This window comes from Mesorhizobium sp. M5C.F.Cr.IN.023.01.1.1, from assembly GCF_003997585.1.
Classification (GTDB): Bacteria; Pseudomonadota; Alphaproteobacteria; order Rhizobiales; family Rhizobiaceae; genus Mesorhizobium; species Mesorhizobium wenxiniae.
The window spans coordinates 1-54,378 of the sequence record NZ_RZSU01000041.1 but is presented as its reverse complement, the minus strand read 5'-3'; the positions used below and the strand labels follow the sequence as shown (position 1 = coordinate 54,378).

The following is a 54,378-nucleotide window of genomic DNA, read 5'->3' as shown; positions in this document are numbered from 1 at the left end:
GCAATGCACAAGAGAGAGCCGGGCCTAGAGCCCGGCTTTTTCATGTGAAAAACCCCGGAATTCCGGGGTTTTTTCGACTCTTTTGACGCTTTTCGACTTGGTTGCGGAAGCGCTTCTTTCTAAAGTCCGTTTCCTGCCGGATGAGTCGTACGTTCCGGTTTCTCATGGAAGGGAATTTTTATGAACAAGAACGAACTGGTGTCCGCTGTCGCCGATGCCGCGAGTATTTCGAAGGGTGACGCGCAGTCGGCGGTTGATGCGGTGTTCTCCGTCATCACCGGCGAACTGAAGAAGGGCGGCGATGTCCGGCTTGTCGGCTTCGGAAATTTCACAGTGTCAAAACGCGCCGCCTCGACCGGCCGCAATCCGCAGACCGGCGCGGAAGTGCAGATTCCGGCGCGCACCGTGCCGAAGTTTTCGGCCGGCAAGGGCCTCAAGGACGCAGTCAACTAAGCGCCTTCTTACCCTTTTCAGAGACCAGAAAAGCCGGGCATTCCCCGGCTTTTCCTTTGCACCCGCTTTGGCTGGACGGCTCTATGCCGTCGGCGCATCCGCGCGCATCAGCCCTTCCTTTTTGAGATCGGCCCAGAGTGCTGATGGCAGTTTCGCGTCGAGCAGCGACCGGTTGCTTTCGACCTCGCTCGGCCGCTGGCCGCCGGGGATCACCGACACGACCGAAGGGTGCAGCAGCGGAAATTGCAATGCCGCCTCGATCAGGCGCACGTCGTGGCGTTTGCAAATGGCCTCGATGCGCGCGACGCGGTCGAGGATATCCTGCGGCGCCTCGGAATAATTGTAATAGGCGCCGGGCTTCGGTCCGGTTGCCAGGATGCCGGAATTGTACGGCCCGCCGAGAACGATGCCGATGCCGCGCTTCTGGCATAGCGGCAGGAAGGATTGCAGCGCCTCCTGCTCCAGCAGCGTATAGCGCCCGGCAAGCAGGAAAAGGTCGAAGTCGCCACGCTCGGCAAGTGTCTGGGCAACCTGCCATTCGTTGATGCCGCCGCCGAATGCCTTGATGACGCCCTGGTCACGCAAGGACAGCAGCCCGTAATAGCCCGAGCGCATGAACTCCTCGATGCGTTGGTCCGAGGCCTCCTTGCTGCCATGGGTGAAGATGTCGAGATCATGCACGAAAAGGATGTCGATGCGGTCGACGCCGAGGCGCTCGAGCGAGGCTTCGAAGGAGCGCATCACGCCGTCATAGCTGTAGTCGTAGACCTCTCGGCGCGACGGCGTGTCGAAGAACTTGCCGATGCCGGTGCGTTGGTCCGGCGGGCAGGCGCGCATGATGCGGCCAACTTTGCTCGACAGCACACAGTCGTCACGCCTTTTCGAACGCAGGAACGGATTGAGCCGCGTTTCCGACAGGCCAAGCCCGTAGAGTGGCGCGGTGTCGTAGTAACGGCAGCCGACTCGCCAAGCGGTCTCCAAGGTGGCGTTGGCATCCTCGTCTGAGACAGCGCGATAGAGGTTTCCCAGCGGCGCCGTGCCGAAGCCGAGTTCCGTGAAGGCGATGCCGCCATTGCCGATGCGGTCGAAATGCCGTGTCTTCATGTCCTGCCGTTTCCTCACTTCCGCAACTGCCATGACACTATCACGCCTGGGGCACTGCAAAAGCACTCCGAGCCATTGGACACGAATTTTCACGGTGATAGCATGAGCAAAAACAACCTGTTCGGGGAAAAACGTGGCCCAAACATTCAGGCAGGTCTCCGGTTCCAATGCTGGCAAAAACCTGTTCGGGGTTGCGCTCGACGAGCTTGGCACTGTGGTGGCCCGGATCGGCGAGAGCCGCATCGACGCCGCCGGCCAGACCAACATGGAGTAAGCGTCATGCGCTACGAGCTGATGCTGCCGCACCAGATCCGCAAGGCGATCGCCGAAAACTGGCCGGTCGTGCTCCCGCTCGGCGTGCTCGAATACCACGGTGAGCACATGGCCGTCGGCATGGATACGCTGGCAGTCGTCAAGATGCTGGAGCTGTTCGAAAAAGAAGCCGACATCGTCATCCTGCCGCCGTTCTACTATGGCGCGGCGAGCTACGCGGTGGCGCCGCCGGAGGGCAATGGCTCGGTTCAGGTCGGCGGCAATGCCTTGGCGCCGTTCGCGGATGAACTGTTCTACAGCCTGCTGCGCATCGGCTTTCGCAACATCCACGCCATCATCCATCACCAGACCGAGAATTTTGTTGCCGGCATGCCGACCGATCTCGCCTTCAAGACCGCCGGCCGCCAGGCGATCTTCCGTTTTCTGGAGAGGGAGCGCGGCGAGGGCTGGTGGGGCTCCGAGGCGATGGCAGGCTATTATGCCGAACATGCCGAAGGCGCCAATTTCTTCAACTGGATACAGGTGCATCCGCTGATGCCGGCAGCAATGAACGGCCAGTATCCGTTCGATCATGCCGGCATCGGCGAGACGTCGCTGATGCTGGCGCTATGCCCGGAAGCGGTGGACGCCGGCCGCTTCGCCGACAATACGGGATGGTACACGTCGACCGCCCCGGACGCCTCGGCGGAACTGGGGCAAAAGGGCGTCGCGATGATCCTCAAGCATTTGCGGGCGATATTGGCGGCCTAACGCGGCTCTGCCTTCTCCCACAAGGGGAGAAGGGAAGAAGGAGCCGCTACTTCACCGCGCCCGCGGTCATGCCCATGATCAGATAGCGCTCCAGCGCGATGCCGATGACGGCAAGCGGCGTGATTGCGGCGGTGGCCAGCGCCGCCATCGACCACCAGTTGATGCCTTGCGAACCGGTCTGGCTCGCCACCATCACGGGAATGGTCTTGGCGTCGGTCGAGGTCAGAAGTGCGGCGAAGAAATACTCGTTCCAGCACAGCACCATCGCCAGGATGAATGCGGCAACCATGCCCGGCAGCGCAATCGGCATGACAATGCGGAAGAAGGCGCCCCAGATCGACAGGCCGTCGACGAGGGCTGCTTCCTCCAGTTCGACCGGGATCGAATTGAACTGGTCGCGCATGATCCAGATGACGATCGGCAGCACCATCAGCGTGTAGAGCAGGATCAGCCCGATGCGGGTGTCGAGCATGCCGACTTCCCGGTACAGCACGAGAAAGGGCAGGGCGAGCACGACCGGCGGCAGGATCAGCTGCGACAGGAAGAAGAAGGAGATGTCCTCGTTCTTGAACCAGGCGAAGTGATAGCGATAGCGGGTGAGGCCGTAGGCCGCGAGGCTGCCAATGACAATGGCGAGGCTCGATGCGCCGACCGAGGTGATGACCGAGTTCATGAAGCGCTTGATGAACTCGTCGCGCACCGTCGAGGTCCGGAAGATCGAATCCGGCGACAGGCCGAGCGAGCGCCAGCCCTTCCAGTCCGGCCGGAAGTCGACGAAGGGGATGAGATGGCCCTGGGTGACATCGACCGCCGTCTTGAACGAGGTGGTTATCGTCCAGTAGATCGGGAACAGGCAGATGAAGGCCCAGAACACCAGCGCCCCATAGATGAAGACGCGGTTGGCGAAAAAGCTCGCCGGCGAGCGGATTTCGGAAGCGGCATAGTCGGTGGTCTGGACGCTCATGTCGCCGCCCCTATCAATTGACGTTGCGCACGAAGCGGTTGGCGAATTTCAACAGCCACGTCACGAACACGATGATGATGATGAGGTAGGCCATCGCCAGCATGGTGCCGTAGCCGACATTCGAGCGGTCGCGATACTCGCGATAGATGAAGCTCGACACGGAATCGGTCGCGCCGCCCGGGCCGCCCGAGGTGACGGTGATGATGATGTCGGCAAGCTTCAGTTTGAAGATGATGCGCAGGATGATCGCCGTCACCGATACCGGCAGCATCAGCGGGAACGTGACCTGCCAGAAGGTCTGCCAGGCATTGGCCCCGTCAACCCTGGCGGCCTCAAGAACCTCGCGCGACATAGCCTGAAGGCCAGCGAGCAGCATGATCATCATGAACGGGATGAAGGTCCAGGCATCCAGCACCATGATCGAGATGCGGGCGGTGATTGGGTTTGAAAAGAAGGCGGGGTTTTCCCAGCCGAGCTGGCGCGCCAGCGCCGCGGCTGGCCCGAACCGGTATTCCATCAGCGATTTGCCGATCATCCACGAGACGGCGACCGGCGACAGCATCAACGGCATGAGGAAGACGACACGGAAGAATTTGCGCGCCCTGATCTGTGCGTTGAGCAGCAGGGCAAGGCCGAAGGCGATGACATATTCGACCAGCACCGCAAGCACATAGAGCACCATGTTGAACAGCGCGTTGCGGTAGTAGGGATCGGCCAGCATCTGCCAGAAATTGTCGAGCCCATTGAACTTCCGGCCGGAGAAGGAACTGAGGTTCCAATCGGTCAGCGCGATGTAGAAGCCGAACAGCGTCGGGAAGATAACCATGACGATGGTGAACAGCAGCGCCGGCAACAGGAACAGCGCGCGCTGGCCGTCTTCGCCGCGCGTCAGCACCTGGCCGACGCCGAGTGCTATACCCCACAGCACATAGGCATAGACGACCGGCCGCCAGGTCTCGAATCCGATCGTGTCGACCTCTGTCTTGTAGAGGATCTGAACTGCGATCACTGCCAGTAGGCCGAGGGTCGCAGCAGCCATCAACGCCCGGCCGAGCCGCTTGCGGCCCGGCGATATCAGATCGGATGGAGCGGCGTTTGCCGGCCACGCATTGGTGGACAAAGTCTGGTCAGCCACGCGTCTCGTCCGTTCACTGAAGGCTTTTATGACCGGCTGGCCGGTCAAGATGCAGTCCGGCGGCTTTGCGTCGCCGGACTGCGGTTCCTAGAATCTCAGCCTAGCCAAGCGAGGCCTTGTAGAGCTTGACCTGGTTTTCGCGGCCGATCTGGTCGGTCAGCTTCTCCCAGGCGGCTGCGATGGCGTCGGCGCCTTCCTGCGCCGTCATCTTGCCGGCGAATGTGTTGGCCAGGATGTCCTCGGCGGCGCTGTAATATTGGAAAATGCCGGGGATGCGCGGCTCGATCGCGGCGTTCGGATGGTTGTAACTGTCGGCCTCCGATTTCAGATACGAGGTGATGAAAGCCTCATCGTAACCGGCCGCCACCCATTCCGGAATGTTGAAATGCGAGTTGCGGTAAGGCTGGAAGCCGGACGGATATGCCGCGCACCAGAGCGACAGGTCCTTGCCGCCGAGATGGGCAGCGGCAGACCACGCCGCCTTCTTCTTCTTTTCGTCGCTATCGACCCGTGCCATGACGTAGACGCCCCAGCCGAGATAGGCGCAGTTCGGCGCATAATTCGGGCCGCTTGCCAGCTTGTCCCACTGGCCGGTCTTGGAATTGTAGACGTCGTCGGAGCCAGGCAGGATCGAGAAGCCGGTGACGTCGCCGACGACAGAACTGTCGTTGGTCTTGACGTTGGAGCCGACGTCGCCCCACCAGGTGACCATCGAACCGGTGCCGGCCAGGAACTGCTGGAAGGCGGTGGTGTTCGGGTCGGCGTTGATCTGATCGGCAGGCTCGGAAGGCAGCGCGTCGATAACGTCCTGGATCGCCCGCACCCAGGCTGGATTGTTGATGCGCGGCTTCATCGTGTCGGCGTCGAACAGCCAGGCCTTGTCGTCGGGATGCTTGGCATAGGCGCTGGCGCGGCTGCCGAGGAAGTAGAACCCGAAGCCGCCCCACGCCTTGGGCGCGTCGAGATAGCCGAAGACGTCCTGGCCCTGGAACTGCTTGCCCTTGAGGAACTTGGTTACGGCCTGCACCTGCTGCCAGGTCTTCGGCACGCCCCATTCACCGCCACCGCCGGCGTCCTTCCACGCCTTGGCGAGGTCGGCATCGGCAAACACGTCGGTGCGGTAGTTGAAGTTGTGCGCATCGCCGTCGACGGTCACGCGGTACTGCTTGCCGTCCCAGGTGCCGACCGGTGGCTGCAGATAGGCCACGACGTCCTTCATGTCGATCTGGTCCTTGACCCAGTCCGGCATTTCGGAAGTGAGGCCCTTGCCGCAGACATCGCCTTCGAACGGCGCGCCCATCTCGATGATGTCGAAATCGACGGTGCCGGTGGCGATCGACTGCTGCAGGCGGGCGTTGTAGTCCGCCTGCGCCAGGTCGATCCAGTTGATCTTGGCGCCGGTGTAGGTCTCCCAAGGCTTCAGGAAGCCACGAAACAGCACATTGTGCAGGTTCTGGTTGTTGAGCCCCATGAAGGTGAGCTGGACGCCGGCGAATTCGCCCTCCTTGACGTTGGCTTTGGTCGCCTCCAGGCAAAGCTCGCCGACCTGCTGGAAGTCGGCATCGGTCGGCTGGCCCTTGCCGACACCGGGGATCTGCAGGATCTGCGCACGCAGCTCGCTTGCGGCGGAAGCCGGGCGCGTCAGCGCGCCAAGCCCGGCGCCGGAGGCCGCTGCGATCGCGGCCATGCTGGCCGCGCCTTTAAGGACATCGCGGCGAGTGGCTCCCGCGCGCATAAATTGGTTGTAAAGGCTGACTTTCATTTCGTTCCTCCCAGAATCTCAATGGTAATTGTTTCGGGTGTTTGGAGCGCTGGACGTGTTCCCCAACAGCAGCGACTCGTAGAAATAGCGGCCCAAGTTTTCCTCCGCGACACTTTGATTTCCGTGGCCCGGACGAGCGTGCCGGTGCGCCCGGAACAGGGTCATAACCCGAGCCCTTTCACTATTCTCACAACCAAGTGCCGTGTCAACGAGAATGGGGTTTTTTATCTATAAAAGACTGACTTGCCCTAGCCGTTTGCGTTGTTTAGCTTCACCGCAACGAAAGGGGGGCCCATGGCTCAAGTCGCGATCAGCAATGTGGCCAAGGCGTTCGGAACCGTCAAGGTCCTGCACGATGTCAGCGTCGACATCGCCGACGGGCAGTTCGTGGTTCTGGTCGGTCCTTCGGGGTGCGGCAAGTCCACGCTGCTCAGGATGGTGGCGGGGCTGGAGACCGTTTCCGGCGGCACGATCGCGATCGGCGACCGTGTCGTCAATCATCTGCCGCCGGCCAAACGCGACATCGCCATGGTGTTCCAGAATTACGCACTCTATCCGCACAAGACGGTCGAGCAGAACATGGCCTTTGCGCTGAAGCTGCGGAAGACCGATCCGGCGGTGGTCGCCGAGCGGGTCAAGCGCGCCGCCGATATCCTTGACCTCAGTCCCTATCTCAAGCGCTATCCGCGCCAGCTCTCGGGCGGCCAGCGCCAGCGCGTCGCCATGGGCCGCGCCATCGTGCGCAACCCGCAGGTGTTTCTGTTCGACGAGCCGCTGTCTAACCTCGACGCAAAGCTGCGTGTGCAGATGCGCACCGAGATCAAAGAGCTGCACCAGCGGCTGAAGACCACCACCATCTATGTCACGCACGACCAGATCGAGGCCATGACTATGGCAGACAAGATCGTGGTGATGCGCGACGGCCGCATCGAGCAGGTCGGCGCGCCGCTGGAACTGTTCGACCGGCCGGCCAATCTGTTCGTCGCCGGCTTCATCGGCTCGCCCTCGATGAACTTGCTCAAGGGCGTGGTGCGCAAGGGCGACAAGCCTGTCGTTGAGATCGCCGGGACGCCGTTCCCTATCGCCGCGAACAGCGCCGTGGAGGATGGGCGCAAGGTCGTCTACGGCGTGCGGCCCGAGCATCTCGAAATCCACCCCGACGGCGTGCCGGCGAAGATTTCCGTCGTCGAGCCGACCGGTTCCGAAACGCTGGTGTTTCTGCGTTTCGGCGAGGGCGAGATGGTGGCACTGTTCCGTGAGCGCCACGACTTCAAGCCGGGCGACACGCTTCACCTGAAACCACGGCTGGACCAGGTCCACCTCTTCGACGCAGAGACCGGCCGTCGTCTCTAACACTTTGAATTTGCGCATGATCTTATCCGAAACCGACATCACTTTTCGGGATCACGCGCCAGGCTTCGCATCAAAAAGACCGTTCGGGAGGAATGCCATGCTCAAAGGGATCAATCCGCTGCTCAATGCCGATGTGCTCCAGGCGCTGCGGGCGATGGGCCACGGCGACGATTTGATAATCGCCGACACCAATTTCCCCTCCGATTCGGTGGCCCGCCAGACCGTCCTCGGCCGACTGCTGCGTATCGATGCGCCGGCCGCGGACGTGGTCAAGGCGGTGCTGTCGCTCTATCCGCTGGACAGTTTCGTCGACGATGCGGCCGCCCGCATGGAGATCGTCGGCAAGCCGGACGAGATTCCCGCAGTGCAGAGGCAAGTGCAAGACGAGATCGACGCGGCGGAGGGCAAGCCATGGCCGATGATTTCGGTCGAACGCTACGCCTTCTACGAACGTGCCAAAAAGGCCTATTGCGTCATCCAGACCGGCGAGCGCCGCTTTTATGGTTGTTTCGCCTTCCGCAAGGGCGTCGTTCCGCCGGATGCGGAGTAGGGAGATGCCAGGCAAGCCTGTCGTCATACTGGGCGTCTTCGTCGCCGATACTGCCTACCGCGCCGCCCGCCAGCCACGCATGGGCGAGACGCTCCTTGGAACATCCTTCACGCTTGGCCCCGGCGGCAAGGGCTCCAACCAGGCGGTTGCGGCCGGCCGTCTCGGTGCCGACATCACTTTCCTGACGCGCCTCGGCGTCGATCCCTTTGCCGATATGGCCAGGCAAACCTGGGCGCAGGCCGGGGTGAAGAGCGCGGTCATCGACACGCCGGAGAGTTATACGGGTGCGGCCTATATCTTCGTCGAGGAGACCACCGGCAACAACGCCATCATCGTCAGTCCGGGTGCGGCCATGCTGATTTCGCCCGACGACATCGAGGCTAACGCCGGCCTGATCCGCTCGGCGGGCGTCTTCGTCACCCAGCTCGAGCAGCCGATCGAGGCGGCGCTGCGGGCGCTGGAGATCGCGCGCGGGGCAGGCGTGACGACCATCCTCAACCCGGCGCCGGCGGCAAAGCTTCCTGACCGCATCTATACGCTTTGCGACTATGTCACGCCGAACGAGACCGAGGCCGAGGAACTGACCGGTATCAATGTGTCCTCCATCGACGACGCCCGCCGCGCCGCCGACAGTCTGCTCAGCAAGGGCGTCGGTTCGGCGATCATCACGCTCGGCGAAAAAGGCGCGCTGCTGCACACGGCCGATCGTTCCGACCATGTTCCCGTGGTCAATGCCGGCGCGGTGGTCGAGACCACAGGGGCGGGCGACGCCTTCAATGGCGGCCTGGCGGCAGCGCTCGCCAAAGACATGGAGCCGCTGCAGGCGGTGCGCTTCGCCTGCGCCGTTGCCGGCATTTCGGTAACCCGGCCCGGCACGGCGCCGTCGATGCCGACGCTACAAGAGGTCGAGGCATTGCTCGCCAAAGGGTGAGGCCGCGCAGCCTGGCCGGCGCTCTCAACTTTAGTCCGTTCCGACCACGGTGACATATTAGCCACAGTTAATATGAATCGGCAAACCTATCTTGCGTCATTGGCATAGGTGTCCCGTAATGGATCACTGGGTCTGGCGCCGCAATTGCACGGTCAGCAATGCCGGGGGGCAACCCTGGCAATCGGGGGGTAACCTGGGGGGCCCGCCGCTTCGCAAATGGAGCGGCGGACTTTTTCACGGCACCACACCATCAGAAGCCGCCTACGGATGGGAATGGCTGTGTTTTACAATGCTCGCGGGGAAGTACCTGTCGCGCCGAATGAGGCGGATCTAGCTGCGAACGCCGGACAATTCGCGGACCTCTGCCCGCAGCGCCTGTAACTCCGCGAGGATGATGGCCTGATCGCTGTGCAGCGTTGCCCTGTCGGCCGATTCTACGGCTTCATGCTCGGCCTCCATTGCCGAAACGATCACGCCGATGAACAGATTGAGCACGGTGAACGAGGTCGCGATGATGAAAGGGATGAAGAACAGCCAGGCGGTCGGATAGACCGCCATGACCGGGCGCACCACGCCGTCCGACCAGCCTTCGAGAGTCATGACCTGGAAAAGCGTGAAGAGCGATTCCGGTATGCCGCCGAACAGTTCGGGAAAGGACGAGCCGTAGAGCTTCGTCGCCATCACCGCAAAGACGTAGAACACCAGCCCGAGCAACAGCATGATCGAGCCCATGCCGGGCAAGGCGGTGATGAAGCCGGTGACGACACGGCGCAGCGACGGAACGATGCTGATCAGGCGCAGGACCCGCAGGATGCGCAGCGCCCGCAGCACGGAGAGCGAACCGGTCGCGGGGATGAGCGCGAAACCGACGACGAAGAGGTCGAAGATGCGCCATGGATCTCGGAAGAAATTCGTCCTGTAGACGACCACCCGGATCGCGAGTTCGAGCACGAAGACGCCGAGGATCGCGCGGTCGATGGCTGTTAGAAGAGGGCCAAAAACAGCAATCGCATCGGGCGAGGTTTCGAGGCCGAGCGTGACGGCGTTGATCAGGATCAGGACCATGATCGTGAGGTCGAAATGGCGCGATTCGATGAGCGATTTCAGGGCGTCCAAGGCTTCTTCTCCGTTAGAGCATCGGACCCAAAGTGGGAACCGGGTTCGGGAATATCCAATGCTCAAACGCATATGACAGGCTCGGAACGCAACAAATACAAAAGTTGAAACTCTCAGGAAACCGAAAGTTTCGAGATTAGCCGAAGCACCCCTCCACTTCGTCATCCCAGGGCGGAGCAAGGAGCGAAGCTACGCGGCGCAGACCCTGGGATCCATGCCGCTACCTCGCGGCAGTGCTCCTGCGGACCAGAACCGAACGCTACCACCCCGTTCCACGAAAAAGCTCGAACCAATCCGGATTGGTCTTCTCGATCAGTTCGATCTTCCATTGGCGCGGCCAGCGCTTCAGCGACTTCTCGCGCTGGATGGCGTCACGAATGTCGAAATGTTCTTCGTACCAGACCAGGCGCCGCACGCCGTAGCGGCTGGTGAAGCGCGAGCCTTCGCCGGATTTGTGCTCCGGCATGCGGCGGCCGAGATCGTTGGTGACACCGATGTAGATCGTGCCACGCTTCTGGCTCGCGGTCATGTAGGCATAGCCGGTCATGGTGGAAGGGTAGCTGGCACCCTTGCGGATACAAGCGCCATTCTTGGCCGCTGCATTCTTCGGCTGATGTCACGGCGTGGATCCCAGGGTCTGCGCCGCGTCGCTTCGCTCCTTGCTCCGCCCTAGGATGACGAAGGCGCGGGGGCTTAGCGCTAATCGCAGACGTTGGAGATTGGCAGTTGGAGGCCGGCCGACAGCGACCCTCGACGGGGCTCAGTCGAAGAACCAAATCCTCTGTGCATAAAAACTGGGCCATCCGCGACCTCCAGCGCGACAGGCCCCGGTCGGAAATGGTCTTCTGGCCCGCTGTCAAAGCGAATCACTGCTCTATGTCGCTGTAGCGACTGCATTTTTCTACGGCAGCGTGAAGGAAGAACCGTCACACAGCGATGATCTACCAAGTCGCCAGGAACCATGCGGCGAGCAGCGGGTTTGGCTTGGATGCCGACACGTTCGGTCCACCATTCTCCAGGGAGAATACGATGAAATCAGCAAGCAAAACCACAGCAGTTGCCGCGGCGCTGGCTATGCTGGCCTCGGCGGCGCTATCCCAGACGACCCCACCTGCGCCCGCCGCACCTGCACAGAATCAAGGTTCACAGCCGTCGCCAGGCGGGCCAACCGAAGACTCCATGCGCAATATGATGCGTCAGATGATGACCGAGATGCTGGAGGAGAGAATGCAAGAGCATCGCCGGCCCCGAGCAGAACGACGAGGCGGCGACCGTTGGCATCGCGATTTCCGCAGAGGTCCGCATGATGGGCGCCGAATGGGAGGCGGGATGATGCATGGCGCACGGATGCGAATGATGTTCGCCATAGTCGACGCCGACGGCGATGGTGCGCTGTCTCAAACCGAAGTTCAGGATTTCATCGGGCGGATATTCAACGCCGTCGACGAGAACGGCGATGACAGCGTCGACAGGGAGGAAATCCGATCCTTCTTCCACGGAGGTGCCGACGAAACGGATGAATAAATCACTGCAAGTCTCGCGCGTTCCTGGACGAAAATTCGGGAAAGGAATTCGGAAATGGCTGGTCTCGTTGGCAAGTTCGTCGGGAAAACCCCGGCGCCTCGCAAGGGCATGGCTAGTCCCAGACTGAGTGAGAAAGACTTCAAGGCAAGGTACAAGCAGCAATTCGTCGATCCAGCATTCGAACCGCTCGCCCAGTCGATTGAGCAAATCGCTTCGATCGCCTGGCAGGCTTATGCGGATTCCCGCAAGAGCCCGATCACGAGGAAAGCCGGTCCTGAGTTCAGCGACCCCGATTACGATCTGTCGGTCGATTGGATTGCGGCGCATGAAGCGATGCTAGAGGCGCAGCGTCGGTACGAGGATCCAACGGTCCCGCCGCGTCTATTGATCATCAACGGGTCGTCGCGCAGCGAGCACACCTGTCCCGGCGAAATGTCGAAGAGTTTCCGGCTCGCCGAAATCGCCCGTGAGACCATCGACAAGGAAACGAAACTTGCGGTCGAAATTCTCGATCTGTCGCGACTCGCTTCCGAATACGGGAGGAACATCCATCCATGCAAGGCGTGCTTTTCGACGGCCGCTCCACTCTGCCATTGGCCCTGTTCCTGCTATCCCAACCATTCGCTTGGGCAAGTTCAGGACTGGATGAACGAAATCTACCCAATGTGGGTCGCCGCCCATGGGATCATGATCATCACGCCGGTGAACTGGTATCAGGTTTCCTCGCCTGTCAAACTGATGATGGACAGGCTTGTCTGCGCTGACGGTGGCAATCCAGACCCCTCGCTGACTCAAGGCAAGGATGCGGCAAAGGCAAAAGAGGTAGAACTGGCCGGGTGGGACTATCCGCGTCATCTGGCGGGCAGGCTATTTTCTGTGATCGTGCACGGCGATGTCGAAGGTGCGGAGAATGTGCGGCATTCCATCGCTGACTGGCTGCGCTTCATGAAGTTGTCGCCGGCCGGCCCCAGCGCCGAGCTCGACCGCTACATCGGTTATTGGAAGCCGTACGCCACAAGTCATGATGAACTCGATGCCGACGAGACAATCCAGGAAGAAGTTCGCAACGCCGCCCGCTCGCTCGCCGAAGCCGTCGTCGAACGTCGGGCGGGCCGTTTCCGTCAGATCGGCATCGGCCTGGAAGACCCGCGGGAAAAGTAGGCGACCCGATCAGCGAAGCACGGAATCCCGCAATTCCGCTCGGAACCGAGCCCGAGCTTAGTCGGCGAACGTGCCGAGCATCGGCTTACGAAGGCTTGGGAAAAATGGTTTCATGAAAGCTCTGCCGGGTCGATCTCACGACCTTCACCCTACTGCCAGTCGCGCCGAGCCGGGCAACCATGCGCCACAACAGGCGTTAAGGAGCTCAGCGTCCGAGAGAAGCGGCAGCGAGCACGCATCCCCGGCCGCGTTGTCCCGCTTCCAACTGGGAACCAAGAGGCCTATCAGGTTGAGAACGTCTACGAAACTTCCTTGCCGCCGCGGCTGGACCTCAGGCCTAGCGCTTAAAGTCGGGCCTTGATGTCCATGGCCGCGCCACAATCCGCCGACATGCAGTCGGTTCTCCACAACAACATTCAAGCTCTGGTTGACCATCGACGAGAGCAGGAGCAGCATCGGGCGTTTCAAGATCGAATTGCCGGCGTCATTTCCCGTTTCGCGGGGAGCATGGCATTCGTGTACCTGCACCTTTCAATTCTGATCGTCTGGGTCGTGCTGAACCTTGGAGCGATCCCGGCTGTTCCACCCTGGGACCCAAGTTTTGTGATATTGGCAATGGTAGCTTCGGTTGAGGCGATCTTCCTGTCTACCTTTGTACTGATCAACCAGAACAGAATGGCTGAGCTCAGCGAGCGCCGCGCTGAGCTGGATCTGCAAATCAGCCTGCTCAACGAGCATGAAACCACGCGACTGATCGAAATGATGTCCGCCCTGACGGAGCGTTTGAAGGTACCGACGCCAGCAGATGACGAACTGCCCCAGCTAGCTCAGAACGTCGATCCTCAAGCGGTGATGAGCCAAATCGAACGGGTCTCTGAAAATCAGACCAAGCGCTAGGATTTATCGAGTGCCAGTCGACACCAGTATCCGAATTGCCGGTCCGGCATTCAGAGATCTTTTTCATTTCCAATCAGCTAAGTGATTGAAAATGGCGCGAGTGACGGGGCTCGAACCCGCGACCTCCGGCGTGACAGGCCGGCACTCTAACCAACTGAGCTACACCCGCGCAAGACGAGCACGGTCAGCCGTGTTCGTCGTTGGGGCGGTGGATAAGGCGTAAGCCACCGGGTGTCAAGCGGAGCGCGACAGCATAACCGCAAACAGGAGAAGGTTTTTTGACAAGCCGAATTTTGTTGCCGAAAACGATCAACGGCGAGGGCATCGTGCGCTCATTTGGCCTTGCGAACCCCGTCCTAACTGCTTAAAGGTCCGGCCGGAGCGGGCGATTAGCTCAGTTGGTAGAGCGCTTCGTTTACACCGAAGATGTCGGCGGTTCGAGCCCGTCATCGCCCACCATACAACACTGAATTAAATTGATTATTTTTGGTCGTGACTGGCCTCTCATCGCTGGGCTAGCGCCCCTAGCTACAAACTAGCAACTCGACGCGGCGATTCCTGCGCCCCGTAGCAGGTCGACAACGCATCGGTTGGGCAGGAATCATTCATCATTCGATGGCCCTTCCACGGCCAAAACCTGTAGACTCTCGATCTCCAGCATTGCCTTTCCCGCGATCGCTTGGAGGTCTCCATACACGCCGACTGTGGGCTCGATGACGCTTTGGATTTGGCGGTGCCTCGTACCCCCAAACTGGAAATACGGCGCGCATATATTCGCGAGTCTCTACCGCTACTTCTAAGATGATCTCCCTCAACGGGCATCGCTACGTTGAGACAGCAGTCTACGGCGATCCGGAACAGGGCGAGGCGGCATCTTCTCCGTTCGATGTGGTCAGAGGCGAGTGGGAAGAACCGATCGCTGTTTCGCCCCAATGCCCGTAGAGGAAAAGACCGCTGGACAGTCCGACGTCGGCCTCAGGATTCGACCACTCCATCGGGATTGGCGCCAGGTAGCGCGGTCGGGGAGCGGATAGCGCCCTGTTTGCAACATCGCAACATCGGGGCTCCCGGAAATTGCCTGTCTGTTGGCGGCCAACGCCGGCGGATCAAAGGCGAGATACGGAATCAGGTAATACGGATAGGATTCCCGAAAGCTGCCAGTCCGCCTTCGGCCCCGATCATTCCAGCCCGCAATGCGCCGCAAGTCGGTCAGTAGGCGCCCTGCTGTCGTTGCCCCAAAGTCGCCGTTGTCGGAAACGATGGCGCGCTTGTGCTGCAGCACCAGGTTCTCGGCTCAGTTGGCACGGCCTGAGACTTTCCTTCAATTTCCGAAGCGAGCGATTTCAAACCGAGCCTTCAGCGCCCGGCCCTTCGCGGCACCTCTTGGCATCGAAGCGCTGTGTGCTTTAGGCCCCAGGTTGCGGCATTGGGCAGATACTGCGTCTCGAATGGTTGCCGCTGGGCGACGAACTCAGGCGCACATTGCCCTCTGTGAGGCGTGATCAGGATTAGTCGATAACCTCCGCGGGTACGGTTTCGCGTATAGAACTGAGCTTGATAGATGGCTGCCGGGCAAAGTTCTTGTGGATCAAGTCGAGCGTTGACCTTTCGTCAAGCGCGCGACCATGATCGCTAACCGTTTTCATCCCGTGAATAGTGTCCGTGCAGTATGACTGAGCCTTTCCAATCCTTCCTGCAGCGTTGCGTTTCGGTCGACCTGGAAGTGGATCCTGCAACCGCCACCATCTTCGCTTTTGCGGCGGTGCGCGATGATGCTCGTCCCCCGATCCTGGCAAAGAAACGCGATCTCGTGGCGGCCCTTGACCGTCTGGAAGCAGAATCAGGCGAGGCCGAGCATCTGCTCGGCCACAACATTATTCGGCATGACTTGCCTCATCTGGTCGCGGTGCAGCCTGGGCTGGCGAATATTTTTCGATCGCCGATTGACACCCTATGGCTCAATCCGCTCGCATTTCCGCGCAATCCCTACCACCACCTGGTCAAGCACTACCACGACGGGCGCCTGCAAGCGGGCCATGTCAACGATCCGGAAATGGATGCGCGACTGGTGTTTCAGGTGCTGCGCAATCAACTATCGGCCTTGACGCAGCAGAACGCCGACCAGCCCGATGCCGCGGCAGCCTTTCATTTCCTTACCACGAGAATGGAGAACCCGGGCGGGTTCGACGCAGTGTTCCAGGAACTTCGCGGAGCTCCTGCGCCCGGTCCTCTTGCGGCGAGAGAAGCGATTTTCCGGCTGCTATCGGGGCGCGCCTGTGAGAGGCGGATAGAGCAGACGCTGACCCGCCTTTCGAGCCCGCAACTCGGATGGCCCATGGCCTATGCTATATCCTGGATCCTGGTCGCGGGCGGGGACTCCGTCATGCCACCCTGGGTGCGGGCGCAATTCCGCGAGGCTGCACTGATCGTGCGGCACCTGCGCGACACCAATTGCGAAAGCCCAGATTGCGCCTGGTGCAGCGAGAGGAACGACCCAGTCCGCGCGTTGTCGCGCTGGTTCGGGTTTGATGCCTTTCGCGCGCAGCCGGTGGACGATATGGGTCGCCCTCTTCAGGAACGGATCGTTGATGAGGCGATGCGTGGGGCGAGCATCCTCGGCATTTTGCCGACTGGCACCGGCAAATCGGTCTGCTATCAAATCCCCGCCCTCTCGAAGTTCGACAAGACCGGCGCGCTGACCGTGGTAATCTCGCCGCTGGTCGCACTGATGGCCGATCAGGTGCAGGGCATGGCGCGGGCAGGAATTTCCTCGGCCGTCACGGTCAATGGAATGCTGTCGATACCCGAGCGGCAGGACGCGCTGGACCGTGTGCGCATGGGAGAGGCGGCTATGCTGCTGATCTCGCCCGAGCAATTGCGCAGCAACTCGGTCCGCTCGGTTCTGGCCCAGCGTGAGATCGGGCTCTGGGTGCTGGACGAGGCGCATTGCGTGTCGAAATGGGGCCACGATTTCCGGCCCGACTACCGCTATGTCAGCCGCTTCATCAAGGAATTCTCGGGCGATGAAGCGCCTGCTCCAGTGCTCTGCCTTACAGCCACCGCCAAGCCCGAAGTAGTGCGCGACATCCGCGATCATTTCCAGTCACGTCTGCAGCGCGAACTGATGCTGCTGGACGGCGGCGCGGTGCGCACTAATCTCAGCTTCGAGGTCCGGCCCACACAGCGCGGCACCAAGCTGGCCGATATCCTCGATGTGATCGAGGCCAAACTGCCACAGGATGGGGCTTCGGGCGCCGTAGTCTATTGCGCCACCCGCAGTGAGACGCAACGCGTCGCCGATTTCCTCAAGCAGCAGGGTCTGTCGGCGGAACGGTTCCACGCCGGGCTGACCCCCGAGGAAAAGCGCGATATCCAGGAACGATTTCGCATCGGCGAGCTCCGGATCATCGCCGCGACCAACGCTTTCGGCATGGGGATCGACAAGCCCGATATCCGGCTGGTGGTGCATGGCGACATTCCCGGATCATTGGAGAACTACCTGCAGGAAGCCGGGCGAGCGGGCCGCGACCGCGCCCATGCCAATTGCGTCCTGCTGTTCGCCGCCGAGGATGTCGAGCGGCAGTTCTCGCTTTCGGCGCGCTCGCGCCTGGCTCGGCACGAAATCGGTGCCATCCTCAAGGCCCTGCGGCGGCTGGACGACCGGATGAAGAAGACCGGCACCGTGGTGGCCACCTCAGGTGAAGTCGTCCGAGCCGGACGCGATCAGGAGTTCGAGCGCGACAGCGCCACCGACGACACCAGGGTGAAAACCGCGGTGTCCTGGCTGGAAGAAGCCACGCTCCTGAGCCGCGAGGAGAACCGGGTTCAGGTCTTCCCCTCATCCCTCAGGATACGCAACCTGGAAGAGGTCGAGGCGATCCTGGCCAAGACCGCGATCACCGGCATCCGTCGCAAGCAGCTTCTGGATATCACCCGCCACCTGATGAACGCACCCCCCGATCAGGGCATTTCCACCGATGAGCTGGCCGGGGTCAGCGGATTGACGGGCGGCATGCTGATCAAGGCAATGGCCGATCTCGAGGCGCTCGGGGTCGCCCGCAACGACCTGGCGGTCACGGTCTTTGTCCATGTCACCATCGAGGGGCATTCGCAGCAGCGACTGGGGCAGGCCGCACAGCTTGAATCCGCGCTGATTGCCCTGATGCGCGAAGCCGCCCCCGATGCCGAAGGTGCGGGGGGCATTCCCCTCCATTTGGCCGAAACCTGTCAGGCGCTCCGCAATCAGGGGCACAGCGCAGTGCGCCCCGACATCGTGGAAAAGTTGCTGCGCAGCATGGGCCGAGACGGGCGCGATCAGGACGGCGGCAAGGGCAATCTGCGGCTGCGCAAGGCTTCGCGCAACACGTTGATCGTGACGCTGCAACAGTCCTGGCAGGCGCTGGAACAGACAGCTAACCTGCGGCACCAGGGCGCCGAGCTGTTGCTGGAACATCTTCTGGGCAAGCTACCGAAGGGCAGCCGCGGCAAGGACATCCAAGTCGAAACCACGATGGGCGATCTGCTTGCAGCCCTCACCGGAGACGCCCTGCTTCGCAGCAGCGGCATTCAGGACATGACGAAGCTGATGGACCGCGCACTTCTGTGGCTGCACGAGCAGGAGGTGGTCACGCTGGGCAAAGGGCTGACTGTTTTCCGGCAAGCGATGACAGTCTATCTCAACTCCTCGGGCGGCCAGTTCACTGTGAAAGATTTTGTGCCCCTTGAGGAACACTACGCCGAGCAGACCATCCAGACTCATGTGATGGCGGCCTATGCCGAAAAGGGTGTTGTCGCGATGGATCAGGCGCTGCGGCTGTCTGAGGATTACTTCGTGCTGGAGCGCGACGCCTTCCTGCGCCGCTGGATGCCCGGCAAGGGTATGGAGATCCGACGCCAAACCACCGGCGCCTCCTGGAAAGCCATCGTCGAGGCACTGAACAATCCAGTGCAGCAGAAGATCGTCGCAGATGATCGCGAGCAGACCAACGTGCTGGTCCTCGCCGGTCCGGGCCAGGCAAGACGCGCGTTCTTGTCCATCGCATCGCCTACCTGATCCGGGTCCGCCGCGAGGACCCGCGCGGCATCCTCGTGCTGACCTATAACCGTCATGCTGCCGCCGAGATACGCATCCGGCTGCGACACCTGATCGGCGATGACGCCAATGCCGTAACCATATCCACGTGCCACGCCCTCGCGATGCGACTGGTGGGAGCGAGCTTTGCCGGAGCGGCGAGCGAGACGACGCACGATTTCGACGGAATCGTCTTGGAAGCGGTGCGCCAACTAAACGGCGAAGGGCTCAGCAAGGCCGAGGCAGAGGCTCAACGCGAGACGCTGATCCATGGTTATCGTTGGATTCTGGTGGACGAGTATCAGGATATTGGCCCCGAGGAATACGCACTGATCTCCGCCGTTGCAGGCCGCTCACTGGACGATAAGGAGCTTCAACTCGGCCTTTTTGCGGTGGGCGACGACGATCAGAACATCTATGCTTTCGCCGGCGCGTCCATCCGCTTCATCCGCCAGTTCGAGGCCGACTACAGTGCACGACCGGAGTTCCTGATCGAGAACTACCGCTCGACCGGACATATCATTGCGGCGGCTAACGCGGTCATCGCGCCCGCCGCTGATCGCATGAAAGCCAGTCACGACATTGCCATAGATCGCAAGCGCAGCAAGGGGCCGACCGGTGGAGAGATGGCGGCGCTCGATCCGGTTGCCCACGGGCGGGTGCAAGTGCTGGACTGCCCATCCGGCGACGTGGCGCAGGCGATGGCAGCAGTTGATGAACTCGTCCGGCTGTCGCGCCTTGATCCGGAGTGGAGCTGGTCGCGTGCGGCGATCATCGCGCGCGACTGGCGGCGGCTGACCCCGGCGCGCGCCTATGCCGAATCGCTTGGCATTCCCGTGGAGATGGCTAACGAGAGCATGCCCAGCATTTGGCGTCTGCGTGAGATGCAGCAATTCATCGACGCCTTGCGCCGGGATACTACCCGTCTGCTGGCCATCCGTGATCTGGTCGACGTGCTGAACGCGATACCGTCCAACCGCTGGACGGACCTGATCGCCGAAGGCATCGCCGCGCTGGCGAAAGAGCTTGCGAACAAGACCATGCCTGTGCCGGACCTTGTCGAGTGGTTCGCTGAATGGGCCAATGATGCCCGCAGCGATCAGCGCTCCCTACTGCTGCTGACGGCGCATCGATCCAAAGGTGTGGAGTTCGATGACGTCGTCATCCTGAATGGCGGTTGGGACAGGCCTTCCAAAGGCGAGGATCCCGATGCGCCGCGCCGCCTGTTCTATGTCGCTATGACCAGGGCTCGGCGCAGCCTTGCCATCATTGCCGATGGACAGCATCCGTTTGTCCAGCAGGGCGCAGAGCATGTGCTGCGCCGAGCCGCACCAGCCATCGGCGCTGACGTCGCTCTTCCGACTGCCCTGTACCAGGTGCCGGACCTAAAGACTGTGGACCTGTCATGGGCGGGGCGTCTCAGGACGGGTCATCCCTCAATTGCCTCAATATCGGCGGCGAAAGTAGGAGATCCGGTTCATATCGTACGCGAAGGCCCCACCTGGATGATACAGGACGCTCAGGGACAAGCCCTCGGACGCATGGCCAAAAGCTGGTCACCACCCGAGCGCCTCAGCTTTCTGCGCGGCGAAGTCGGCGCCATCGTGCGCTGGCGCAAGTCCGACAACCAGGAAGAGTATCAGGTGCACCTTCACAGAGATGTCTGGGAAGCGATCATACCGGAGCTGGTATTCGGGTGATAGTCTCACGGCTTGCGGACAACATTGGTGAGGATCCCAGCGGACAAGGAGCCTCTCGGCGTAAAGCCCAGCTAGCAAAGGGCCCCATCTTCCCACAGCGACCTTCTTCAATGGCCGCAGCTTGAAGGCGACAAACCGAACCTTCTTTTGGCGCCCGCCGACTGACATTCGAATTTGACGAGTCCGCTTCCGCCTTCACCTTAAAAGGGGAACAGATCAGGGCCGGATGGCGTCAGGCAGCGCTGGAACCCCGAATGACTCCTCCGGGTTCAGTTGAGCCGGCGGAAATACCCCTCGCTTCCCTCCGGACATCTCCGCCCGGTTCATTCGACTATCAGCGCGTCCAAGATTGCACGTGAGCAGATCGACGGCCGCTCGCTGACTTCGGGGCAGACTGAGCGCTTTTGGTTTCCGCACTTTTTGTCGGGCTAGATCGGGGCGGCTCGGGATTGCAAACTCCATCGAGCGAACAAGCAATCTGTGACGGACCGACTGAGCCGGCCACGGGCGGCAACGCGACTGCGCCGCCGTTGCTCGAACAAAAGTTGCGTTTAGCGTTGAATATACTTCTCTATCTGAAACGAGATAATAAGCCTAAAAAAGTACCTTTGATTTTTAATTATTGTTAACCATGTGTTAGTCGGGGTTATCCGGTTAACGCTTGAGGAAACTATTGTGGTTATGTTTCGTACCTCGCTGATATATGAGTCTTAGGTAATGTGCGGATTCGGGGGCTATTTCGGTTCGATCCGGGATGCGGAAGCTTTGCTTGCACGCATGATAGCTGCGATCGCCCATCGCGGGCCGGATGAGCAAGGGAAATTTGTAACACCCGACGCTGGGCTCGGGCATGCGCGGCTGTCCGTGATCGGGATCGGTGATGGCCAGCAGCCGATGTCCGATGTATCGGGCAACTTGACCATTGCGTTCAACGGCGAGATTTTCAACTACCTGGAACTGCGCGAAGGGCTGACAGCGAAGGGCCGGCGCTTCCGTACGTCGAGCGACACAGAGGTCATCCTGCACCTGTATGACGAGATGGGCGAAGACTGCCTGCCGCTTCTGAACGGCGATTTCGCCTTCGCGATATGGGATAACAGGCGTCGGCGTATGGTGCTTGCACGAGACCGGATGGGTGTCCGGCCGCTGTTCTACACGAACAAGGACGGCGTGCTTTACTTCGCATCGGAAGTCAAAGCCCTCGTGAAGGTCCCCGGCGTCTCAGCCGAAATTGATCCGATTGCACTCGACCAGATATTTACGCTGTGGGCGCCGATCGCTCCCCGCACAGCTTTTCGCAATATCCATGAGCTGGAGCCGGCAAGCGTGATGATCGCGACTCAGGGACAAGTCACGGTCAAACGCTATTGGCACCTCGACTATCCGCATCGGGACGCGCCGTCGACGGTCACGAACGAGGACGATGCGGCCGAGGAGCTGCAGGCGCTTTTGACTGATGCGGTGAGGCTTCGCATGCGCGCCGACGTGCCGGTCGGTTCTTATCTTTCGGGCGGGCTCGATTCGTCCCTTGTCTCGGCGCTTGCCGCCGGCATGACTCCTCTCAAGCTGCAGACATTTTCCGTGACGTTCGACAGCGCCGAGCACGACGAAAGCGCCTTCCAGACCGAGATGGCTTCAGCACTTGGCACCCATCATCGAACCATTGCCTGCCGTGCCGGCGATATCGCCGGTGTCTTCCCTGAAGTCATCCGCTTTGCCGAGCGGCCGATCATCCGCACGGCCCCGGCCCCCCTCTATCAATTATCCGGCCTCGTTCGCCAGGCTGGCCTGAAAGTGGTGCTGACTGGCGAGGGCGCCGACGAGGTCTTCGCAGGGTACGATGTCTTCAGGGAAGCGCGTGTTCGCCGGTTCTGCGGGCGGCAGCCGGCATCGCGCATGAGGCCACAGCTGTTCCGCAGGCTTTATCCCTATCTGCCGGGTCTGCAGCAGCAGTCAGTGGAGTACCTGGCTGCGTTCTTCGGCGCCGGTAACACTGCGCTCGACGATCCGCTGTTCTCGCATCGGTCGCGCTTCAAGACCACGGCGGCGGCGAAGATTTTCTTTTCCGGCGACCTGCGTGCGACGTTGAAGGGCTATGACCCGGCCGAGGAATTGGTCAGCCGGTTGCCCGAGGCATTTTCCCTGTGGCATCCACTGCATCAGGCACAATATCTCGAAACCCGCTTCCTTCTACCGGGTTATATCCTCTCCAGCCAAGGCGATCGCATGGCGATGGCGCATGGTATCGAAGGACGTTTCCCTTTCCTCGATCCTCGTCTGGTGGCATTCGCGGCAAGACTACCGCCGGAGATGAAGCTGAAGGGATTGGTGGAAAAGCACATACTGCGCAAGGCTGCCAAGAACCTGCTTCCGACGGCGATCCGGGAGCGCACCAAACAACCTTACCGAGCCCCGGACGCCAGCTCCTTTGTTGGAGCCGGAGAACTGGATTACGTACGCGACTGCTTGAGCGAAGCGAGCGTCGCCGCCGGCGGACTGTTCAACGCCAAGGCGGTGGCGAATCTTCATGAGAAATGCCGCACGCAGCCAGTATCTGGGTTTCGCGACAACGCGGCCTTCGTCGGAATTTTGTCGACGCAGCTGTGGCAGAAAAATTTCACCGGCCAAGAGGTCGGTGCGGCACGAGCAGCCTGAGAAGGGAAGGAAAGAAAATGGTTACAATCAAGGACAAGGTCAGAACTTTTATCGTCGACAACTTCCTGTTCGGCGACACGTCATACCAGCTTGCAGATACAGACTCGCTGATCGAGAACGACATCATCGACTCGACCGCCGTGCTGGAATTGGTGGCATTCATCGAAGACGATTTCGGTATAGCGATGGTCGATTCCGACGTTGTGCCGGCCAATCTGGATTCGATTGAACGCCTCTCATCCTTCATCAGTGCGAAAGCAAAGGCGCTGGCAGCGTAGGTGCCCGCGGCGAGGAGCGTCCATGCGGATCGAACATTTCCTGGCCACGAAGGCCGCTGCCCATCCCGCCAAAACGGCATTGATCACCAAAGACAAAAGGCTGAGCTTCGAAGAACTGGACGACCTTTCGAGCCGCCTAGCCGCCGCCCTTTTCATGAATGGCGTCAGGCGCAACGACCGGGTCCTGGTCTTCCTGGACAATTGCTGGGAGGCCGCGGTTTCGATTTTCGCCGTCCTCAAGGCAGGAGCGACGTTCAGTCCGATCAACTCATCCACCAAAGCTGAAAAGCTTGCCTACATCATCGCCGATTGCGACGCTGCCGCGATCCTCACGCAGGCAAAACTGATGCCTGTGGTCGCCGAGGCATGCGGATCGAGCGGCAAGACCGGCATCTTCGTGGCTTCCACCGCTGGTACCGATGGCCAATGCCCGGCAGGTGCGAAATCCCTGGCCGACTGCCTGACGCTCGAAGCCAGTGAGATCGACCACGGCGGCATCGACGTCGATCTGGCTATGCTCATCTACACCTCAGGCTCAACGGGCCGGCCCAAGGGCGTGATGATGACGCACCGCAATTGCGACGCGGCCGCCGACTCGATCACCACCTATCTGCGCAACTCGCCAGACGACATCATCTTGAATGTTCTTCCCCTTGCCTTCGACTATGGCCTCTATCAGTTGCTGATGGCCGTCAGGCTCGGCGCCACGCTCGTGCTCGAAAAGTCCTTCGCTTTTCCCCAAGCGATCTTTGAGCGTATCCGCGAGGAGGGCGTCACCGGTCTTCCGCTCGTGCCCACGATGGCAGCGATGATCCTGCAGATGCGTGACCTGGCGCCGGGGTTCCTGCCCAGCCTTCGCTATATTTCGAATACGGCGGCGGCCTTGCCGCAGGCGCACATAGAACGTCTGCGTTTCCTTTTTCCCGGTGTCAGCCTCTATTCGATGTATGGCCTGACGGAGTGCAAGCGCTGCACCTACCTGCCGCCCGAGGAGCTCGATCGCCGGCCGGGATCGGTCGGCATAGCCATCCCGAACACCGAAGCCTTTGTCGTCGACGACCACGGGCAACGCGTGCCGCCAGGCGTTGCGGGTGAGTTGGTCATTCGCGGGCCGCATGTCATGCAGGGTTACTGGCGCAACGAAGCTGCAACCGAACGGGCCCTGCGGCCTGGCCCGAATCCTTGGGAGAAGGTTCTCTACACCGGCGATCTGTTCAGGACCGATGAGGATGGCTTTCTCTATTTCGTCGGGCGCAAGGACGACATCATAAAGACGCGGGGGGAGAAGGTGGCCCCGAAGGAGGTGGAGGCCGTGCTTCACGCCCATCCGGGCATCGCGGAGGCCGTTGTCGTCGGCGTGCCGGATCCGGTGCTTGGGCATGCGATCGGCGCACTCGTGATACGCTCGGACCCGAAGCTAAGCGAAAAGGATGTCATGCGCCACTGCGCACGTCATCTGGAGGATTTCATGGTCCCCAAGGTCATCGAGTTCCGCTCGGAATTACCAAAAACCGATACTGGCAAGGTGAGCCGCCGGCTTGCTGCAGAGATGATGGAGGCCGCGCAATGAGTGTTCGCCCCAGCGACGGCGCCCAGACCATTCTGGCGCAGGCCCTGGCGATCGACCCCGCCGCCGAAACGGACCGGATCGTCACCGCTTTGCGCCAGCAGTTGCGCGGTATTCGCAAGCGGGGTCTCACGCTCGGTCTTTCGGGTGGGATCGATTCAAGCGTTTCGGTGGCGTTGGCCGCGCGAGCCGTCGGGCCTCAGAATGTATTGTGCCTGTTCATGCCGGAAAACGATTCCGATCCGGAAAGTCTGCGGCTCGGCCGCGTTGTCGCCGACACTTTCGGTGTCGAGGCTATTGTGGAGGATATCGGGCCGGCTCTGCGCGCCATGGGCTGCTATGAGCGTCGCGACGCCTTCATCCGCGAACTGGTCCCGGAATATGGCGAAGGCTGGGCCTCGAAGATCGTGATCGCGAACGCGCTTGAGGGCGAAGGCTACAATATTTCGTCGCTGGTGGTGCAGGATCCCAAGGGCAAGCAGACGAAACTGAGAATGCCGCTGCCGGTCTATCTCGGTATCGTCGCCGCCACCAACATGAAACAGCGCACCCGCAAACAGATCGAATATTATCATGCCGATCGCTTGAACTTCGCCGTTCTTGGAACGCCGAACCGGCTGGAATACGATCAGGGTTTCTTCGTCAAGAACGGTGACGGCGCGGCTGACGTCAAGCCGATCGCACATCTCTATAAAACGCAGGTCTATGCGCTGGCGGCCTATCTCGGCGTTCCAGAGGAAATCCGCAACCGGCCGCCGACCACCGATACCTACTCGCTGGCGCAGACGCAGGAGGAGTTCTACTTCTCGCTTCCCTATGACCGTATGGATATTTGCCTTTGCGGCCTCAACAGAGGCGTGGCTGCCGAAGTGGTGGGGCAGACAGCGGGACTAACTGCCTCGCAAGTTGAACGCGTCTGGGCCGACATCGCCGCCAAACGCAAGGCGACGCGCTATCTGCACCTGCGCCCGCAACTCGTTGATGAGGTCGAGGAAGTCGGTACCTGAGCTACCTCTCGATCCGAGTCATCGGAAGCACTTCAGGTGAAGCGGCCGCCGATCAGCCGGCTCCACTGCTCGCCCGCAAGCCCGTTCAGGAAAGCTTGCGAGTTCTTCATGGCATCCAAAAGCTCTGGATCGCGTGAATGCACCACGGTCGAGGCAACAGTTAGGAAAGCTATGCGTCGCCCAAGCATTGCTTCCAGAAGTGCGGGTTGAATCCGTCCGCGCAGGCCGCTGACGCCGCGTACGGCGGCATGATCGATCAGGCAGTCGATCACCGCACCCGCCTGGCCGGGAAGGGCGAGAATCTGCAGCACGCGACCGATTTCATTTTTCCGTGCGTGATAGGCGAATGCGCCGACATTGGTGCCGACTGGCGATGTCACGGAAACGAAGACAAGCTCGCCCATATCCGGCTTTTGTGCCGCATCGGCCAGGATATGATCGAGCTGGCCTTCCGCCCACTCCGGGCGCAGGACGAACTGGGCGGTCAACGGTTCGACGAGCTTGGCAAACGTGCCGCTGTCGATTTCCGACGTCCGTAAGACGCCATGGCCTGCCCCGTCCGCCGCCACACCGGACCAGCGTCGTTCGCTGGACTTCATTCGCCTGCAATAAAATCGGTCGAGGGCATGCGCAAACGGATTGAACATTCGGGCAAGCTTCATGCGACTGGCGGACAGGCTGAGCACAAAGCTCGACGGCCGCATCACGCGTACCCAATCGAGACTGTATTGCGGCAGGACCACGCCACGCAGCCGTGTCCACAACCTTGCGGAGATGTCGTTGGCCGTCTCGCTGAAAGAGATGTCCTGCGGACCATCCAGGTAAGCTTTCAACAAGCGGGCTCCGGCCATCGGGTCGCGCTCATGATCCTCGACCATGAGCGAGCTGCAAATGGCGGCGTGTAATTGCCGGCCGTTGAACTGCATCGGCAATGCGTGAACGCCGACAAACCCGGAGACGCGGCCGGCGTCGTTGACATGGACTAGCGACCGGAGATCGCCTCCGCAACCGGGCGCCTCCAGATAAAACCGTCTCATATATTCGATGAGCGAGGCCGGCGCTTCGGTCCGCTCTTTGCGAAACACGCGTTGAAACATGCCTGCGACTGCCGGAAGATCGGCACCTTCCAGGGCGCGAATGACGCTCAAGCCCGGCTCCCGCCACCGGAGTCCCGTCCACCGCATGCCCGGACCATGGCGACGCCAGGCTCCCCATCCGCCATCGCGGCGACCGTCGGGTGTTCGTGGCGGTGCGATCTCGCCCAGTTGCAATCGCTCCGATGGCCGAAAGGAGAGCTGAAATGCTGCGGCAAGGTAGGCCTTTTGCTTGATCATGAAAACGAGCGTCGTTGCTGTTACCAACTTCGGGTAAACCGATGTTAAAGTATTGGTAGCGAATCGACTTTTATCGACGCGACTCACGCCTTGTTTCCTCGGCGCCGCGGCACGGCTGGCGAGGCCTCAGCCCGCAACTTCCGGCGCGAAGCCAAGTCGCTTGGCTACGATCCTTGCCCGCGTCGCCGTTCTTGAGACGAACCGTGGCAAGTGCTGGATGATCTGCCGCTGTTGCCCGGTGCAGGAAAAAACCGGCGCCGAAATCGAGGATCATGGCGGAAGGAGCCGGAAATCCTTGCCTTCGGGCAGCAGCTGCCCGCCGTCGACGATTATGGTCGTGCCGGTGATGTAGCTGGCGTCGTCCGAGGCCAGGAACAGGAAAGCATTGGCCACGTCGCGCGGGCTGCCGAGGCGGCCGAGCGGTATGGAGTCCTCCATGTTCTTTATATAGGCGGCGCCGCGATGGAGCTGGATTGCTTCGGTGAGGATATTGCCGGGCTCGACGCCGTTGACGGTGATGCCATAGCCCGAGAATTCGAGAGCGGCCGAACGGATTAGGCCGTTGATGCCGGCTTTGGTCGCCGAATAGTGGCCGTGACCAGGGCTGGTGACGTGCGGGCCGGTGATGGAGGAGGTGAACAGCATGCGGCCAAAGTGCTGCGCCTTCATCGGAACGAGTGCGGCACGGGCGGCATTGAAGGTGCCGCGCAAATTGACCGCCATGACGCGGTCCCAGTCCTCCGGACTGGTGTTCTCCAGCAACTGCCAGGGATAGATGCCGGCATTCTGGACCATGATGTCGAGACGGCCGTGATGGTCGAGCGCCAGCGCAACGGCGGCCTCCGCATCGGCCAGCTGCGAGATGTCGGTGCGGATGAAGACAGCGCCGAACTCGTCCGCGGCCGCTTGCCCGGCCTCGACCTCGGTATCGGCCAGGACCAGCTTCGCGCCCTCTTCGGCAAACCGCTGTGCGATGCCCTTACCGATGCCGCGCGCACTGCCGACGATCAGCGCGACCTTGTCTTTGAGACGCCCGGTCATGCCAGCCTCTGGCGAATGGTTTGCTTGAAAGCGTCGAGCAGCACGGCGGCAAGCACGAGCAGGCCGTGGATCACCTGGGTGAAGTTGGCCGGAAGGGCCATGAGGTTGATCGCAGTGTTGATGGCCGACAGCAAAAGCACGCCGGCATAGACGCCGGGCAGGGTGCCGACACCGCCCTTCAGGCTGACACCGCCGATGACGACGGCGGCGAACGCGTTGAACAGCAGGCCGACGCCGAGATTGGCGGTGGCGCCCGAGGTGCGGATCGCCAGCAGCCAGCCGGCAACGCCGGCGATGGCGCCAGCGAGAACAAACGCAACAACCAGGTTGCGGTTGACGCGGATGCCGGCTCGGAAGGTTGCAGTCTCGTTGCCGCCGATCATGACGAGATGCCTTCCGAAGGGTGTCTTGGCCATGATTAGCGAGAAGACTACGAAACACGAAATGGCGATCCAGGCGGTGAGGGGCAGGCCAAGGAGGCGCTGAATGCCGAACCAGCGGATCGCCGGCGCAAGGTCTTGCGCAGAGCGGCCGCCGGAAATGACCAGCACGAGGCCGCGCACCCAGATATAGGACGCGAGCGTGATGATGAAGGCGCTCATCTTCACCTTCACGACCAAATAGCCGTTGATGGACCCAATGATGCCGCCGACAAATAGGGCAAGCAGCAGCGAAACCGGAACCATCAGCCATTCCGGCTGCAATTGGACGCCAAGGCCGATGCCCGCCGAGCAGAACAGGATACCGACCGCCATGGCGCCGAGCGCCGCCACGGATTCGACCGACAGGTCCATATGTCCGGTGATGATGACCAGCGCCAGGCCGATCGACATGACGCCAAGCACGCTCGACGCCTCGATGATGTTGGCGAAGATGCCGAGCTGGAAATAGTTCGGAATGGAAATGGAGAAGACCACCAGCACGAAGACCAGCATGAACCAGACGAGGTTGTCGAGGACGAACTCGAGGGTGCGGCGGGTGCGGGGATTCATGTGCTGATCCGTCTAGCGCATCGATTCTCGGAAAGGATCATGCGCGGATTGAAATTTGCTGCAGCTTCCCTTGCGCGTCCGTTCGAACGCGCCGGTTGAGCTCCGGGCCAGCGTGGCCCGAAGCCCTAGGCGACTTTGCTATTCGACCGGCTTCACCGTGTCCGTAGGCGGCTTCATATTGCCCCAGAAGGCCGGGTTATCGACATTTTCCTTGGTGATCGCAGCGCCGGGGATCTTGATGTTCGGCCCCCAGGCTTCCTTGGTCAGAGTCGACTTCAGGCCGAGCACGTCGTACTCGCCCGGCTTGATCTCCTGTTTGTTGACGACCTTGTCCATAAACATGGCTACGGCGGCGGCCTGAGCGTAGAGCGGCTGCTCGACTTCGACGTTGAGCCAGCCCTTGCGGATCAGGTCAAGGCCGACCGGCGCGCCATTCGAGCTCATCAGCATAACGTCGCCCGGTTTCTTGCCCGCGGCCTCGAGCGAGGCGACGGCAGCGACCGAGAGATGCGCGGCGTGGCTGAAGATCAGGTCGATATCCGGGTTGGCGAGCATCTGGTCGGCAACGATGGTGCCGGCATTGCTGGCTTCCCATTGCATGGCCGGAACCGAGATGATCTTGACGTCCGGGAACGCCTTCATTTTCTCCTCGAAACCCTTCTGGATGTCGAGCGTGTAGGGGTCGCCAGGATCGCCGAGCACCTGGAGGATCTTGCCTTTCACCGATCCGTGCTTCGCCTTCAAGAGCTTCTCGGCCTGATCGGCGGCAATCTGGCCGATCTCGACCGTTCCCGCCACCGATGTGAAGTCGGACGGTGTCGAGGTGATCTGGCGATCGAATTCGACAACCGGGATACCGGCGGCGCGGGCGGCCTCAATGGACGGCTTCAGCGCATTGAAATCGACGGCGGCAAGAATGATCGCCGACGGCTTGAGCGCGATAACGTCGTTCATTTGCGATTGCTGAGCGTCGGTCTTGTTGTCGGCGTTCAGCGTCTTCATCTCGTAGCCGACCTGCTTCAGGAACATCTCCAGAGCGCTCACCGAGCCGGTCTGGAATTCGTCGAGTAATGTCGGCACCAGATAGTAGACGGTGCCCTTGGACTGGGCGAATGCCGGCGTGAGCGTGGCAAAGGCCAGTGCCAGGATACCGAAGACGGAAAGAAGTATTTTCTTCATGTCGTTCGCTCCTCTTGCGCCGGACCCCTCATTTGCCCCTCAGCCTGCCGGTCCGGCACCGGCAAGCGTCTCTCCGGTGATCATGTTGATCACCGCGTCGGGACTTGTTTTGTTGCGCGCGACATCGCCTGCCACGACACCTTGCCGGATCACCACGATCCGGTCGGCGACCTGGAAGGCCTGTTGCATGATATGGGTGATGATGACGACGCCGATACCTTGGCTGGCCACCTGGCGGATCATGTCGAGACCGCGCCGTGTCTGCTCGACACCAAGTGCCGCGAACGGCTCGTCGAGAAGCACGAGCTTGCCGCCAAAATGCACGAATCGGTTGAGCTCGATGGCCTGCCGCTGGCCGCCTGAGAGGTGCTCGACATTGGTTCTGAGCGAAGGGATGCGCGTGCCGGCGCTGGCCAGCGCCTTTTCGACCACCTGCTCCATGGCGGGTTCGTCGAGCAGGGGAACGCCAAGAAATTTCCTGGTGATCTCGCGGCCCATGAAGAAATTGGCCACCACGTCGACATTGGTGCAAAGCGAGAGGTCCTGGTAGACGGTCTCGATCCCGGCGGCCTTGGCCTCGGCGGGAGATTTGGCGAGGAATTCCTTGCCCTCGAACAGCATGCGACCGGAGGTCGGCTCCAGGCCTCCGGCGATGATCTTGACCAGTGTCGATTTGCCGGCGCCATTGTCGCCCAAAAGCGCTACCACCTCGCCCTTGCCGATCGAGAAGCTGATGCCCTTGAGCGCTTCGATCGCGCCATAGTTCTTGGCGACGTTGTCGAGCACCAGCAGAGGTTCACTCATGCCGCGATCCCCTTGCCTTGCAGGATATCACGCCCGCGTTCGCGCTCGGCGGTGAATATCTGGCCGAAGCGCGGCGAAAGCACCCCTGAGACGGCAAGCGCTGCGGCACCGCGCAACACCGCCTGCTGGCCGCCGCGTGCGACGGTGACACGCGGCGCCGTGCGGTCCTTTCGCGCCGAGATCGAGTTGGGAAGGTTCGCAACCGAACCGGCCAGCCGTTCAAGTAAATCGGTGGACGCCAGTCCGCCGAGGATGATGGTTTCGGGATCGAACAGGTTCTCGATGATGGTGATGGCGTTGCGGAAGATCGGCCCGACTTCATCAACCCAATCGGCGCCGCTGATGTTCCGGCGCCGCAGCGCCTCGAGCGAGAGGTATCTTTCGAGGCAGCCGCGATTGCCGCAGGGGCACGGCTCGCCACCCGGCACGACAGGAATGTGTCCGATTTCGCCGGCATTTCCCCAGGCGCCGCGCAGCGCGCTTCCGTCATGAACCATGACGCCGCCAAGACCGACACCAAAATAGAGATAGTAGTATTCGGAATATCCCGTCCCGAGGCCATACAGGCGCTCACCCATTGCCGCGGCCGCCATGTCGGTCTCAAAAAACGCGGGCAGCCCGGTCGATGCCTCCAGCCGTTCTCGAAGCGCCACGTCCTTCCAGCCGGTCATCGTCGTCGGGCCGATAAAGCTCATCGACTCCACGCCGAAAGGGCCGGGCAGCGCCATGCCGATGCCGAGAACGCGACCGCCAGGCCGCAGTCGGGTCAATTCAAGCACCATCGCGCCGATCAGTTCGAAGGCATGGTCGGGCGTTGCGTTGGAGGCCTCGCGATAGGTGCTCTCGATCACGTCGCCGCTCAAGTTGATCAGCGCCGCATTGATACCCAGCGGGGTGACATGGATGCCGACGGCATAGCCGCCCTCCGGGTTGATCCGCAGGGTCGCCGGAGGCAGCCCGCGCCCCCGCGGCTCTTCGCGCATGGACAGAACGTAGCCGTGTTCTTCCAGCTCGCGAACGATGGTCGATACCGTTTGCACGGTTAGCCCGACCCGCCGGGCAATGTCGCCGCGGGCGATCGGACCGTGAAGGCGGATGGATTCGAGGACGATGCGCCTGTTGTAAGGCCGCCCGAATTCCTGATTGGTCCCCCGCAGTGCCATTTCTCGCGTCCCTAGGAGACGTTGAGGTTCGCACCGAATATTTATTCAGTCAAATGGAATTCAAAAATAATAAATGACTTCCGCGCTTGATGCGTCGGTCCCGGGTTCACCAGCGACACGGAGCAGAGCAGAGGCCGCTATCAGGTGGAAAACGGCCAGATCTGTCTTAATCAAGAAGATGCGGACTTCAGAGATACTGCGCGACCTTCTTGCCGATCCTTAGGAAGCGCAGCGGGTCGATGGCTTCGCCATTGTGGCGGATCTCGTAATGCAGATGCGGGCCGGTCGAGCGGCCGCTGCTGCCGGTCTTACCGATGACGTCGCCGGCATTTAGTCTCTGGCCGACGGTCACGTTGATTTTGCTGAGATGCCCATAGCGCGTCGCAAAGCCGTTGCCATGGTCGACCTCGACCATGCGGCCATAGCCGCCGTTCCAGCCGGCCTTGACGACGACGCCGGGCGCCGTGACCTTGGCAGGCATTCCGGTCGGGGCCCTGAAATCCATCCCCGAATGCAGCGCGGCGGTGCCGAGGAGCGGGTCGGTGCGCACGCCGAACGGGCTGGTGACCGAGCGACCGGGGGCGGGATTGGCGAGCGGCAGCCGTCGCGCCTCCGTCTTCAGACGATCGAGCGCGTCCAGCGCCTCGTCCAGTTCCCTTACCTTGCTGTCGAAGGTCATCGAACTGTCGAGTGGTATCAGCGGACCGCCGGTGTCGCTCTTGCCGAAATCGCTGTCGACCGGCAGGCCAGCGGCCTCGAGCGCCTGAGAGATTGCATCGGCGTTTCTGTAGGCGTTGTCGGCAAGCGTGGTGATGCGGGTGAGCTGCTGGCTCTCTATGGCCTTGAGCGACTCGTTGATCGATACGAACAGCTTGTCGGCACGATCGGCCGCCGTATCGCTCGGCAGCGGATCGGAGCGGGTCGACCACAGGGAGAACGGCCTGGTATCGCCGGCGCCAAGGTTGGCGCCGACTCTGGCAACCGAATAGGACTGCGGCTGGGCGTCGGTTACGTCGGCGCGTTTTTCCGGCTTTGCGGACGCAGCAGTGCCTGCGGCAGGTGGCGTTCCGACTTCGCTCTCGCCGCGCTCGAGGAGCGGGCCGAGGCGGCCATGGCGCAGGCTGAGCTGGGTCTGTCGTTCCAGCAGTTCGCCAACTTTGGTTTCCATGAGCTGCTGGTCGAGAAGCTGACGGCTGGTGATCCGGTCGACCTGGGCGCGCAGTGCGGAGATGCGGTCCTCATAGGCCTGCTGCATGCGCGCCTGCCGTGCCGTGGTCGCGCCGATCAGGTCGTCGCGCAGCACGAGATAGGAGGTCGCCAGCAGGTAGCCTATGGCCATCGCCGCCAGCGCGGAGCCGCAAAATGCGGCAACCCATGGACGTATGGTGAAATGCCTGATCTTGTTGCCCCGGGCGATAATGACCGTGTGGGGCTCCTTGCGCCTGCCGAAGACCGTTGACTGACTGGCTACGTTCACGGGACCACGCTTTCGTACGATACCAACGACAAGCCTGATTACACATCATTAAGGTTAACGGTCGGTTGCTGGCGCCCAGCTCCTTGCAGCCCATGGGTTGCAGCTGGATTGCCATGAGGGCATGAGGCGCAGACTTCAGCGCTGCCTCACATGGGCCTCTCAGCCCACAGCCAACGTCGCTATCAGAGCGCGCGGACGGCCTCCAGCACCGCCGCGGCATGGCCTTTGACTCGTACGTTCCGCCATATTTTCGCAATCCGTCCGTCGCTGCCGATCAGGAATGTTGCGCGCTCTACGCCCATATAGCGGCGGCCATAGAGCTTCTTCTCGCCCCACAGATGATAGGCTTCGATCACCTTGCGCTCCTCGTCGGCGACGAGGTCGACGGTCAGATCGTATTTTGATTTGAATTTGTCGTGTTTTCGCACGCTGTCCGGCGACAGGCCGATGACGGCGGCGCCGAGCTTTTCGAACTCCGGCTTCAACTGCGAAAAGCCGATCGCCTCATTGGTACAGCCTGTGGTGTCGTCTTGCGGATAGAAGTAAAGCACGACCGGCTTTCCCACCAAAGACGCGAGGCTGAGGGAGCCGCCGCCGTCGCGGGGAAGGTCGAACTGCGGCGCAAGGTCGCCGAGGTCGAGATCAGCCATATCGATGCCCTTGTTTGAGGTTACGCGCGACGCCTCATCGATATATTGTCGCACCGGGATTCGTCCACGGTCGAGTTCGTTCAACGGAAAATTGTGTGGATCAGGAGCAGCCGCAGCACGAGAAGATCAGATTCAGGCGTGATGAGATCACCGACCTGGGTGCCTTCCCGTCCGCGTGCCGCGTACCGCCGCTCGGCCAGGCGTCGATCGGCCGCGGCGTTCGTATTCTTGCGCGGCTGTTTGCCGGCCTTGTGGTGCTTGTGCTGCTGGCCACCGCCGCTGTGTATGCGATCGGCATGTCCGGTTTCGGCGCCGAGCGGCTGCGGGCAGAAGCGGAAACGGCCATCGAGAAATTGGCCGGCGTCGATGTCGATGTTGCGGTCGGACCGGCCCGTCTCACGCTCGACGGATCGAGCTTCATCGCGCTGCAGGTCAGCGACGTCAGCCTCCAGACCGCCGACGGCAAACCGATGGCCGATGCTGGGCGTGTCCGCTTCGGCATAAGGCTGATACCGCTGCTTTCGGGCGAGGTGCGGCTTACCAGCGCCAGGATTTCCGATGCGCGCATCGTTATGGCGGCGCTGCCGTCGGGTGGCGACTGGACGGCGGCGCTGCGCAATGACGACGGCCTCATCGACCCGGAAAGACTGGCCGGCACGGTCTTTGCCAGCATCAACCACGCGCTCGATGCGGTGCGCGAGGATTCGATGCGCCGGATCGACCTCCGCAATATCGACCTCGTTCTGCCCGAGTCCGGGTCGGTCAAACTGGTCAGGATCACAGATGCCACCGTTGGGCAGTCGGGGCCGGGCGGCATGGAGTTTTCATCCGACGCGGAGGTCGACGGCAGGGCACTCACCATCGCCGCCTCAGCGACCCGCGATACGACGACGCGGCGCGTGACGGCGTTGGATGCCAGCGTCGATATAGCGGAGGTTAACGAGGCTGCGGCAGGTGGGACGCTGGGCGCAATTGCCTTGAAGCTGGCGGGATCGGAAGGATCCGGCGAAAATGCGTCGCGGCTGACGGCCTCGTTGTCGTTCGCCGGTTCCGTGCTCGATCTCGGCCCGCGTGGGATGCTTCCAGCCGACGTCGATCTCGCTGCGACGCTTGTCGCCGGCGCCAACAAGATCCAGGTGGACCGGCTGCAAGTGAGGACCGGTCGCTCGACATTCGATTTCGCCGGTTCGATCGGGCCGAAGCCGGCGACTGGAACAGTGGGCGAGGAGCCGTCCTATCGCTACGACCTGACCAGCGACGGCTCGACGCTGGCGCCTTCGGAATCGTCCGAACCTGCGCTCGATTTCATCGCCCGCATCGCCGGCGTCTACCAGACCAGGAGCCGCAAGCTCGTGGCCGAGCAGATCGGGATCAGGTCCGGAGCCGCCAGCGAGGCGCTGGGCACGGCTTCGGTCGAGTTCGTCGAGGGAAAGGTGCCAGGCATATCTGTCGCCTTCAACGTCCACGACATGCCGGTCTCGCATGTCAAGCAGTTGTGGCCCTGGTTTTCCGCGCGAAATGCTCGCCTGTGGGTGCTGGAGAACCTGTTCGGCGGCCGCGTCGTCGACGCGAGCCTGCAGTTCCAGGTCGTGCCCGGGCGCCTGGGCAACGGGATACCGCTTTCATCAGATGAAGTGTTCGGCCGTTTCCAGATCGAAGGATCGCGCTTCGATACGGCCGGTCACATTCCGCCGATACGCGATGCCGTCGGTGTTGTCGAATTCCACGGCAATGACGTCGACGTCGCTTTGTCCTCGGGCAACGTTTATATGGCCAGCGGCCGCACGGTGGCGGCAAGCAACGGCACGTTGAAGGTCAAGGCGGCGAACCGCCCGCCGGTGATCGGCGCGCTCGATATCGACGTCGCCGGGGAGGCGTCCGCAATCGCCGAGCTCGCCTCCTACGAGCCGATTGATGCCATGCGCCACGTCGGCCTGCTGCCGGACGAACTGTCCGGCACGGTGACCGGCCATGTCAAGGCGGACATTCCGCTGCAGGCCGGCGTCGACAGCTCGAAACTCGATTGGCTGGTGGCACTCGATTACAAAGACCTGTCGTTGAGCAAGCCGTTCGAGGATCAGACCGTAACCGACGCCGACGGTTCGATCACCGTCGAACCCGAGAAGGCCGTGATCGCCGCCAAGGCGCTGCTCAACGGCATTCCGGCCGAACTCGACCTGATCGAGCCGCTCAGGGATGGCGGACCACCACGCAGCCGGAAAGTGGCGCTGGTGCTCGACGACAAGATGCGTGCAGCCGCCATGCCTGGCCTGTCGGCGCTGCTTTCCGGAACCATCAAGGTTGCGATCGACAAGAGCGGCACGGGCAACCAGACCGTTTCGGCGGATCTGACTAATGCCAGGCTGGATATTCCCTGGGCAGGCTGGAGCAAGGGGCCCGGCATTCCAGCCAATGTCACATTTGCCATGGCCAAGTCCGGCGACACCACGACGCTGTCCGACTTCGACCTGAATGGAAAGACTTTTTCAATCGACGGCGGCGTGGTGCTGGTCAAAGGCGCGCTGTCCTCGGCGCGGTTCAGCAAGGTCACGTTGAACCGGGGAGACGACGTTGCCGTGTCGGTGAAACGATCGGGCAAGGGCTATGCAATCGACATCGCCGGGAACGCGCTGGACGCGCGCTCGCTGATCAAGCAATTCACGTCCGATGTCGACACCGCCACCAAGGCCACGGGTTCCGACGCGATTTCGGTGAGCGCCGATGTCAATTCCCTGACCGGTTTCCACAACGAGAGACTGTCGAACCTGAAGCTCGACTACAGCGCCGCCGGTTCCAGGGTGAACGGGCTCAAGGTGAGCGCCACGGCAAGTTCGGGTGCTGCCATAAGCATCAGCAATACGACCGGCGCGGGCAGGCGCGCCCTCAACGTGACGTCGGCCGATGCCGGCGCCATCCTGCGGTTCCTCAACATCTACGAGCATATGGAGGGCGGTTCGATCACGCTGGCGCTCGCCGGGGCAAGCGATGGGCCGATGAAGGGCCAGGTCGACTCGCACGACTTCTTCGTGGTCAACGAGCCGAAACTCGCCTCGCTCGTATCGACGACGCCGGCGGGCGACAGCCGCAGCCTCAACGAAGCTGTCAAAGCCAATATCGACACGTCGAGAGTGAAGTTCGAGCGCGGCTTTTCCGAGATCGAAAAGGGCGCCGGCTATCTGAAGCTGGCTAATGGCGTGCTGCGCGGCCCGCGTATCGGCACCACCTTCCAGGGCACGCTCTACGACCAGAACAACAATATGGACATGACCGGCACCTTCATGCCGGTCTATGGCCTCAACCGTATCTTCGGCGAACTGCCGCTGTTTGGCGCGCTGCTCGGCAATGGCCGCGATCGCGGCCTGATCGGCGTGACTTACCGGCTCAGGGGCGATGCAAACAAGCCGAAACTGGACGTCAATCCGCTGTCGGTGATCGCGCCCGGAATTTTCAGGTCGATTTTCGAGTATCGGTAAACCCAATTACTTCGAGCGACCGAGTATTGATCTTAAGCGGCCGCTCGTTCGCCCGGCCGAATTCACGCCCCTGATCAAAAGGCGATTCACGTCAGCCCGGGCGTAAATGGCCGCTTTGCGCCTATATCGGCCGTTGAGGTCAGCTTCGCCACCGCCTGAAAGCAGACCTTGCCGGGGACCACGCTGGAGGTCGCGGTTGCGCCATAGGCGGACCTCCCTCAACACGGAACTTAGGGCCGCTTTGTCTGCTGTAGCCGGACCTTCAATGGTGCGGGCATAAGCTCTGTGTGCGGCGGGTAGCTGCAAAGATCCTCGGCGATTCAAATCGGGACTAGCCCTTGCGAGCCGTCGGAGCTCCTTCCACCTCGGCAGGTCATTTCAGGTCGCGACAGCCTAACGCTGAACGCGCACGCAAGTGCAGTTCTCTCGGTGGCTGCTCTCCACAAGTCCCTATAGATTCCGCCGCGGGCGGGGATCGTTTCCGTGCGTGTATTGCGCATTCAGGCAGCGGGGACCCGGTGGTACGACCTGCTGTAGCGAGGGATATGTACAAGCCCCGCATTTCCTTGGCTCGTCGGGAGCGCAGATGAAGCTGGTGCAGGCGCTGACGCGCGGCCTCGAAGACGTCGCGCATGTCGATCCCTGGACGACATCCTTCAATTCGGGCACGACCCCGCTGACCCGTCTCCTCGATCTTGCGCGTGAAGTGGACTTCGCGGTCGGCCTTTCAGCAGCGTTCTCGGCTTGCGCCGAACCTCCATACTGCATGCGAGCGTTCGAAGCTTCCGACCGATCTCCTCGGATTGACGTGCGTACGATACGGCGAAGCGACAAACGCTGCCGAGATGAGGACCATCAACCAGAAGCTTCGAAAGGCGATCGAGAGCGTGGGCCGCGTCGCACCGCATTGAGGGCCTGTGGATCGCGCCGCCGGGTATTTTACGGCCCGTTCGGATTGGCCCGAGGGCGTGAAGGCGCGGACGTCCGGTGTCTATCTGCGCGCCGATCCGGCGGATTTGGCCATCCTGGACGGAAACGACGATCGCCAGTGCGCGGAGCTGATCGCAGAGCGGCTGGCGCGCTAAAAGTCGATCGCGAACGCCTGAAATCAGGCGTTCGGCACTCCTTCGCCCACCACGGGACAAGGCCACCAGCGGCCTTGCCGGTGCTTATGGGCGCTGTTCTCGCTAGCTGTCACGAACGGGCACTGGATCGGTCGGAGCGACGTTGTAGGATAACATCACACGATATCCCTTCTGCCAAAGACATCCAACACAGTTTATGACGCAGTAGAACTAATTTAGAGCATCGCTCGAAAAAGAGGTCGCCGGTTTTTCGAAAGCGATGCGCAACAAGAAGTTACAGCGGTGCGCGCGCACCGCTGTAGGCGCCGGATCAGATGACGAAAAAGTCGTCGGCCAGCAGCGTCGGCCTGTTCGTCAGCGTCGCGAGCTGTGTCACGCCGCCTGCGACGTTTCCGTTGGAATCGTAAAACAACGCACCCGTAACCTTGTCATAGATGATGTGGTCGTCGGCGTCGTGCGCGCTAGTTCCAGCGAAGAAGTACCTTGGCTCGAGGGCTCCGGTGGCTCCAAGCGCCTGCATTACCGAATTCTGGAGCCTGAATGTATCGGCCGTATGGTTGAAATCCGTGATGATGTCGCGGTTGGCCACTGAGAGCGGCGCGCTGAAAACGAAGGAATCGTTGCCGGCGCCACCAGTAAGCCGGTCAATACCCAGGCCGCCCGTTAGTGCATCGTTGCCACCCCGCCCAAGCACGGAATCATTGCCTCGGCCGCCGTCCAGTTTGTTGTCGCTGTCGTTGCCGTCGAGCACGTTGTCGAGGGAATTTCCCGTGGCTCCGACGTTGGCGTTTCCGGTCAGACGCAGATTTTCTATCAGTCTGCGATCGGCCGCCAGTGAGTACGTGACCAAACTGAAAATTTGGTCGAGGCCCGCTTCGTCGATGACGTTGTCCAGTACATTGTCCACATAATAGGTATCGTTGCCGGCACCGCCATTCAACAGGTCGGCCCCGGTCCCGCCATCGAGAAGGTCGGCGCCATCATAGCCCGCTAACCGGTCGCTACCCGCCCCGCCCCTTATGGTGTCGTTGCCGGCAAGGCCGTCCAGCGTGTTGTTCCCATTGTTCCCGGTCAGCTCATTGTCAGAAGAATTGCCGCGACCATTGATAGCGCCAAGGCCGATGAGAGTCAGATTTTCGACATAGCGTGGCAGTGAATAGGTGCTCGAGCTGAACACCCAATCGTTGCCCGCCGCATCGCCCTCGACCACGCGGTCGAGCGCATTGTCGACATAGTAGGTATCGTTGCCTGCGCCGCCCTCCATCTTGTCGATTCCGACCCCGCCGTCGAGCAAGTTGCTGCCAGCGTTGCCGACCAGCGTGTTGTCGAGTTCGTTACCCATCGCGTCGATGTCGGCAACGCCGGTGAGTGTGAGCTGCTCTATTTGCTGGCCGGACAGCGAATACGTCATCGAGGTGATGACCACATCGATGCCGGCGCCGTCAGCCTCGATGACTACGTCGAATGCGTTGTCGACGCGGTAGGTATCGTTGCCCAAACCGCCGGACATTTTGTCAGCACCACCCCCGCCGTCCAGAACGTCATCAAAATTGCCGCCGCTCAGGATATCCGCCGCATCCGTCCCGGTCAGGTGCTGCTCCATCACGTCCGGCGCGGCATAGGCGCGCACGTAGTCGACGACCATCTTGTACGTGCCGGACGCCCGCTCGACCTCAAGGGGATTCATGGCAAGCGAGACCACCATATAGAGCGGCGTGCGGAAAAAGTCGCTCATTGGAAAGCGGCTCAGCTCCTTGCCGTCATAGTACACGGTGATCCAGTCCGTCGTGATCCTCGCGCCGTAGGTGTGAAACGCCCCGTCGAACATCGAACCGGCAAGGCCCGTATAGTTGCTTTCCCAAGCGTGGCTTTCCTTATTGCTCAAGTGCACCGCCTGGTGATGACCATCTGGATCGCCCCCATACGCTTCAACGATGTCGACCTCGACGCGTGGCACAGTCTGATCGGGCGACAGCATCCAGAAAGCCGGCCAGGCTCCCGCCCCGCCGTGAAAGGCTGCGCGCATCTCGAAGTACCCGTACTCTTGCGCGAAACCCTGGCCGGCGCTGTTAACCGTTTGCATCGTTCCCGACTGCCAGACGCCGTCCACCTGCTTCATGGTAATGGTCAGCTTCCCGTCAGAGACGGAGAACGGATTCGTTGCCCCCACCGGCGACATGAACGTGGCGGCCCCATAGGGGGCATGCACAGGCGAGAACCACTTGCCGGTGCCGTTGTTCGGCACGACATCAAGCGTGTTGAACTCGTCAGAAAAGGAGAGCTTGAACCCCGAGAGGTTCAGCTCCGATCCTTTGTACTGTCCGGTCCAATCGCCAGGAAGATCAATCGCAGCCATTGATGGGCTCCTCGTTCTCGCAACATTTCGCGGTTGACCCCCCACCAAGATCTAATCGTCCATTGTTAACGGAAAGGTAATGGACACCGATTCCGCCGCAAATGGGGTCAGTGCGGTTATCCCCAACGCTTCGAGAAATTTGGGAGAAGTCGCAAATCGGTTGACGTAGCCGGCACACGATACTGCGAATCCTCCGATACCGTGACCCCGGGCTCGAACGTCGCCGCAATCAGCCGCTCCTTCTACCGCCCGCGACCAGCGCCGCCGGCGCTGCACCGAGTGATCACTTCCACGCGCGCAATCGTCATACGACTCCTCCCAGAATTATTCCCCGGACTTGCGATGTTCAACCTGAGGCGACAAGGCGGCCTTCACCGTAGGCTTACGTTGTAGGCCGGCGGAGGCGGCCTTCAGTCGGGGTTTCAAGAGGCTCACGGCGTCTCGCCAGCGGGGTGGCGCGACGGTCGGCGCAGATAGGATGGCCGAACGTCCGTTTTCGATTCGGACCTGCAATCTCGCCTCCGGACTGACCATTAGGGGTCAGCCAGAGACATCGGTCCCACCGAGCTGACTGTCCGCTACCGCTTTTTGGACGCCAGAAGCTGCCGGTCTGCTTCGGCCCATTGCGGTCATCACATAAATCGCACTCGATTGTACGCTTCTGGCGTTACCTGCTCGTTCCGATGAGACGATGGCAATATCCCACCCGTCTCGGCCAATCTCGGCAGCTGGTTGATCAAGTCTTACGGGGGCCATGATCCCGAACCGAAGGTCAGCGCCGCAAAAATGAAACCGGCCATCCGGGTTCTATCAGGAAAGTCAGGCTCTGGTCAGGCCGGCCGCACCAGAACGTGCTTTTTCTTGCCGAGCGACAGTTTTAGGACTTGTTCCGGGCCGAGATCCTGAAGCGTCACCACCCGACGGTCGTCTGATACCGACTGGTCGTTCAGCCGCACGGCGCCGCCCTGGATGTGTCGCCGCGCCTCGCCGTTGGACGCGGCAAGCCCGGCGGTCACGAACAGCGACAATATGCCGACGCCGCTTTCCAGATCGGCCTTGCCGACCTCGACGGTCGGCAGCGTTTCGGCCAGCGCGCCTTCTTCGAACGTCTTGCGCGCGGTTTCCTCGGCTTCTTCGGCTGCCTCGCGGCCGTGCACGATGGCCGTCGTTTCCGTGGCCAGGACCTTCTTGGCCTCGTTGATCTCGGAGCCGCCGAGCGCGGCGAGCCGCGCGATCTCGGTGAGCGGCAGGCGGGTGAAAATTTTCAGGAAGCGCGTGACGTCGGCGTCCTCGGTGTTGCGCCAGTACTGCCAGAAATCATAGGGCGAGTAGAGATCGCCGTTCAGCCAGACCGCGCCCTTGGCCGATTTGCCCATCTTGGCGCCTGACGACGTCGTCAGCAGCGGTGTGGTCAGGGCATAAAGCTGCGGCGTACCCATGCGGTGTCCGAGATCGACACCGTTGATAATATTGCCCCACTGGTCCGATCCGCCCATCTGCAGGCGGCAGCCATATCGCCGGCTGAGCTCGACGAAATCGTAGCCCTGCAGGATCATATAGTTGAATTCGAGGAACGACAGCGATTGTTCGCGCTCGAGCCTCAGCTTGACGCTGTCGAAGGTCAGCATGCGGTTGACCGAAAAATGCCGGCCGACATCGCGCAGGAATTCGACATAGTTGAGCTTCATCAGCCAGTCGGCATTGTTGACCATGATCGCGTCGTTTGGACCGTCGCCGAAACGCAGGATGCGGCCGAAGATGCGCTTGATGCCGTCGATGTTGGTGGCGATGGCCTCAGGCGTCAAAAGCTTGCGCTGGTCGTCGCGGAAGGACGGATCGCCGATCATCGAGGTGCCGCCGCCCATCAGCGCGATCGGCCGGTGGCCGGTCTCCTGCAGCCAGTAAAGCATGGTCGCGGAAATCAGATTGCCGATATGCAGGCTGGTCGCCGTGGCGTCGTAACCGACATAGGCGGTCACCGTTTCCTTGGCGAAAAGCTGGTCGAGGCCGGCATCATCCGAAATCTGGTGGATGAAACCGCGCTCGCTCATAATGCGCAGGAAATCGGATTTGAAGGCGGACATTTTTTCTTTCCCGAAAGCGCCCAACCGAAGCGGATCGGGCGTGGTATGCGTGAACGCGGGCGTTTAGCATCCAAGCGCGGTCAGCAAAAGGGGAATCCGGTTTTGCGTCCGGTCGCGTTTTACATGACCGGTTCGGTGCGCACGCAATCACGGGGTCGTGAAACGGCGCAAGCTCGCCTTCCGGCTGCATCCTTGCTTCATCGTTTGGGCTGGCGTAATGAGGCGCCGCGCCAGCGGGTTCTTGCCGCACCTGACCCGCTGGAACGGCACCACACGGCATCGAATCGAATGCCAATACCCTGTGACAGAGCCCGACGCGAAATGCCGGAGATATCCATCGTCATTCCTTGCCGGAACGAGGCGGCGAACCTGCCGCTTCTGCTTGATGAGATCGGGGCGGCGATGGCCGGGCGCGACTTCGAGGTGATCGTCGTCAATGATGGTTCGACCGACGAGACCAGCTCGGTGCTAGCCGCCCAGGCAGTGCTTCGCCCGTTTCCGCTTCGCCACCTCCGGCATGAGCAATCCGCCGGCCAGTCTTTCTCTGTGCGTTCGGGCGCATGGGCGGCCCGCGGCGATATCGTCGCCACGATCGACGGCGACGGCCAGAACGATCCCAAATACATTCCGGTGCTGGTCGATGCGCTGCGGCAGGCCGGTTCCGGTTTCGGTGTTGCGCAAGGGCAGCGCCTGAAGCGTCGTGACAGCAAGATCAAGCAACTGGCGTCCCGTTTTGCCAACTGGCTGAGAAAGGCCGTCCTGCATGACGAGACGCGCGACACGGGCTGCGGCCTGAAGGCGATCCATACCGACATCCTCAGGAAATTGCCGTTCTTCGATGGCACGCACCGCTTTGTCCCGGCCCTCGTCATCCAGGAGGGGTATCGCGTCGTGCATTGCGACGTCGTCGACCGCTCTCGCCGTCACGGCAGGTCCAATTACGGAATTTTCGATCGTGGCCTGCAAGGGGTGCTTGATCTCGCCGGTGTCTGGTGGCTGCGCCGCCGGCGCCGCAGAATGCCAAAAACAGAGGAAATCCGGCGTGCCTAACGTGCTTCAAGAACTGGCGACCTGGCTTCACGACGTCTTCGTCAAGCAGTTCGATACGTGGATCCTGCTCGGCTTTGTCGCCCAGTTCTTTTTCAGCATGCGCTTTGTCGTGCAGTGGGTCGCATCGGAAAAAGCCAAGCGCAGCGTCGTGCCGATCGCTTTCTGGTTCTTTTCGCTGTTCGGCGGCAGCCTGCTGCTGATCTACGCCATCCAGCGGCAGGATCCGGTGTTCATCGCCGGCCAGGCCCTGGGCCTGTTCATCTACATCCGCAACCTGTGGCTGATCGCCAACGAGCGCAAGGCGGCGATGACGAAGGTCGATTGAGCGACCTGCCTCTCAGCGCGACGTGGCGCAAGCCGGTAAGGTCGACACCGATGCCTTCCTGGCCGCAGCAAATCCCTGGGATTCCCCGGGCTGCGACCTTGCACAAGCTCGGTGCTACCTGTCGTCCAGTCCGCCGTAGGATCGTACAAGCCGGACCATGTCGGGCGAGTTCGAGCCCTCGCTCTCGAGTCCCTCGGCGACACCGCTACGGTCGGCTATGGGCCGGTTCTGGCTGACCTTCCACTTGCCTTGCATGTCCGTGATCTCGATTTCCAGCCCGACAATGCCCTTGATCTGCGACTGGATGAAGCTGGCTGGTGCGTCGGTCACCGCCCAAGGTGCTTCGCGAGCGGCTTCCTGTGATATCGTCAGATCGGAAATCTGCTGGGCCAGCCAGTCCTGGTCCTCGATCACTCTAACTGCACCGCGCACCTGGACAATGGCGTAGTTCCAGGTCGGCACGACCTTCCCGGTTTCGCGCTTGGTCTCGTACCAGGACGGCGTCACATAGGCATCGGTACCCTGGAAGACGACCAGCACGGGCGCTGCCGTGCTGTCGGCCAGCAGGCGCCATTGCGGATTGGCTCTCGCCAGGTGGGCGCGCAGCCTGCCGTTCGGTGGCACTTCGGCGTCGAGCAGGAACGGAATCGCGTTTGCGACCGGTCCCTCGACTCCATTTGAAATCAGCAGGCCAAGCGGATGCGCCCGGATCAGCCCGTGCAGGACGTCCTGTCGCGTTTCCTGGAAATGCGGGGGCTGGTACATCGCTGTTCGCCGCCTATCTCAACCGTTTCGGCCGCGGGTCGGACAACTCGCCGGCCAGCCGGCGATCGAGATAGTCCGCGCATTCCTGGAGCAGGAGGTCCGCGTCATTGGAGAAGAAATGGTTGGCCCCGGGCAAGGTCTTCTGGGTGATGGTGATGCCCTTTTGTGTGTGCAATTTGTCGACCAACCCCTGCACGTCCTTTGGCGGCGCGACCTTGTCGGCGTCGCCATGGATGATGAGGCCGGACGACGGGCAGGGCGCCAGGAACGAGAAATCATAGGTGTTGGGCTGCGGCGCGATCGAGATGAAGCCTTCGATCTCCGGCCGGCGCATCAGAAGCTGCATGCCGATCCAGGAGCCGAACGAATAGCCGGCGACCCAGCAGCTCTTGGAATCAGGATGCAGCGACTGCACCCAGTCAAGTGCCGCGGCCGCATCCGACAATTCGCCGGTGCCGTGGTCGAATTCGCCCTGGCTGCGGCCGATGCCGCGGAAATTGAAGCGAAGCGTGGTGAAATCCCGCTTCTGGAACATGTAGAAGAGGTCGTAGACGATCTTGTTGTTCATCGTGCCGCCGAACTGGGGGTGCGGGTGCAGGATGATGGCAATCGGCGCGCTCTTTTCCTTGGAAGGCTGGTAGCGACCCTCCAGGCGGCCGGCCGGACCGGCGAAAATGACCTCAGGCATAAAATACTCCACATGGCATATGAATGCGCGGCGCCCGGAACAACTCTTCCTCTGGCCCCCAGTCTTCCCAGGCCTTGACGCAGGGCGAGCGTCTTTCTAGAAGCTAGTTTAGAATTGTTCAAAACTGGGTGGCCAAAACGTCATGGTTTGGCCATCCGCGCCGCAAGTCGCGTAAATAGGACGGCTTGCCTTGCAATTTCAAGGAAATAACGCGCTATCCTCGCGGAATGGCTCTTGAAGGGACCGATCGAAACGAAAATGGCCGGAAGACGCGCCTATCTCGACTACAATGCCAGTGCGCCGCTGCTTGCCGCGGCGCGCACGGCTATGATTGCCGCGCTCGATACTGCCGCCAACCCGTCATCGGTCCATGCCGAGGGTCGCGCCGCACGGCGGCTGATCGAGAATGCAAGGCGCGATGTGGCGACGCTGGTCAACGCCAGCGCCGAGCATGTCGTGTTCACCTCCGGTGCGACGGAAGCCGCCTCGACGCTGCTGACGCCGGATTGGCAGATGGGGCGCGGCACTATCCGCATGAGCCGGCTCTATGTGTGCGAAGCCGATCATCCTTGTGTGCTGAATGGCGGGCGCTTTCCGGCAGCCCAGGTGACACGCATCGGCGTCGACACCGACGGCATTGTCAGGCTGGACGCGTTGACGGCGGCACTTGGACGTCATGACAAGGCAGACGGCCTGCCGTTGGTGGCGATCCATGCCGCCAACAACGAGACCGGCGTCATCCAGCCGGTCGAAAGCATCGCCGAAATCGTCAAGGCGGCGGGTGGCATTCTGATCGTCGACGCCGTGCAGGCTGCCGGTCGCATTCCGCTCGATATGTCAGCGGGTTACGCCGACTACCTGATTCTGTCTTCGCACAAGATCGGCGGTCCCAACGGCGTTGGCGCCATCATCGCCGCCTCGGACCTGATGATGCCAAGACCCTTGATCGTCGGCGGCGGCCAGGAAAAGGCTCATCGTGGCGGCACCGAAAATCTGGCCGCGATCGCCGGTTTTGGCGCGGCAGCGCGGGAAGCCCTGATCGGGATGAAGAGCATCGATGCGGTCGGTCGCCTCCGCGACGAGATCGAGGCCATCGTGAAAACGCTGGTGCCGGATGCGGAAATCTTCGGAACCGGCGCGCCGAGGCTTGCCAATACGACATTCTTCGCTATTGCGGGTATCAAGGCCGAGACGGCGCAGATCGCCTTCGACCTCGCCGGCGTGGCGCTGTCGGCCGGTTCCGCCTGTTCGTCGGGCAAGGTTGGCCCGAGCCATGTCCTGAAAGCCATGGGGCACAGTGACAGCCTTGGCGCTTTGCGCGTGTCCATCGGCCACGCAACGAGTGCCGAGGATGTCGAGCTGTTCCGCATGGCACTGTCAGGTATCGCCTCGCGGCAAGCCGGTAAGGAAGCGGCGGGCAGGGAAAAAGCTGCCTGAGTGCGGCAGAATGATGCAGGCCTTCCGGCCTGGTAGAGCCGTGCGTTTCATGATGGCCGGGTGAATTTCCGGCAGGGACGCACTATATGGAACTTACGCCGCCCTGGTTGCCCGTGGGCACTCGTTTCGCGGTGCCATAGTTTGAAAACTGCCGGGCCTTGACCCCGGCGTGGATGGAGAACGCATATGCCTGCTGTGCAGGACACGATCGATCGGGTCCGAAAGATCGACGTCGACCAGTATAAATACGGATTCCAGACCGAAATCGCGATGGACAAGGCCCCAAAGGGCCTGAGCGAAGACATCATCCGCTTCATTTCGGCGAAGAAGGACGAGCCGTCCTGGATGCTGGAATGGCGTCTGGAAGCCTATCGGCGCTGGGTTACGCTGGACGAGCCGAAGTGGGCGCGCGTCCACTATCCGAAGATCGATTTCCAGGATCTCTACTACTATGCGGCGCCGAAGAGCACGCCGGGACCGACATCGCTGAGCGACGTCGATCCTGAGCTCTTGAGGGTCTACGAAAAGCTCGGTATCCCGCTGAAGGAACAGGAAATCCTCGCCGGCGTGCAGAAGACCGACGCGTCGGAACTCGAGGAACCCAGCGGCAATGTCTACAAGTCGGGCCGCGTCGCCGTCGACGCCGTGTTCGATTCGGTGTCCGTCGTCACCACCTTCAAGAAAGAGCTGGCGCAGGCCGGTGTCATTTTCTGTTCGATCTCGGAAGCGATCCGCGAGCACCCGGAACTGGTGAAGAAATATCTCGGTTCGGTCGTGCCGACCTCCGACAATTTCTACGCCACGCTGAATTCGGCGGTGTTCACCGACGGCTCCTTCGTCTTCGTGCCCAAGGGGGTGCGCTGCCCGATGGAACTGTCGACCTATTTCCGCATGAACGAGAAGAACACCGGCCAGTTCGAGCGCACGCTGATCATCGCCGAGGAGGGCGCTTACGTCTCCTATCTCGAAGGCTGCACGGCGCCGCAGCGCGACGAGAACCAACTGCATGCCGCCGTGGTCGAGCTGATCGCGCTCGATGATGCCGAAATCAAATATTCGACGGTGCAGAACTGGTACCCCGGCGACGCCGAGGGCAAGGGCGGCATCTACAATTTCGTCACCAAACGCGGCGACTGCCGTGGCCATCGTTCGAAGATATCGTGGACGCAGGTCGAGACCGGCTCGGCCATCACCTGGAAATATCCGAGCTGCATCCTGCGCGGCGATGATTCCAGCGGCGAGTTCTATTCGATCGCCGTGTCAAACGGCTACCAGCAGGTCGATAGCGGCACCAAGATGATTCATCTCGGCAAGAACACGTCGAGCCGCATCATCTCCAAGGGCATCGCCGCCGGCCTTTCGCAGAACACCTATCGCGGACAGGTTTCGGCGCACCGCAAGGCGACCAACGCCCGCAACTTCACCAACTGTGACTCGCTGCTGATCGGCGATCAATGCGGCGCGCACACTGTGCCCTACATGGAAGCCAAGAACGCGACGGCACAGTTCGAGCACGAAGCGACCACCTCGAAGATCTCCGAGGACCAGAAGTTCTACGTCATGCAGCGCGGCATTCCGGAAGAGGAAGCGATCGCGCTGATCGTCAACGGCTTCGTCAAGGACGTGATCCAGCAACTGCCGATGGAGTTCGCCGTCGAGGCGCAGAAGCTGATCGGGATTAGCCTTGAGGGGAGCGTAGGGTGACTGACGGTGAGGAAGACGACGGTCCGCCGTTAGTTGCACGCGTTCTCCAGTTTGACAGGAACTCAGGTGAACTGCCGGACGACTATCGGGACAGCCTTGATCAAGGGGCTTGCGGAGAACTGGCGAAGTCGCTTGGGAGCTACCTTCAAAGCTTTGCCTCAGAAAGCAAGGTCTTGGCCGATGTTGAGGTCGAAGGGAATCGAATTAGCGTCGGGCGCGATGATGGCACGGAGCTGATGATCGCAATCTACGGTCCTGAGATTTTTGAAATCACCAGGTGGCCGAATCCCGCCGACGCCGTCGAGGACGGAAGTATGCGATTTGACTTCGCACCTGAACTTGAAAGCGAAGTCGCCGTTACCCTAGCCCGGCGATATGTAGTTAACGGAACGATAGAGCAAGAGAATGCTTGAGATCAAAAACCTGCATGCCCGCATCGTCGATGACGGCACCGAAATCATCCGCGGCCTGAACCTGACGGTGCAAGCCGGAGAGGTGGCAGCCATCATGGGGCCGAACGGCTCGGGCAAGTCGACGCTGTCCTATATTCTCGCCGGCCGCGAGGACTATGAGGTCACCGAAGGCGACATCCTTTACAACGGCCAGTCGATCCTCGAAATGGATCCGGCCGAGCGTGCCACATCAGGCATTTTTCTCGCATTCCAGTATCCGATGGAGATACCGGGTGTGGCGACGATGGAATTCCTGAAAGTGGCGATGAACGAGCAGCGCAAGGCGCGCGGCGAGGAGCCGCTGAAGATCCCGGAATTCCTGAAGCGCGTTAAAGACGCCGCCGCCTTGCTCGATATGGACATGGCGATGCTGAAGCGGCCGCTCAATGTCGGCTTTTCGGGCGGCGAGAAGAAGCGCGCCGAGATATTGCAGATGAAGCTTTTGGAGCCGAAGCTGTGCGTGCTCGACGAGACCGATTCAGGCCTCGATATCGACGCGCTGAAGATCGTCTCGGAAGGCGTCAATGCGCTGCGCGCGCCAGACCGCGCCATCGTCATCATCACCCATTACCAGCGCCTGCTTCAGTACATCGTGCCGGATAGCGTGCACGTGCTCTACAGAGGTCAGGTGGTCAAGTCCGGCGACAAGTCGCTGGCGCTAGATCTCGAAGCCAATGGCTATGCCGGCGTGATCGGCCAAGCCGCGTGAGATGCCAGAAGGCCCGGAAGGCAAGCCAAACAAGGCGAAACTGATGAATATACACACGACACCCCAGCGAACGCCCGCCGAAACGGCGCTGATCGACGCCTTCAGCGACCGGCTGTCGCTGCTGCCCGGCGACGGCACGGTGATGCTGAAGCGCGACGACGCCATCGAGGCGATCAAGAGCGGCCTGCCGACGCGGCGCATCGAATCCTGGCACTACACCGACCTGCGCCGCCTGCTGGCTTCGGTGCCGGACTTCGATCCCGCGGCCGCCGCCAAGGCGATCGCACCGATCGTCGAAGGCTCTGCCGTTCTGCCAGTGCTGAACGGCGTCTCGAGCACGAAGCTGCCGACGGTTGATGGCGTTGCGGTGCAGCGCCTGTCGGAGAAGCTGACCGACGGCAGCGCAGCACCTGGGCTCGACCTCTATGGCGCCGACGATGCGATCGGCGCGCTGAACACCGCTTTCGTCGCCGACGGTTATTTCGTCGACATCGCCGACCGCACCGAACTGGACAAGCCGATCGAACTGCAGAACCTGCAGGCCGGCGGCCAGACGCATGTTCGCCTGGCCGTCCGCGTCGGCGCCGGCGCCAAGGCTGTTATCGTCGAGCGCCAGGCGGGCGAGGGCGCCGCACTGGTCAGCTCGGTCAGCCAGCTTCTGCTTGACGAGGGCGCCGACGTGACGTGGCTGATCGTGCAGGAGCAGCCGGATACGGCCACGCATCTTGCCCAGTTCAAAGCGCATCTCGGCAAGGATTCCAAACTGACGCTGTTCGTAATGAATGCCGGCGGCAGACTGGTGCGCCAGGAGGTCGTGGTCAAGACGACAGGCGAAGGCGCCGATTTCACGCTGCGCGGCATCAACCTGCTTGCCGGTGAAACGCATACGGACGTGACCATGGTGCTCGACCATGCCGTGCCGCACACGGCTTCGACGGAAGTGATCCGCAACGTGGTGACGGGAAGAGCGCGCGGCGTCTTCCAGGGGCGCATCAACGTCCACCAATACGCGCAGAAGACCAACGCCAAGATGGCCTGCAACACGCTGCTTCTGTCGGATGACGGCGAGTTCTCCACCAAGCCTGAGCTCGAAATCTTCGCCGACGACGTCGTCTGCGGCCATGGCGCGACCGTCACCGAGATCGACCATAGCCATCTGTTCTACCTGATGGCGCGCGGCATAGACGAAAAGTCGGCCCGCGGCCTGTTGGTGAAGGCGTTCGTCGCCGAAGTCATCGAGGAACTGGACGACGAGGCTATTGTCGAGGCGCTGGAAGCGCGGCTCGACGGCTGGTTCGCGACGCACGGCTAGCGCCTTCCCTTCTCCCCTTGTGGGAGAAGGTGGATCGGCGCGTAGCGCCGAGACGGATGAGGGGTCTTGGACGGAATGAGGCGATGAAGTTGTAATGGACCAGAAAGTCGAAAACATTCCCTACGACGTCGAGGCGGTCCGCCGCGACTTTCCGATCCTGTCGCGGGAAGTTTACGGCAAGCCACTGGTCTATCTCGACAATGGCGCCTCAGCGCAGAAACCGCAGGCCGTGCTCGATGCTATCCAGCACGCTTATTCCCAAGAATACGCCAACGTCCATCGCGGGCTGCATTTCCTGTCGAATGCCGCGACCGACGCCTATGAGAAGGCGCGTGAGACGGTACGCCGTTTCCTAAATGCGCCGAGCACCGACAACATCGTCTTCACCTCGAACACGACCGCGGCGATCAACACCGTCGCCTACGGCTTCGGCATGCCCAATATCGGCGAGGGCGACGAAATAGTCCTTTCGATCATGGAGCACCATTCCAACATCGTGCCGTGGCATTTCATCCGCGAGCGGCAGGGCGCCAGGCTGGTCTGGGTACCGGTCGACGATCTCGGCGTCTTCCATATCGAGGAGTTCGAGAAGCGGCTGACCGACCGCACAAAACTGGTTGCCATCACGCACATGTCGAACGCGCTGGGTACGGTGACGCCGATCAAGGAGATCGTCCGCATCGCGCATGCGAGAAACATTCCGGTGCTGGTCGATGGCAGCCAAAGCGCCGTGCATATGCCGATCGACGTCCAGGATCTCGACTGCGATTTCTTCGTCTTCACCGGCCACAAGGTCTACGGTCCCTCAGGCATCGGCGTGCTCTACGGCAAGAAGGACATGTTGGAGCGCATGCGCCCATTCATGGGCGGCGGCGAGATGATCGAGGAGGTGACGCAAGACATCGTCACCTACAACGATCCGCCGCACCGTTTCGAGGCCGGCACGCCGCCGATCGTGCAGGCGATCGGGCTCGGTGCCGCGCTCGAATATATGGAAAAGATCGGACGCGAGCGCATTGCCGCCCACGAGGCCGATCTGAAGAATTATGCCCATGAGCGGCTGCGCGCCATTAACTCGCTGCGCATCTTCGGCGACGCACCTGATAAGGGCGCCATCATTTCCTTCGAGCTGCAGGGCATTCATGCCCACGACGTGTCGATGTTGATCGATAGGCAAGGCGTTGCCGTCCGCGCCGGCACCCATTGCGCCCAGCCGCTGTTGAAACGCTTCGGCGTAACATCCACATGCAGGGCGTCGTTCGGCATGTATAATACCAGGGCCGAAGTCGACGCTTTGGCCGATGCGCTGGAAAAAGCGCGAAAGTTCTTCGGGTGACGATCATGGATGATGCAGGCCGCACCGCTGAGACCACTTCGGAAACGGCTGCCAACGGTCTGGTTTCCGCCTCGGCCATTCCCGCCGACGAGCTGTCGCGGCTGACCGACGACATCGTCTCGGCGCTGAAAACGGTCTACGACCCGGAAATACCGGCAGACATCTACGAGCTTGGTCTGATCTACAAGATCGATATCGAGGACGACCGCTCGGTCAAGATCGACATGACGCTGACCGCGCCCGGCTGCCCGGTGGCCGGCGAAATGCCCGGCTGGGTGGAAAATGCCGTCGGCGCCGTGGAAGGCGTTTCCGGCGTCGAGGTCACCATGACCTTCGATCCGCCCTGGTCGCCCGACCGCATGTCGGAAGAGGCGCAGGTCGCGGTGGGCTGGTATTAGCACCGGATGTGACAAAGATTGGCGCACTTGCGCCAGGCAGAGAATTTCACCATTTTAGGTGAGGAATCATTCGGCAGGCCTTGAACCTGCACGCAATGGAGAAAGAAAAGATGGGACGCTTCGCCGTCATCACGATGACCGAAAAGGCTGCCGACCGGGTGCGCGAGATCGTTGCGACCCGCGAGAATGCGCATGGCATTCGCCTTGGCATCAAAAAGGGCGGCTGCGCCGGCATGGAATATACGGTCGATCTGGTGACCGAGCCCAACACCAAGGATGACCATATCGAGCGCGACGGCGCCCACGTTTATGT

Annotated in this window: 43 protein-coding genes, 2 tRNA genes and 2 pseudogenes; 27 read left to right on the top strand and 20 right to left on the bottom strand. The window is 61.4% G+C overall.

Features of this window, described 5'->3' with window-relative positions; all coding sequences use genetic code 11:
* The first annotated feature begins 180 nt into the window (after positions 1-180).
* On the top strand, positions 181-453 hold the full coding sequence (locus EOA78_RS18000; RefSeq protein ID WP_023798342.1) for an HU family DNA-binding protein: 273 nt from the start codon (positions 181-183) through the stop codon (positions 451-453).
* An 81-nt stretch (positions 454-534) separates the two neighbouring features.
* Here EOA78_RS18000 and EOA78_RS17995 read toward each other — a convergent pair whose 3' ends face one another.
* Positions 535-1,557 carry an aldo/keto reductase gene (locus EOA78_RS17995; protein WP_127316292.1) on the bottom strand — a complete coding sequence of 341 codons (1,023 nt, stop codon included), beginning with the start codon at positions 1,555-1,557 and terminating at the stop codon, positions 535-537.
* 133 nt (positions 1,558-1,690) lie between these two features.
* Between EOA78_RS17995 and EOA78_RS36010 the strand changes: the two genes are divergently transcribed.
* Together EOA78_RS36010 and EOA78_RS17990 are read left to right on the top strand one after the other, a co-directional pair.
* Positions 1,691-1,831, top strand: a complete 141-nt coding sequence (locus EOA78_RS36010; protein ID WP_164783806.1) for a hypothetical protein — start codon at positions 1,691-1,693, stop codon at positions 1,829-1,831.
* Between the two features lie 5 nt (positions 1,832-1,836).
* A complete protein-coding gene (locus EOA78_RS17990) occupies positions 1,837-2,580 on the top strand; it encodes a creatininase family protein (RefSeq protein ID WP_127316291.1) in 744 nt (247 codons plus the stop codon).
* 46 nt (positions 2,581-2,626) lie between these two features.
* Here EOA78_RS17990 and EOA78_RS17985 read toward each other — a convergent pair whose 3' ends face one another.
* The 3 genes from EOA78_RS17985 to EOA78_RS17975 form a co-directional block, all read right to left on the bottom strand.
* Positions 2,627-3,544, bottom strand: a complete 918-nt coding sequence (locus EOA78_RS17985) for a carbohydrate ABC transporter permease (protein WP_127316290.1) — start codon at positions 3,542-3,544, stop codon at positions 2,627-2,629.
* Between the two features lie 13 nt (positions 3,545-3,557).
* Positions 3,558-4,679: a sugar ABC transporter permease gene (locus EOA78_RS17980; RefSeq protein ID WP_127316289.1), complete on the bottom strand. Its 1,122-nt coding sequence runs from the start codon at positions 4,677-4,679 to the stop codon at positions 3,558-3,560.
* A 100-nt stretch (positions 4,680-4,779) separates the two neighbouring features.
* Positions 4,780-6,441: a sugar ABC transporter substrate-binding protein gene (locus EOA78_RS17975; RefSeq protein WP_127316288.1), complete on the bottom strand. Its 1,662-nt coding sequence runs from the start codon at positions 6,439-6,441 to the stop codon at positions 4,780-4,782.
* 294 nt (positions 6,442-6,735) lie between these two features.
* On the opposite strand from EOA78_RS17975, the gene ugpC reads away from it, so the two are divergent.
* The 3 genes from ugpC to rbsK all read left to right on the top strand — a co-directional run bounded on the left by ugpC (position 6,736) and on the right by rbsK (position 9,275).
* Entirely contained in the window at positions 6,736-7,794 is a 1,059-nt protein-coding gene (ugpC, locus tag EOA78_RS17970; protein ID WP_127316287.1) for a sn-glycerol-3-phosphate ABC transporter ATP-binding protein UgpC, read from the top strand.
* Positions 7,795-7,891: 97 nt separating this feature from the next.
* Positions 7,892-8,344, top strand: coding sequence for an RbsD/FucU family protein (locus EOA78_RS17965; protein WP_127316286.1), 453 nt, complete (start codon positions 7,892-7,894; stop codon positions 8,342-8,344).
* A 4-nt stretch (positions 8,345-8,348) separates the two neighbouring features.
* Positions 8,349-9,275: a ribokinase gene (gene rbsK, locus EOA78_RS17960; RefSeq protein WP_127316285.1), complete on the top strand. Its 927-nt coding sequence runs from the start codon at positions 8,349-8,351 to the stop codon at positions 9,273-9,275.
* A 330-nt stretch (positions 9,276-9,605) separates the two neighbouring features.
* Here rbsK and EOA78_RS17955 read toward each other — a convergent pair whose 3' ends face one another.
* Both EOA78_RS17955 and EOA78_RS17950 read right to left on the bottom strand, forming a co-directional pair.
* On the bottom strand, positions 9,606-10,391 hold the full coding sequence (locus EOA78_RS17955) for an ion transporter (RefSeq protein WP_127316284.1): 786 nt from the start codon (positions 10,389-10,391) through the stop codon (positions 9,606-9,608).
* A gap of 259 nt (positions 10,392-10,650) precedes the next feature.
* Positions 10,651-10,938 (bottom strand): GIY-YIG nuclease family protein, encoded by a 288-nt coding sequence (locus EOA78_RS17950; protein WP_127316283.1) that lies wholly within the window; start codon positions 10,936-10,938, stop codon positions 10,651-10,653.
* Positions 10,939-11,420: 482 nt separating this feature from the next.
* On the opposite strand from EOA78_RS17950, the gene EOA78_RS17945 reads away from it, so the two are divergent.
* The 3 genes from EOA78_RS17945 (at position 11,421) to EOA78_RS17935 (ending at position 13,973) form a co-directional block, all read left to right on the top strand.
* A complete protein-coding gene (locus EOA78_RS17945) occupies positions 11,421-11,915 on the top strand; it encodes an EF-hand domain-containing protein (protein ID WP_127316282.1) in 495 nt (164 codons plus the stop codon).
* Between the two features lie 54 nt (positions 11,916-11,969).
* Entirely contained in the window at positions 11,970-13,076 is a 1,107-nt protein-coding gene (locus EOA78_RS17940) for a flavodoxin family protein (RefSeq protein ID WP_245477568.1), read from the top strand.
* A gap of 366 nt (positions 13,077-13,442) precedes the next feature.
* Positions 13,443-13,973 (top strand): DUF1003 domain-containing protein, encoded by a 531-nt coding sequence (locus EOA78_RS17935; RefSeq protein WP_127316281.1) that lies wholly within the window; start codon positions 13,443-13,445, stop codon positions 13,971-13,973.
* A 92-nt stretch (positions 13,974-14,065) separates the two neighbouring features.
* Here the strand turns inward: EOA78_RS17935 and EOA78_RS17930 are convergent.
* A tRNA-Asp gene (locus EOA78_RS17930) sits at positions 14,066-14,142 on the bottom strand.
* Positions 14,143-14,356: 214 nt separating this feature from the next.
* Between EOA78_RS17930 and EOA78_RS17925 the strand changes: the two genes are divergently transcribed.
* A tRNA-Val gene (locus tag EOA78_RS17925) sits at positions 14,357-14,432 on the top strand.
* Positions 14,433-14,574: 142 nt separating this feature from the next.
* Here EOA78_RS17925 and EOA78_RS37095 read toward each other — a convergent pair.
* A pseudogene (locus EOA78_RS37095) lies at positions 14,575-14,703 on the bottom strand (DUF2130 domain-containing protein); the annotation flags it as partial.
* Between the two features lie 939 nt (positions 14,704-15,642).
* Between EOA78_RS37095 and EOA78_RS17920 the strand changes: the two are divergent.
* From EOA78_RS17920 to nadE, 5 genes and pseudogenes are all read left to right on the top strand, one after another.
* A pseudogene (locus EOA78_RS17920) lies at positions 15,643-20,744 on the top strand (RecQ family ATP-dependent DNA helicase).
* A gap of 717 nt (positions 20,745-21,461) precedes the next feature.
* On the top strand, positions 21,462-23,399 hold the full coding sequence (asnB, locus tag EOA78_RS17915) for an asparagine synthase (glutamine-hydrolyzing) (protein WP_127316280.1): 1,938 nt from the start codon (positions 21,462-21,464) through the stop codon (positions 23,397-23,399).
* 17 nt (positions 23,400-23,416) lie between these two features.
* Positions 23,417-23,677 carry an acyl carrier protein gene (locus tag EOA78_RS17910; RefSeq protein WP_127316279.1) on the top strand — a complete coding sequence of 87 codons (261 nt, stop codon included), beginning with the start codon at positions 23,417-23,419 and terminating at the stop codon, positions 23,675-23,677.
* A gap of 22 nt (positions 23,678-23,699) precedes the next feature.
* Positions 23,700-25,247 carry an AMP-binding protein gene (locus EOA78_RS17905; RefSeq protein WP_127316278.1) on the top strand — a complete coding sequence of 516 codons (1,548 nt, stop codon included), beginning with the start codon at positions 23,700-23,702 and terminating at the stop codon, positions 25,245-25,247.
* Positions 25,244-26,251 carry an NAD(+) synthase gene (nadE, locus tag EOA78_RS17900; protein WP_127316277.1) on the top strand — a complete coding sequence of 336 codons (1,008 nt, stop codon included), beginning with the start codon at positions 25,244-25,246 and terminating at the stop codon, positions 26,249-26,251. Before EOA78_RS17905 ends, nadE begins: the two co-directional genes overlap by 4 nt.
* 32 nt (positions 26,252-26,283) lie before the next feature.
* Here nadE and EOA78_RS17895 read toward each other — a convergent pair whose 3' ends face one another.
* The 8 genes from EOA78_RS17895 to EOA78_RS17855 all read right to left on the bottom strand — a co-directional run bounded on the left by EOA78_RS17895 (position 26,284) and on the right by EOA78_RS17855 (position 34,891).
* Complete coding sequence (locus EOA78_RS17895; RefSeq protein WP_127316276.1) at positions 26,284-27,399, bottom strand: hypothetical protein; 1,116 nt, start codon at positions 27,397-27,399, stop codon at positions 26,284-26,286.
* Positions 27,400-27,855: 456 nt separating this feature from the next.
* Complete coding sequence (locus EOA78_RS17885; RefSeq protein WP_127316275.1) at positions 27,856-28,626, bottom strand: SDR family oxidoreductase; 771 nt, start codon at positions 28,624-28,626, stop codon at positions 27,856-27,858.
* Positions 28,623-29,618: an ABC transporter permease gene (locus tag EOA78_RS17880; RefSeq protein ID WP_127316274.1), complete on the bottom strand. Its 996-nt coding sequence runs from the start codon at positions 29,616-29,618 to the stop codon at positions 28,623-28,625. Before EOA78_RS17880 ends, EOA78_RS17885 begins: the two co-directional genes overlap by 4 nt.
* A 138-nt stretch (positions 29,619-29,756) precedes the next feature.
* The gene (locus EOA78_RS17875; protein WP_127316273.1) at positions 29,757-30,797 is read right to left on the bottom strand and encodes a sugar ABC transporter substrate-binding protein; all 1,041 of its coding nucleotides are present in this window, start codon (positions 30,795-30,797) and stop codon (positions 29,757-29,759) included.
* Positions 30,798-30,836: 39 nt separating this feature from the next.
* Entirely contained in the window at positions 30,837-31,601 is a 765-nt protein-coding gene (locus EOA78_RS17870; RefSeq protein ID WP_127316272.1) for an ATP-binding cassette domain-containing protein, read from the bottom strand.
* The gene (locus EOA78_RS17865) at positions 31,598-32,764 is read right to left on the bottom strand and encodes an ROK family transcriptional regulator (RefSeq protein WP_127316271.1); all 1,167 of its coding nucleotides are present in this window, start codon (positions 32,762-32,764) and stop codon (positions 31,598-31,600) included. The genes EOA78_RS17870 and EOA78_RS17865 overlap by 4 nt, the downstream gene beginning before the upstream one ends.
* A gap of 187 nt (positions 32,765-32,951) precedes the next feature.
* Positions 32,952-34,241, bottom strand: coding sequence for a M23 family metallopeptidase (locus tag EOA78_RS17860; RefSeq protein WP_127316270.1), 1,290 nt, complete (start codon positions 34,239-34,241; stop codon positions 32,952-32,954).
* A gap of 182 nt (positions 34,242-34,423) precedes the next feature.
* Entirely contained in the window at positions 34,424-34,891 is a 468-nt protein-coding gene (locus EOA78_RS17855) for a peroxiredoxin (RefSeq protein ID WP_127316269.1), read from the bottom strand.
* A 95-nt stretch (positions 34,892-34,986) separates the two neighbouring features.
* On the opposite strand from EOA78_RS17855, the gene EOA78_RS17850 reads away from it, so the two are divergent.
* Complete coding sequence (locus EOA78_RS17850) at positions 34,987-38,364, top strand: DUF3971 domain-containing protein (RefSeq protein WP_127316268.1); 3,378 nt, start codon at positions 34,987-34,989, stop codon at positions 38,362-38,364.
* Positions 38,365-39,281: 917 nt separating this feature from the next.
* The gene (locus EOA78_RS37085; RefSeq protein ID WP_245477564.1) at positions 39,282-39,449 is read left to right on the top strand and encodes a hypothetical protein; all 168 of its coding nucleotides are present in this window, start codon (positions 39,282-39,284) and stop codon (positions 39,447-39,449) included.
* Between the two features lie 310 nt (positions 39,450-39,759).
* Here EOA78_RS37085 and EOA78_RS17840 read toward each other — a convergent pair whose 3' ends face one another.
* Together EOA78_RS17840 and tyrS are read right to left on the bottom strand one after the other, a co-directional pair.
* Positions 39,760-41,805 carry a family 16 glycosylhydrolase gene (locus EOA78_RS17840; protein ID WP_127316267.1) on the bottom strand — a complete coding sequence of 682 codons (2,046 nt, stop codon included), beginning with the start codon at positions 41,803-41,805 and terminating at the stop codon, positions 39,760-39,762.
* 830 nt (positions 41,806-42,635) lie between these two features.
* A complete protein-coding gene (gene tyrS / locus EOA78_RS17835; protein ID WP_127316266.1) occupies positions 42,636-43,889 on the bottom strand; it encodes a tyrosine--tRNA ligase in 1,254 nt (417 codons plus the stop codon).
* 321 nt (positions 43,890-44,210) lie between these two features.
* Between tyrS and EOA78_RS17830 the strand changes: the two genes are divergently transcribed.
* Positions 44,211-44,939 (top strand): glycosyltransferase family 2 protein, encoded by a 729-nt coding sequence (locus tag EOA78_RS17830; RefSeq protein WP_127316265.1) that lies wholly within the window; start codon positions 44,211-44,213, stop codon positions 44,937-44,939.
* Positions 44,932-45,264: a lipid-A-disaccharide synthase N-terminal domain-containing protein gene (locus tag EOA78_RS17825; RefSeq protein ID WP_127212256.1), complete on the top strand. Its 333-nt coding sequence runs from the start codon at positions 44,932-44,934 to the stop codon at positions 45,262-45,264. Before EOA78_RS17830 ends, EOA78_RS17825 begins: the two co-directional genes overlap by 8 nt.
* A gap of 114 nt (positions 45,265-45,378) precedes the next feature.
* On the opposite strand, the gene EOA78_RS17820 is transcribed toward EOA78_RS17825, so the two are convergent.
* Positions 45,379-46,029 (bottom strand): FMN-binding negative transcriptional regulator, encoded by a 651-nt coding sequence (locus tag EOA78_RS17820; RefSeq protein ID WP_127316264.1) that lies wholly within the window; start codon positions 46,027-46,029, stop codon positions 45,379-45,381.
* Between the two features lie 13 nt (positions 46,030-46,042).
* Entirely contained in the window at positions 46,043-46,717 is a 675-nt protein-coding gene (locus tag EOA78_RS17815) for an alpha/beta hydrolase (RefSeq protein WP_127316263.1), read from the bottom strand.
* Positions 46,718-46,975: 258 nt separating this feature from the next.
* Between EOA78_RS17815 and EOA78_RS17810 the strand changes: the two genes are divergently transcribed.
* The 8 genes from EOA78_RS17810 to EOA78_RS17775 form a co-directional block, all read left to right on the top strand.
* Positions 46,976-48,154: a cysteine desulfurase family protein gene (locus EOA78_RS17810; protein ID WP_127316262.1), complete on the top strand. Its 1,179-nt coding sequence runs from the start codon at positions 46,976-46,978 to the stop codon at positions 48,152-48,154.
* 186 nt (positions 48,155-48,340) lie between these two features.
* On the top strand, positions 48,341-49,858 hold the full coding sequence (gene sufB, locus EOA78_RS17805; RefSeq protein ID WP_127316261.1) for a Fe-S cluster assembly protein SufB: 1,518 nt from the start codon (positions 48,341-48,343) through the stop codon (positions 49,856-49,858).
* Positions 49,855-50,271 (top strand): hypothetical protein, encoded by a 417-nt coding sequence (locus tag EOA78_RS17800; protein WP_127316260.1) that lies wholly within the window; start codon positions 49,855-49,857, stop codon positions 50,269-50,271. Before sufB ends, EOA78_RS17800 begins: the two co-directional genes overlap by 4 nt.
* The gene (gene sufC / locus EOA78_RS17795) at positions 50,264-51,019 is read left to right on the top strand and encodes a Fe-S cluster assembly ATPase SufC (protein ID WP_127316259.1); all 756 of its coding nucleotides are present in this window, start codon (positions 50,264-50,266) and stop codon (positions 51,017-51,019) included. Before EOA78_RS17800 ends, sufC begins: the two co-directional genes overlap by 8 nt.
* Before the next feature lie 43 nt (positions 51,020-51,062).
* On the top strand, positions 51,063-52,331 hold the full coding sequence (gene sufD / locus EOA78_RS17790; RefSeq protein ID WP_127316258.1) for a Fe-S cluster assembly protein SufD: 1,269 nt from the start codon (positions 51,063-51,065) through the stop codon (positions 52,329-52,331).
* Between the two features lie 94 nt (positions 52,332-52,425).
* Positions 52,426-53,667, top strand: a complete 1,242-nt coding sequence (locus EOA78_RS17785; protein WP_127316257.1) for a cysteine desulfurase — start codon at positions 52,426-52,428, stop codon at positions 53,665-53,667.
* A gap of 5 nt (positions 53,668-53,672) precedes the next feature.
* Positions 53,673-54,065 (top strand): SUF system Fe-S cluster assembly protein, encoded by a 393-nt coding sequence (locus EOA78_RS17780; protein ID WP_127316256.1) that lies wholly within the window; start codon positions 53,673-53,675, stop codon positions 54,063-54,065.
* A gap of 110 nt (positions 54,066-54,175) precedes the next feature.
* On the top strand, positions 54,176-54,378 hold a 203-nt coding region (locus EOA78_RS17775; protein ID WP_245477562.1), incomplete at its 3' end, for an iron-sulfur cluster biosynthesis family protein.

What these genes read in the sequence shown, in the direction of transcription:
- EOA78_RS18000 (WP_023798342.1), top strand. Translation starts at nt 181, where the DNA reads ATGAACAAGAACGAACTGGTGTCCGCTGTCGCCGATGCCGCGAGTATT.
- EOA78_RS17995 (WP_127316292.1), bottom strand. Translation starts at nt 1,557, where the DNA reads ATGAAGACACGGCATTTCGACCGCATCGGCAATGGCGGCATCGCCTTC.
- EOA78_RS17990 (WP_127316291.1), top strand. Translation starts at nt 1,837, where the DNA reads ATGCGCTACGAGCTGATGCTGCCGCACCAGATCCGCAAGGCGATCGCC.
- EOA78_RS17985 (WP_127316290.1), bottom strand. Translation starts at nt 3,544, where the DNA reads ATGAGCGTCCAGACCACCGACTATGCCGCTTCCGAAATCCGCTCGCCG.
- EOA78_RS17975 (WP_127316288.1), bottom strand. Translation starts at nt 6,441, where the DNA reads ATGAAAGTCAGCCTTTACAACCAATTTATGCGCGCGGGAGCCACTCGC.
- ugpC (WP_127316287.1), top strand. Translation starts at nt 6,736, where the DNA reads ATGGCTCAAGTCGCGATCAGCAATGTGGCCAAGGCGTTCGGAACCGTC.
- EOA78_RS17965 (WP_127316286.1), top strand. Translation starts at nt 7,892, where the DNA reads ATGCTCAAAGGGATCAATCCGCTGCTCAATGCCGATGTGCTCCAGGCG.
- rbsK (WP_127316285.1), top strand. Translation starts at nt 8,349, where the DNA reads ATGCCAGGCAAGCCTGTCGTCATACTGGGCGTCTTCGTCGCCGATACT.
- EOA78_RS17950 (WP_127316283.1), bottom strand. Translation starts at nt 10,938, where the DNA reads ATGACCGGCTATGCCTACATGACCGCGAGCCAGAAGCGTGGCACGATC.
- EOA78_RS17945 (WP_127316282.1), top strand. Translation starts at nt 11,421, where the DNA reads ATGAAATCAGCAAGCAAAACCACAGCAGTTGCCGCGGCGCTGGCTATG.
- EOA78_RS17940 (WP_245477568.1), top strand. Translation starts at nt 11,970, where the DNA reads ATGGCTGGTCTCGTTGGCAAGTTCGTCGGGAAAACCCCGGCGCCTCGC.
- EOA78_RS17935 (WP_127316281.1), top strand. Translation starts at nt 13,443, where the DNA reads ATGGCCGCGCCACAATCCGCCGACATGCAGTCGGTTCTCCACAACAAC.
- asnB (WP_127316280.1), top strand. Translation starts at nt 21,462, where the DNA reads ATGTGCGGATTCGGGGGCTATTTCGGTTCGATCCGGGATGCGGAAGCT.
- EOA78_RS17910 (WP_127316279.1), top strand. Translation starts at nt 23,417, where the DNA reads ATGGTTACAATCAAGGACAAGGTCAGAACTTTTATCGTCGACAACTTC.
- EOA78_RS17905 (WP_127316278.1), top strand. Translation starts at nt 23,700, where the DNA reads ATGCGGATCGAACATTTCCTGGCCACGAAGGCCGCTGCCCATCCCGCC.
- nadE (WP_127316277.1), top strand. Translation starts at nt 25,244, where the DNA reads ATGAGTGTTCGCCCCAGCGACGGCGCCCAGACCATTCTGGCGCAGGCC.
- EOA78_RS17885 (WP_127316275.1), bottom strand. Translation starts at nt 28,626, where the DNA reads ATGACCGGGCGTCTCAAAGACAAGGTCGCGCTGATCGTCGGCAGTGCG.
- EOA78_RS17880 (WP_127316274.1), bottom strand. Translation starts at nt 29,618, where the DNA reads ATGAATCCCCGCACCCGCCGCACCCTCGAGTTCGTCCTCGACAACCTC.
- EOA78_RS17875 (WP_127316273.1), bottom strand. Translation starts at nt 30,797, where the DNA reads ATGAAGAAAATACTTCTTTCCGTCTTCGGTATCCTGGCACTGGCCTTT.
- EOA78_RS17870 (WP_127316272.1), bottom strand. Translation starts at nt 31,601, where the DNA reads ATGAGTGAACCTCTGCTGGTGCTCGACAACGTCGCCAAGAACTATGGC.
- EOA78_RS17865 (WP_127316271.1), bottom strand. Translation starts at nt 32,764, where the DNA reads ATGGCACTGCGGGGGACCAATCAGGAATTCGGGCGGCCTTACAACAGG.
- EOA78_RS17855 (WP_127316269.1), bottom strand. Translation starts at nt 34,891, where the DNA reads ATGGCTGATCTCGACCTCGGCGACCTTGCGCCGCAGTTCGACCTTCCC.
- EOA78_RS17840 (WP_127316267.1), bottom strand. Translation starts at nt 41,805, where the DNA reads ATGGCTGCGATTGATCTTCCTGGCGATTGGACCGGACAGTACAAAGGA.
- tyrS (WP_127316266.1), bottom strand. Translation starts at nt 43,889, where the DNA reads ATGTCCGCCTTCAAATCCGATTTCCTGCGCATTATGAGCGAGCGCGGT.
- EOA78_RS17830 (WP_127316265.1), top strand. Translation starts at nt 44,211, where the DNA reads ATGCCGGAGATATCCATCGTCATTCCTTGCCGGAACGAGGCGGCGAAC.
- EOA78_RS17820 (WP_127316264.1), bottom strand. Translation starts at nt 46,029, where the DNA reads ATGTACCAGCCCCCGCATTTCCAGGAAACGCGACAGGACGTCCTGCAC.
- EOA78_RS17815 (WP_127316263.1), bottom strand. Translation starts at nt 46,717, where the DNA reads ATGCCTGAGGTCATTTTCGCCGGTCCGGCCGGCCGCCTGGAGGGTCGC.
- EOA78_RS17810 (WP_127316262.1), top strand. Translation starts at nt 46,976, where the DNA reads ATGGCCGGAAGACGCGCCTATCTCGACTACAATGCCAGTGCGCCGCTG.
- sufB (WP_127316261.1), top strand. Translation starts at nt 48,341, where the DNA reads ATGCCTGCTGTGCAGGACACGATCGATCGGGTCCGAAAGATCGACGTC.
- sufC (WP_127316259.1), top strand. Translation starts at nt 50,264, where the DNA reads ATGCTTGAGATCAAAAACCTGCATGCCCGCATCGTCGATGACGGCACC.
- sufD (WP_127316258.1), top strand. Translation starts at nt 51,063, where the DNA reads ATGAATATACACACGACACCCCAGCGAACGCCCGCCGAAACGGCGCTG.
- EOA78_RS17785 (WP_127316257.1), top strand. Translation starts at nt 52,426, where the DNA reads ATGGACCAGAAAGTCGAAAACATTCCCTACGACGTCGAGGCGGTCCGC.
- EOA78_RS17780 (WP_127316256.1), top strand. Translation starts at nt 53,673, where the DNA reads ATGGATGATGCAGGCCGCACCGCTGAGACCACTTCGGAAACGGCTGCC.